At 51.7% G+C, this 57,671-nt stretch carries 46 protein-coding genes (1 of these 46 running past the window's edge); 17 read left to right on the forward strand and 29 right to left on the reverse strand.

Features of this window, described 5'->3' with window-relative positions; all coding sequences use genetic code 11:
• Positions 1-612: 612 nt before the first annotated feature.
• Complete coding sequence (locus tag EG028_RS10060; RefSeq protein ID WP_120516646.1) at positions 613-1,368, reverse strand: XRE family transcriptional regulator; 756 nt, start codon at positions 1,366-1,368, stop codon at positions 613-615.
• Between the two features lie 111 nt (positions 1,369-1,479).
• On the opposite strand from EG028_RS10060, the gene EG028_RS10065 reads away from it, so the two are divergent.
• On the forward strand, positions 1,480-1,944 hold the full coding sequence (locus EG028_RS10065) for a hypothetical protein (RefSeq protein WP_120516645.1): 465 nt from the start codon (positions 1,480-1,482) through the stop codon (positions 1,942-1,944).
• Between the two features lie 105 nt (positions 1,945-2,049).
• Here the strand turns inward: EG028_RS10065 and EG028_RS10070 are convergent, their stop codons facing one another.
• Positions 2,050-2,724: an SdpI family protein gene (locus EG028_RS10070; RefSeq protein ID WP_120516644.1), complete on the reverse strand. Its 675-nt coding sequence runs from the start codon at positions 2,722-2,724 to the stop codon at positions 2,050-2,052.
• Between the two features lie 123 nt (positions 2,725-2,847).
• On the opposite strand from EG028_RS10070, the gene dinB reads away from it, so the two are divergent.
• Positions 2,848-4,074 (forward strand): DNA polymerase IV, encoded by a 1,227-nt coding sequence (gene dinB, locus EG028_RS10075; RefSeq protein ID WP_120516643.1) that lies wholly within the window; start codon positions 2,848-2,850, stop codon positions 4,072-4,074.
• A 3-nt stretch (positions 4,075-4,077) separates the two neighbouring features.
• Positions 4,078-7,062, forward strand: a complete 2,985-nt coding sequence (locus EG028_RS10080) for a DNA polymerase III subunit alpha (protein WP_120516642.1) — start codon at positions 4,078-4,080, stop codon at positions 7,060-7,062.
• Between the two features lie 120 nt (positions 7,063-7,182).
• Here the strand turns inward: EG028_RS10080 and EG028_RS10085 are convergent, their stop codons facing one another.
• The 9 genes from EG028_RS10085 to trpS all read right to left on the reverse strand — a co-directional run bounded on the left by EG028_RS10085 (position 7,183) and on the right by trpS (position 19,958).
• On the reverse strand, positions 7,183-8,505 hold the full coding sequence (locus EG028_RS10085) for an aspartate kinase (protein WP_120516641.1): 1,323 nt from the start codon (positions 8,503-8,505) through the stop codon (positions 7,183-7,185).
• A gap of 24 nt (positions 8,506-8,529) precedes the next feature.
• Positions 8,530-9,606: an Ldh family oxidoreductase gene (locus tag EG028_RS10090; RefSeq protein WP_120516640.1), complete on the reverse strand. Its 1,077-nt coding sequence runs from the start codon at positions 9,604-9,606 to the stop codon at positions 8,530-8,532.
• Positions 9,607-9,612: 6 nt separating this feature from the next.
• Positions 9,613-9,924 (reverse strand): DUF3467 domain-containing protein, encoded by a 312-nt coding sequence (locus EG028_RS10095; protein ID WP_174235425.1) that lies wholly within the window; start codon positions 9,922-9,924, stop codon positions 9,613-9,615.
• A gap of 150 nt (positions 9,925-10,074) precedes the next feature.
• Complete coding sequence (locus tag EG028_RS10100) at positions 10,075-11,553, reverse strand: SusD/RagB family nutrient-binding outer membrane lipoprotein (RefSeq protein ID WP_120516639.1); 1,479 nt, start codon at positions 11,551-11,553, stop codon at positions 10,075-10,077.
• 19 nt (positions 11,554-11,572) lie between these two features.
• The gene (locus tag EG028_RS10105; protein WP_120516638.1) at positions 11,573-14,743 is read right to left on the reverse strand and encodes a SusC/RagA family TonB-linked outer membrane protein; all 3,171 of its coding nucleotides are present in this window, start codon (positions 14,741-14,743) and stop codon (positions 11,573-11,575) included.
• Positions 14,744-15,368: 625 nt separating this feature from the next.
• Entirely contained in the window at positions 15,369-17,474 is a 2,106-nt protein-coding gene (locus EG028_RS10110; protein ID WP_123864623.1) for a ComEA family DNA-binding protein, read from the reverse strand.
• Positions 17,459-18,172, reverse strand: coding sequence for a hypothetical protein (locus EG028_RS10115; protein ID WP_123864624.1), 714 nt, complete (start codon positions 18,170-18,172; stop codon positions 17,459-17,461). Before EG028_RS10115 ends, EG028_RS10110 begins: the two co-directional genes overlap by 16 nt.
• Before the next feature lie 113 nt (positions 18,173-18,285).
• On the reverse strand, positions 18,286-18,918 hold the full coding sequence (locus EG028_RS10120) for a deoxynucleoside kinase (RefSeq protein WP_120516635.1): 633 nt from the start codon (positions 18,916-18,918) through the stop codon (positions 18,286-18,288).
• 35 nt (positions 18,919-18,953) lie between these two features.
• Positions 18,954-19,958, reverse strand: coding sequence for a tryptophan--tRNA ligase (gene trpS / locus EG028_RS10125; protein WP_120516634.1), 1,005 nt, complete (start codon positions 19,956-19,958; stop codon positions 18,954-18,956).
• 146 nt (positions 19,959-20,104) lie between these two features.
• Between trpS and gatC the strand changes: the two genes are divergently transcribed.
• From gatC to EG028_RS10140, 3 genes are all read left to right on the forward strand, one after another.
• A complete protein-coding gene (gene gatC, locus EG028_RS10130; protein WP_120516633.1) occupies positions 20,105-20,395 on the forward strand; it encodes an Asp-tRNA(Asn)/Glu-tRNA(Gln) amidotransferase subunit GatC in 291 nt (96 codons plus the stop codon).
• A 1-nt stretch (position 20,396) separates the two neighbouring features.
• Complete coding sequence (locus EG028_RS10135; protein WP_120516632.1) at positions 20,397-21,104, forward strand: ABC transporter ATP-binding protein; 708 nt, start codon at positions 20,397-20,399, stop codon at positions 21,102-21,104.
• 84 nt (positions 21,105-21,188) lie between these two features.
• Positions 21,189-21,749 (forward strand): cob(I)yrinic acid a,c-diamide adenosyltransferase, encoded by a 561-nt coding sequence (locus EG028_RS10140; protein WP_120516631.1) that lies wholly within the window; start codon positions 21,189-21,191, stop codon positions 21,747-21,749.
• Position 21,750: 1 nt separating this feature from the next.
• Here EG028_RS10140 and EG028_RS10145 read toward each other — a convergent pair whose 3' ends face one another.
• Positions 21,751-22,446, reverse strand: a complete 696-nt coding sequence (locus EG028_RS10145; RefSeq protein ID WP_120516630.1) for a TapB family protein — start codon at positions 22,444-22,446, stop codon at positions 21,751-21,753.
• Positions 22,447-22,590: 144 nt separating this feature from the next.
• Here EG028_RS10145 and tyrS point away from each other — a divergent pair, with 144 nt between their 5' ends.
• Positions 22,591-23,877, forward strand: coding sequence for a tyrosine--tRNA ligase (gene tyrS / locus EG028_RS10150; RefSeq protein ID WP_120516629.1), 1,287 nt, complete (start codon positions 22,591-22,593; stop codon positions 23,875-23,877).
• A 33-nt stretch (positions 23,878-23,910) separates the two neighbouring features.
• Here the strand turns inward: tyrS and EG028_RS10155 are convergent, their stop codons facing one another.
• The 5 genes from EG028_RS10155 to EG028_RS10170 all read right to left on the reverse strand — a co-directional run bounded on the left by EG028_RS10155 (position 23,911) and on the right by EG028_RS10170 (position 29,616).
• On the reverse strand, positions 23,911-24,288 hold the full coding sequence (locus EG028_RS10155) for a rhodanese-like domain-containing protein (protein ID WP_120516628.1): 378 nt from the start codon (positions 24,286-24,288) through the stop codon (positions 23,911-23,913).
• A gap of 159 nt (positions 24,289-24,447) precedes the next feature.
• Positions 24,448-24,603, reverse strand: coding sequence for a hypothetical protein (locus tag EG028_RS27675; RefSeq protein ID WP_162946463.1), 156 nt, complete (start codon positions 24,601-24,603; stop codon positions 24,448-24,450).
• A 25-nt stretch (positions 24,604-24,628) separates the two neighbouring features.
• Positions 24,629-25,105, reverse strand: a complete 477-nt coding sequence (locus EG028_RS10160) for a DUF6934 family protein (protein ID WP_394364018.1) — start codon at positions 25,103-25,105, stop codon at positions 24,629-24,631.
• A 98-nt stretch (positions 25,106-25,203) separates the two neighbouring features.
• Entirely contained in the window at positions 25,204-26,505 is a 1,302-nt protein-coding gene (locus EG028_RS10165; RefSeq protein WP_120516626.1) for an amidohydrolase family protein, read from the reverse strand.
• Positions 26,506-26,526: 21 nt separating this feature from the next.
• Positions 26,527-29,616, reverse strand: a complete 3,090-nt coding sequence (locus EG028_RS10170; protein WP_120516625.1) for an amidohydrolase family protein — start codon at positions 29,614-29,616, stop codon at positions 26,527-26,529.
• Positions 29,617-29,816: 200 nt separating this feature from the next.
• Between EG028_RS10170 and EG028_RS10175 the strand changes: the two genes are divergently transcribed.
• The 3 genes from EG028_RS10175 to uxuA all read left to right on the forward strand — a co-directional run bounded on the left by EG028_RS10175 (position 29,817) and on the right by uxuA (position 32,795).
• Positions 29,817-30,239: a hypothetical protein gene (locus EG028_RS10175; protein WP_123864626.1), complete on the forward strand. Its 423-nt coding sequence runs from the start codon at positions 29,817-29,819 to the stop codon at positions 30,237-30,239.
• On the forward strand, positions 30,239-31,558 hold the full coding sequence (locus tag EG028_RS10180; protein WP_120516623.1) for a glycerate kinase type-2 family protein: 1,320 nt from the start codon (positions 30,239-30,241) through the stop codon (positions 31,556-31,558). The genes EG028_RS10175 and EG028_RS10180 overlap by 1 nt, the downstream gene beginning before the upstream one ends.
• A 70-nt stretch (positions 31,559-31,628) precedes the next feature.
• Complete coding sequence (gene uxuA, locus EG028_RS10185; protein ID WP_120516622.1) at positions 31,629-32,795, forward strand: mannonate dehydratase; 1,167 nt, start codon at positions 31,629-31,631, stop codon at positions 32,793-32,795.
• Between the two features lie 110 nt (positions 32,796-32,905).
• On the opposite strand, the gene EG028_RS10190 is transcribed toward uxuA, so the two are convergent.
• Genes EG028_RS10190 through EG028_RS10200 form a run of 3 tightly spaced genes read right to left on the reverse strand, consistent with a single transcriptional unit; the run spans position 32,906 to position 36,827 of the window.
• On the reverse strand, positions 32,906-34,180 hold the full coding sequence (locus EG028_RS10190; RefSeq protein ID WP_162946461.1) for a TolC family protein: 1,275 nt from the start codon (positions 34,178-34,180) through the stop codon (positions 32,906-32,908).
• 19 nt (positions 34,181-34,199) lie between these two features.
• Positions 34,200-35,780, reverse strand: a complete 1,581-nt coding sequence (locus EG028_RS10195) for a DHA2 family efflux MFS transporter permease subunit (protein ID WP_120516620.1) — start codon at positions 35,778-35,780, stop codon at positions 34,200-34,202.
• A 3-nt stretch (positions 35,781-35,783) separates the two neighbouring features.
• On the reverse strand, positions 35,784-36,827 hold the full coding sequence (locus EG028_RS10200) for an HlyD family secretion protein (protein ID WP_120516619.1): 1,044 nt from the start codon (positions 36,825-36,827) through the stop codon (positions 35,784-35,786).
• A 154-nt stretch (positions 36,828-36,981) separates the two neighbouring features.
• Here EG028_RS10200 and EG028_RS10205 point away from each other — a divergent pair, with 154 nt between their 5' ends.
• Positions 36,982-37,515 (forward strand): MarR family winged helix-turn-helix transcriptional regulator, encoded by a 534-nt coding sequence (locus tag EG028_RS10205; RefSeq protein ID WP_120516618.1) that lies wholly within the window; start codon positions 36,982-36,984, stop codon positions 37,513-37,515.
• Here EG028_RS10205 and EG028_RS10210 read toward each other — a convergent pair.
• From EG028_RS10210 to EG028_RS10225, 4 genes are all read right to left on the reverse strand, one after another.
• Complete coding sequence (locus tag EG028_RS10210; RefSeq protein ID WP_120516617.1) at positions 37,474-40,149, reverse strand: CHAT domain-containing protein; 2,676 nt, start codon at positions 40,147-40,149, stop codon at positions 37,474-37,476. The genes EG028_RS10205 and EG028_RS10210 overlap by 42 nt on opposite strands.
• A 72-nt stretch (positions 40,150-40,221) precedes the next feature.
• On the reverse strand, positions 40,222-41,178 hold the full coding sequence (locus EG028_RS10215; RefSeq protein ID WP_120516616.1) for a hypothetical protein: 957 nt from the start codon (positions 41,176-41,178) through the stop codon (positions 40,222-40,224).
• Between the two features lie 44 nt (positions 41,179-41,222).
• Positions 41,223-42,176, reverse strand: a complete 954-nt coding sequence (locus tag EG028_RS10220; RefSeq protein WP_120516615.1) for a hypothetical protein — start codon at positions 42,174-42,176, stop codon at positions 41,223-41,225.
• 136 nt (positions 42,177-42,312) lie between these two features.
• Positions 42,313-44,325, reverse strand: coding sequence for a DUF7849 domain-containing protein (locus EG028_RS10225; protein ID WP_120516614.1), 2,013 nt, complete (start codon positions 44,323-44,325; stop codon positions 42,313-42,315).
• A gap of 208 nt (positions 44,326-44,533) precedes the next feature.
• Here EG028_RS10225 and EG028_RS10230 point away from each other — a divergent pair, with 208 nt between their 5' ends.
• From EG028_RS10230 to EG028_RS10255, 6 genes are all read left to right on the forward strand, one after another.
• A complete protein-coding gene (locus tag EG028_RS10230) occupies positions 44,534-45,115 on the forward strand; it encodes an RNA polymerase sigma factor (RefSeq protein ID WP_120516613.1) in 582 nt (193 codons plus the stop codon).
• Positions 45,112-45,837: a tetratricopeptide repeat protein gene (locus tag EG028_RS10235; RefSeq protein WP_162946459.1), complete on the forward strand. Its 726-nt coding sequence runs from the start codon at positions 45,112-45,114 to the stop codon at positions 45,835-45,837. Before EG028_RS10230 ends, EG028_RS10235 begins: the two co-directional genes overlap by 4 nt.
• A gap of 52 nt (positions 45,838-45,889) precedes the next feature.
• Positions 45,890-46,219, forward strand: coding sequence for an ArsR/SmtB family transcription factor (locus tag EG028_RS10240; protein WP_120516611.1), 330 nt, complete (start codon positions 45,890-45,892; stop codon positions 46,217-46,219).
• 55 nt (positions 46,220-46,274) lie between these two features.
• On the forward strand, positions 46,275-47,120 hold the full coding sequence (locus tag EG028_RS10245) for an arsenite methyltransferase (protein ID WP_120516610.1): 846 nt from the start codon (positions 46,275-46,277) through the stop codon (positions 47,118-47,120).
• A gap of 62 nt (positions 47,121-47,182) precedes the next feature.
• Entirely contained in the window at positions 47,183-48,211 is a 1,029-nt protein-coding gene (arsB, locus tag EG028_RS10250) for an ACR3 family arsenite efflux transporter (protein ID WP_277749891.1), read from the forward strand.
• Positions 48,211-48,951, forward strand: a complete 741-nt coding sequence (locus tag EG028_RS10255; RefSeq protein WP_120516608.1) for a metallophosphoesterase family protein — start codon at positions 48,211-48,213, stop codon at positions 48,949-48,951. The genes arsB and EG028_RS10255 overlap by 1 nt, the downstream gene beginning before the upstream one ends.
• A gap of 149 nt (positions 48,952-49,100) precedes the next feature.
• Here EG028_RS10255 and EG028_RS10260 read toward each other — a convergent pair whose 3' ends face one another.
• The 5 genes from EG028_RS10260 to EG028_RS10280 all read right to left on the reverse strand — a co-directional run.
• Entirely contained in the window at positions 49,101-50,276 is a 1,176-nt protein-coding gene (locus tag EG028_RS10260; protein WP_120516607.1) for an alginate lyase family protein, read from the reverse strand.
• 30 nt (positions 50,277-50,306) lie between these two features.
• Complete coding sequence (locus tag EG028_RS10265; protein ID WP_120516606.1) at positions 50,307-52,148, reverse strand: alpha-L-fucosidase; 1,842 nt, start codon at positions 52,146-52,148, stop codon at positions 50,307-50,309.
• Positions 52,145-54,688, reverse strand: coding sequence for a glycoside hydrolase family 95 protein (locus EG028_RS10270; protein ID WP_120516605.1), 2,544 nt, complete (start codon positions 54,686-54,688; stop codon positions 52,145-52,147). The genes EG028_RS10265 and EG028_RS10270 overlap by 4 nt, the downstream gene beginning before the upstream one ends.
• A gap of 362 nt (positions 54,689-55,050) precedes the next feature.
• Positions 55,051-56,355: a glucoamylase family protein gene (locus EG028_RS10275; protein ID WP_120516604.1), complete on the reverse strand. Its 1,305-nt coding sequence runs from the start codon at positions 56,353-56,355 to the stop codon at positions 55,051-55,053.
• 116 nt (positions 56,356-56,471) lie between these two features.
• Positions 56,472-57,671: the 3' portion of a RagB/SusD family nutrient uptake outer membrane protein gene (locus tag EG028_RS10280; protein ID WP_120516603.1), read on the reverse strand. It continues 300 nt past the right edge of the window; the window shows 1,200 of its 1,500 coding nt (coding positions 301-1,500); its start codon lies off the right edge, out of view; its stop codon occupies positions 56,472-56,474.

Here is a 57,671-nt window from a genome sequence, read left to right on the forward strand (position 1 = left end):
GTCCGTAATAAACTCATTTACAGAATGTTTGCTGTCATAAAACGCCAAACGCCTTTTGATAAGAACTATTTAGCAGCGGCCTGAATTTTTTTTTGGTAGTCTCTTTATCTTAGAATACGCAATGACGACCTTTTCACAACGACGCCCCAAACAAGACCAGTTCCGTGTTAGATTTTCCCGCATGACTAAAGCCCTTCCACTAAAGTGCATAGTTTTAACTAACAGCTGGGACCAATAAAAAAAGAAACCGCCTCCGGCATAGCCGAAGACGGTCCCTGTAATGGTTAACATGGGGTACGAAACAAGGATGAAGTTCCCTTGCATATGACATGAGATGCATTCTTCCATGTCAAAAACTTAGCGGGATATTAAGCGGCCGTGAGGCCAGGTTCATCTTCATTGTATGTTGGGAAATATCCGCTGTCCATTCGGTTAATTACCGAAACGGAGGATTCATTTTCCGAATACCTGGCTGCTTCCGCAATGATCTCTCACGCAAACACATCCAGGTACTGCATATCAGTTGGTAGTATACTCATTCAGAATTCCTGTTGTTACAATCTCAGGCTTACAGTATACTCAGATATTCCCTGTCACTGCATAAGATGCAGCCTAGTTCTTCATCTGTTTTTTGAGCATACTCACCTGTTCCTGCAGCTGGTTTACCATACCGGCGAGGTGGTTCACGCTCATTTTGTGCTGTTGGCCCATTTTCTGGATCACAGCGTCCGCCTGCCAGATCTCCAGTACTTCATCCATATTTACGGCATAGGGATCGTACTGCGGGTTGTCGGATACGAGCGTTACTTTGGTTTTGGAGCGGTTGCTTTTTACGACGCGTTTGTAAACGATGCCTTCGCGGTTCGTTACGACGACATAAGCTTCGTTGTTACGGATATCTTCCCATCCGTCCACTTTGTGGCAAACGACCACGGAGCCTGAAGGAGTGGGAAGCATGGAATCCCCGGCTATTTCAAAAGCGCGGTAGCTGCCTGCGCCCAACATGGGGAGGGTGAAGGTGTTCAGCTCTTCGATGAATTCATCATCGTTGAAACCGGCCAGGTAACCGGCGGCGGCTTTCACCGGCACAAACACCACGTTCTGACGGGCGTTGCTGCCCAGCTTCTGCTGGCGGCGGCGTTCCAGGAAAGTTTCTTTCTGGGAACTGAGATCACGGCGGAGAAGATCATCTATTGAAACACGGAACATGTCGCTGACCTGCTCCAGTACTTCAGTGCGCGGCTCTGCGCGTTCTTCTTCATATGCGCCCAGCAAGGACCGCTTAATGTTAAGACGGTCGGCAAATTCCTGCTGCGTCCAGCCCTTTTGCTTGCGCAGATATTTCAGGTTACGGCAAACAGTAGACATCCCTAAATAATTTAGTACAACAATGCTAACAAAATTAGCAATTATTTTTTGTAATTACCAAATTATTCTTCTCTTATCCGCTTATTTTTGTGCGGACAAACTCAATTAACTATGCAAGAAACTTTGTTAGGTATCCATTCCATCGTAAGATGGCTGATACTCCTGTTCGGGATATGGGCAGTTATTCGTGCTCTCATGGGCGTTAGCGGCAAAAAACCTTATACCTCCGCCGATACCAAAGCCGGCCTTTTCTTTATGATCTTCCTGGATATCCAGTTCCTGCTGGGCCTTATCCTGTTCTTCATCAGCCCGCTGATCAAAGCCTCTCTTGCCGATATGGGCGCCGCCATGAAAAATGCAGGCCTCCGTTTCTTTACGGTAGAGCATACCCTCATGGCCCTGATAGCTATAGCCCTCGTGCATATCGGCCGCAGCAAGATCAAAAAGCTCAGCAATGACGGCAAAAAACACAAAACCGCACTGATCTTTTTCCTGCTGGCCCTCGTACTCATCCTGGCGGCTATTCCCTGGCCGGGCCGCGAAGCCATCGGCAGGGCTTTATTCCCCTCTTTCTAAGTAATACACACATACCCATAAAAAAAGTAAGAACAGGAATCCCCCGTTCTTACTTTTTTGTTTTGCGGGAATGCTTGCCAAGTCCCGCTTCTTGTTTGTCAGGCTTTAGCCATGGGTTTTATAAAATAACCGGTAAGAATAGATGTAAGGCAGCGCGGCCAGGGCCCCCGCCGCGAAAATGAACAGGAACACCCCGCTGATGATCGGCAGGAAAATACCCGCCACAATGATGCCGAGCCCGCCAAACAACCATAAACGGCTGGCCATATGGTGCACTTCTACCCATATATCCTCGCTTTTGAGCGTCCAGGGGGTACGTACTCCCACATAATTATTCGGTTTCAGGTTCTTCAGATACAGCCCGATGGCGGCTATGAGCAGGCCCACGCCCACAAATACCCATTTTTCGAGGAATATCTCGCGGCCGGCGCTTACCAGGTATATCACGATAGTGGTGAACACAGCGAGATAAATATGTATCCTGAAGCGGATACGGTAATAATCCCGGATATGATCCGCCACATCCTGTGGAGCTTCCTGCCCGTCATCTGGTTTGGGGATGTACCGGAACAGCGCGTATAAAAGACCATTGGTGAAGAAAAGAAAGATCATGAGCAGGAGGAATTCCCGCTTTTCCACAACCCCGTCCGGCATGCCGTTGAGGTTGAAATTAGTAGGGATGGTGGCTGGCAGGTTCGGCCAGATAATGCCCAGGTAGATCATCGGCCCGAACAATAACGCCAGCAACAGCACCTCTTTAAGATAATCCGGATGTTTCATGGCAGTTTGGGTGATTAGTTCTATATATATCTACAGCCATCGTGCCAAATAAGTTTAAAATCTTTTTACTAACTGCGTTAGTTTTGCTAATATTTTTAGTATTTTTGATGAAAGTCACCGATCATGCTGTTAGACGGACAGCGCACCATAGCGCATTTTGACCTGGATTGTTTCTTTGTTTCCGTGGAATGCCTCAAGGATAATAGCCTGAAAGGCAAACCCCTCCTCGTAGGCGGGAAAAGCGACCGTGCCGTTGTAGCCGCCTGCAGCTATGAAGCCCGTACTTTCGGCATTCATTCCGCCATGCCCATGAAAATGGCGCTCCGGCTCTGCCCTCATGCCATCATCCGCGGCGGGGATTTTGACGAATACACCCATTTTTCGCGGGAAGTGACCGATATTATCGCCGGTTCGGCCCCGTTATATGAAAAATCGTCGATAGACGAATTTTACCTGGACCTGACGGGAATGGACAAATACTTCGGTTCCCTCAAATGGACGAGCGAATTGCGCCAGCAGATCATGAAAAAGACACAGCTGCCCATTTCCCTTGGCCTGGCTTCTAATAAAATGGTGTCTAAAGTAGCGACGAACGAAGCCAAACCCAACGGCCAGCTGTCCATCCCATTTGGGCAGGAAAAAGGTTTCCTCGCACCCATGTCCGTCGAAAAGATCCCTATGGTAGGCAAAGAAACCGCCGCACAACTTCGCCGCCGGGGCGTGGAAACGGTGCGTACGCTCAGCGAGATACCCGTGGGGCTTTTGGAAGCCTGGCTGGGGAAAAACGGTATCTCACTGTGGAACAAAGCCAATGGCATCGATGAATCGCCGGTGGTGCCTTATCATGAACAGAAATCCATTTCCACGGAAAATACTTTCCCCACCGATACGATCGACCTGGGGTTTATTCACAGCGAACTGGTTAGGATGACGGAAAAGATCGGCTTCGAGCTGCGTTCGCAGAACAGGCTCACCGGTTGCGTGACGGTCAAGATCCGTTATTCGGATTTTGAAACGGTCACCAAACAGCTCAGCATTCCTTATACCTCCAGCGATCATGTCCTGCTGGAGAAAGTAAAGGAACTGTTTCACCGCCTGTACGACCGCCGCCTGCTGATCCGCCTGATCGGCGTGCGTTTCAGCCACCTGGTGTCCGGCAATTACCAGATCAGCCTGTTTGACGATACGGAAGATATGATATCGCTGTACCAGGCGATAGACAGCATCAAGAGCCAGTTCGGCTGGCAATACCTGATGCGCGGCAGCAGCAGCGCGGGGAAACATGAGCAGCAGTTGCAGCCTTACCAGAAAGAAACAATGATCATGCACAAACGTTACCCAAAATATTAACCCATGTACCTGAATTGCAAAACATGGTTCAGCCTGCGGTACGGCACCATCCGTACAGACGAGCTGGTGGAGCTGGCGAAGGATTTCGGCATCACTTCACTGGCGCTCACCAACATCAACGCGACCACAGACGCGTGGATGTTCGTGCAGGAATGCCAGCAGCAGGGCGTCAAACCCATCCTTGGGCTGGAATGCCGCAACGGTGCTGCTTTTAATTATGTTTTGCTGGCCAGGAGCATGGAAGGCTGGTTGTCCATCAACCGGTTCCTGTCAAAACATTTACAGACAGAAACCCCCTTCCCGGACGCGGCGCCCTGGCTCCCTGATACCTTCGTAATCTATGCCTGGGGCGCCCGTCCTCTCCCATCCCTCGCCCCGCACGAGCTGATGGGCGTCAGGCCGCGGGAGATGAACAAATTGTTCAGGACAGATACGAAAAAGTATGCGGACAAACTGGTGATCCTGCAACCGCTCACTTTCCAGAACGAAGAATCGCAGCGGCTGCACCGCGTGCTGAGAGCGGTGGACAACAACCTGCTTATCAGCCAGCTGCCGCAGGAACAGGTAGCCGGCACGGACGAATGTTTTATGAGCCCATACCAGTTGCTGGAACTTTTTAAAGAACTGCCGCATATCGTGCACAACACGCTGCATGTAATGGAACAATGCAATATCCAATTTGCATTCGGGCAGCACCTGAACAAAAAACGTTTTACCCACAGCCGTGAAGGTGACCGCCAGTTCCTGCGCGACATTGCTTTTGAAGGCATGGAACTCCGTTACGGCCTGCACAACGAAGAAGCGAAAAAGAGGATCGAAAAAGAACTGGCGATCATTGACATGCATGATTTTAACGCGTATTTCCTCATAACCTGGGATATTGTCCGGTATGCGAAACACCGGGGCTTTTTCCATGTAGGCAGGGGGAGCGGCGCAAACTCGATCATTGCGTACTGCCTGCAGATCACAAATGTGGACCCCATTGCCCTCGATCTTTATTTTGAACGTTTCCTGAACCCTTACCGCTCCTCCCCGCCCGATTTCGATATCGATTTTTCGTGGCGGGACAGGGATGAGATCACGAAATATATTTTTGAACAATACACCACGGAACACACCGCGCTTTTGGGCACCGTGGCCACCTTCCAGACGAATGCCATCGTGCGCGAACTGGGTAAGGTATATGGCCTGCCCAAGCAGGAGCTGGACAAGATATTAGAAAACCCCTATCAGGTGAAACTTGGAGAAGACGGCGTGCATCAGCGTATTATCCATTACGGGCGTATGCTGGACCGTTTTCCCAATCACCTCAGCATTCACGCCGGTGGCATTCTCATCAGCGAAGCGCCCATTCATCAATACTGCGCCACTCACCTGCCGCCCAAAGGCTTCTGCACCGCGCAGCTGGACATGCACCTGGCCGAAGCCATCGGCCTGCATAAGTTCGATATCCTCAGCCAGCGCGGCCTTGGCCACATCCGTGACTCCATCGACCTGATAAAGGCGAACCAGGGTATCGACATCGATATCCATGATGCCAAAGCGTTTATGAAAGATGAGAACGTACGCAATGCGCTGCGCACAGTGAATACCATCGGTTGTTTTTATATTGAATCACCCGCTATGCGGCAGCTGCTTAAAAAACTGAGCTGCGATGACTATATCACGCTGGTGGCGGCCAGTTCCATCATCCGGCCCGGGGTAGCGCAGGCGGGCATGATGCGGCAATATGTGCTCAATTTTCATGCGCCGGACCAGGTCAATTACCTGCACCCGGTGATGAAAGAATTGCTGGGAGAAACTTACGGAGTGATGGTCTACCAGGAAGATGTGATCAAAGTGGCGCATCATTACGCAGACCTCGACCTGGCGGATGCAGACACCCTGAGAAGGGCCATGGCGGGGAAATACCGGGGGCAACAGCATTTTGAAAAAATACAGAACCTGTTCTTTGAGAACTGTGAAAGACTCGGCAGGCCGCGCGCCGTCAGCGAAGAAGTATGGCGGCAGATCGCCAGTTTTGCCAACTTCTCTTTCTCCAAAGCGCACTCCGCGAGTTTTGCCGTGGAAAGTTACCAAAGCCTTTACCTGAAAACCTATTTTCCACGGGAATTTATGGTGGCGGTGATCAACAACTTCGGCGGGTTCTACAACCGCGAGCTGTACTTCCGTGAGCTGGCGAAAACCGGCGCGCGGATATTCCCGCCCTGCATGAATAACAGCCTCTATTATACCACCATCAGTGGCAATGATGTGTTCACGGGTTTTATCCATGTTGAAAAACTTGAGCAGGCGTGGATGGAAAAGGTACTGGCTGAAAGGGCTGCCAACGGGCCGTATACGGGCCTGGAAAACTTTACAGAACGGACAGACCCCAAACCTGAGCAACTGGAAATATTGATCCGTATCGGGGCGTTTAACTTCACGGGGCATACTAAAAAAGAACTGCTCTGGAAAAGCTCCGCGCTCCTGAAAAACGATCCCCCGGAAGAACTGAAGCCGCGCCTCTTCCGCGAGCCTTCAACGGACTGGGAATTGCCTCACCTCGCCTATCACCGGCACGAAGACGCGTTCGACGAGATCGAACTGCTCGGTTTCCCGTTGTGCTCCCCTTTTGAAGTGCTGCAACACGACCAGCAGCATTATATCACCGGGGACAAATTCCCACAACACCTCGGGAAAACGGTGACAGCGCTGGGTTATCTCGTTACCCTCAAACATGTGTACACGGCCAAAAGAGAACCTATGTGCTTCGGCACTTTCCTGGACAGGGATGGCAACTGGATGGATACTGTTCACTTCCCGGACAGTCTCCGTCAATACCCTTTTATGAAGGGCGGTTTTTATATCCTGGAAGGTAAGGTGACCGAAGAGTTTGGGGTGTATTCCCTGGATGTGTTCCGTATGCGGAAGATCGGGTTCTTTGAGGATAAAGTAAAAGAAACCGGTACCATGATGGGTTCCCTGAGCCTGGCGGCCGCGCGGTGAGCGCTCACATTAAGCTGGTGCGGGCCGCTGATCCAGCCTGTGCCGGCTTAATGTTTTTTTAAGAAAAAAAGGCTGAAGCATTTGCTCCAGCCTTTTGTATGCAGAATAAACTAAGTTTTGTTATTCCAGGTTGAACAGTCCTTTGTTCAGCAGTTGCAGCGTTTTTTCCTTGTGCTGGCCACCTACGAGAATGGAAATGTTATGCCTGCTGCCACCGTAGGAAATCATCCTTAAAGGCACTTCGTTCAGCGCTTCGAACAGTTTCTTGAGAATGGAAGGCGTGGCTGCTACTTCGTTCCCCACGATGGACACGATCGCCTGGTGATGATCCAGCTCCACGGTGCCAAAGGGTTGCAGCTCTTTCAGTATCTGGTCGAGGTTGCGCTGATCGTCGATGGTGATGGATACCGCTACTTCTGAAGTAGTGATCATATCTATCGGCGTGCGGTATTTCTCGAACACTTCGAATATTTTGCGGAGGAAACCATAAGCCAGCAGCATACGGCTGGATTTGATCTTGATAGCAATGATGCCGTCTTTCGCCGCGATGGCCTTCACACCGTTGCCGTTGGGCATTTCGGTGATGATGGTGCCTTTGGCTTCAGGCTGCAGGGTGTTCAGCAGTTTCACCGGGATGTTGAAGTGCTGTGCGGGCCAGATAGACGCCGGATGCAGGATCTTTGCGCCGAAGTAAGCCAGCTCCGCCGCTTCGTCGAAGCTCAGCTGATCGATCGGGAAGGTTTTTTTCACCACACGCGGATCGTTGTTGTGCATACCGTCTATGTCCGTCCATATCTGCACTTCGGAAGCCTGGATGGCTGCGCCGATGAGGGAAGCGGAATAATCGCTGCCGCCGCGTTTCAGGTTGTCAATTTCCCCGCGTGCATTGCGGCAGATATAACCCTGGGTGATAAAGAGCGTCTGGCCTTTGTTCTGGTCGATGAGCGCGCTCAGCCTCACTTTCATACGCGGGATCTCCGGCTCTTCAAACTCATCGATGCTCATGAAGTCCAGCGCGGGCGCCAGCACGGCATTCACGCCGGCTTCTTCCAGGTAAGCGCAGAACAGTTTGGTGGAGAGCAGTTCGCCCTGCGCCAGGATGTCTTTGTTCAACGCTTCATTGAAAGATATCTTCAGGATAATGTTGAGGAATTCAAAATGTTCGTCTACAATAGCCTTGGCGTTTTCACGGCCTGCGTCCGTTTTCACCAGTTCCTGCACAAAAGCGCGGTAGTGGCTTTCCAGCTTGTCAATCTGCTGTTTGGCCTGTGCCTTTTTGCCTTCAGAGCAGGATTGACCGATCTCAACCAGTGCATTGGTGGTGCCGGAAAGGGCCGACAATACCACTATTTTGGCATCCGGATCTGCGGTAATCAACTTCGCTACGGCATGCATACGTTCCGGTTTACCAACGGAGGTTCCGCCAAATTTTAAGACTTTCATTTGTTATGATGGTATATATATTACTTAAAAATCGATTTTAAACTTCATGGCTATTTCGCCGAGGTCTTTCACCACGGGCCCCAGCAGCGGGACACCGGCTTCCAGGCGTTCGGCCTGCATTTCCCTTTCGGGATCCCCGGGTATCAGTACTTTTTCGTGGCCTTCCGCGGTGGCGGCGTTCCGGAAGCGGTTGATCCAGGTGTCCATATGATCCTTGAATTCATCCGCGGGGCGGAAAGCATCTACCCGCATGGCGCCGAAGAAATGGCCGAGTCCTTTCCCTACAGGGTCTGGCGGCAGCGGCAGAAAACTTACAAAAGGCGGCGCCCATGGGCCGTAATTGGCACCTGAAAGGACGGCCGAAAATATATCGACCACCGATCCCAGGCAATACCCTTTGTGGCTGCCATGCTCCCGGTCCCCTCCCAGCGGCAGCAAAGCGCCCCCGCTTTTCAGTTCGTTCGGGTTGGTGCTCGGCACCCCGTTTTTATCCTGTATCCAGCCCAGCGGGGCTTCCTGCTCTTTTCGCTGCAATATCTCCAGCTTGCCGTTGGCGGCCGTGGTAGTGGCAAAATCCGCTACAAAGGCCGGCTGTGTGGCAGCCGGGATGGCTACCGCAATCGGGTTCGTGCCCAGCATACGTTCAGTGGCAAAGGTAGGCGCTACCAGCGGGCTGGCATTGGTCATGGCCATACCGATCATATCGTGCCGCAAGGCCATCATAGCATGATAACCCGCTATCCCGAAGTGATTGGAGTGGCGGACGCTCACCCAGCCTGTACCGGCGATCTTCGCTTTTTCTATGGCCACCTGCATGGCAAAAGGAGCCACCACGAGGCCCAGGCCTCCATCTCCGTCCACCACGGCCGTACTGGGTGTTTCATGTACGATCCTGATATCGGGCAGCGGGTTGATGCGGCCGGCTTCCCACAAACGGATGTAGCCGGACAAACGGGCTACGCCATGGGAATCGATGCCACGAAGGTCCGCGGACAACAATACAGTAGCGGCCAATTGTGCGTGCTCAGGCGTACAGCCGATCTTTAAAAAAACATCCCGGGTAAAAGCGTGCAGATGCTCGTAAGGAAAAACTTGCTCCATTTATAATTATGCCTGTGCAGTAGGCCCTCCGAAGTTCATGGGAATGGAAACCGGCTCCTGGTCCTGTATGGTGCCGTGTGCGGATTCATATTTCTTTACATTGTCCACCAGGGCCTTCATCAGGCGTTTGGCATGCTGGGGGGTGAGTATGATGCGGGATTTAACCTTTGCTTTTGGTAAACCGGGCATCACATTGATGAAATCAACCACAAACTCGGATGGGGAGTGCGTGATAATGGCCAGATTAGCATATGTTCCGTCTGCAATTTCCTCACTCAGCTCTATATTCAGCTGCTGCTGCTCATTTTGATTTTCCATTATATGTGGTTTAACGAGATACAAAAATAAAAAAAGAGGTGCCATTTCCAGCACCTCTTTTTTTATTATGGCCAGTTTTGGAATAATTCCGGATTTTCCAGCCTCCTTTGGGGAAGCCTTGAATCCGGAATTATAACACGGGAGTATTAATTACTTATCCCACCAAACCGGGGTGGAAAGCTCATCGGGACCCTGAATGGCCAGCGCGGCTTCGTAGTTCGCCTTATTCAGGTCGCGCTCCGTACCGATGTAACACTGCCTGCGGGGGATCTGTCCGCCGGCGTTTACAGCATCGGGAGCCGCCGTCAGTGCGGGATAACCTGTCCTGCGCCATTCAGCCCAGGCTTCGTATCCGTTGCCCAGGAAGAAGTTCAGCCATTTCTGCGTCTGGATGCGCTCCAGTTTCACAGCGGCTGTCTGGGCAGGTGTGATCACCACATTGGCGCCTGCGGCGTAACCGGTGATATCCACTTCGGCAATGGTTTTGGCTGCGAGGCCATGCCATTTCTGCATGGAAGCGGTAATCCCCCTGTTGTACCAGAGGAGCGTTTCAACGTCTCCGCCGGGTATCCAGCCTATGAGAGCCGCTTCAGCCATGGTGAAACAGGTTTGCGCATAGGTGGTGAGCAGGGCGGGGAAGTTCTGCGCGGCAGGCGTGGTACCTATCAGGCTGAAATCGCCGGTAGTGAACTGATCGTTTACGCCATAGGGGATGCCAACAAAAGTACCCGCGGCATTTGCGGGAGAGCGGGCAAAGATGGAAAGGCGCGGATCTGCCAGCAGCTTCAGTTTATCGATCATGGTGTTGCTCAATCCATAGTCGTACCGGCTGCGGTAGTTCGTATACCAGGGGCTTTCAAATGCCTGAACGGCCTGGTAAGGGAAAGCGGCGTCATCGGTATTGGCGCCCATGAGGCCCGCGGCCACTGCTTCAGTGAAAGCAGCACGACCTGCGGCTGCTTCGGATGTGCCGGAAAGACGCAGTGCGGCGATGGCCCGGAGGGTGTTCGCCCAGCGTTTCCATTTGGCAAAGTTGCCGTCGAACAGGGGATCGTTCGGCATCGTCACGGTGATCTGCGCGGAGGCTTCTTTGAATTCCTTCAGCAGATCCAGGTAGATGTCCTTTTGCGGCGTGAATTTAGGTTTGGTATTGGCGGAACCTTTGAGTGCGTCAAAATAAGGGATGTCGCCCCAGCGGTCCGTCATGGTGAGCATGAGGAAAGCGCGCAATACGCGTGCATGCCCTATCTGGTTGTCGTTCGGGCTATTGTCCAGCACGGCTTTAGTCACCTTGGTAACAGGATCGGTATTCATCTCAATGATCCTGGTGAGGTCCATCAGCGGGCCGGAATAGATCGCATTATAGCTGTATTCCCGGTTAAAATAACGGGATTCGTTGTTGTATACATATTCGGCCAGGTGCTGTACGTACAGTACGCCGCCCGCGGCGTTGTTGATACCGCCGATGCCTATCACGGCGCTGCCGAAGAGGAATTTGGTGGAAGGCTGGCTGGCCTGGTTGGGGTTCACATTGAGGTCCCCGAAATCCTTATTACAGGATACGGTGCCTGCCAGCGTAATCCCCAGCATCACCGCAGCCGTCATATGTTTTAACCTGATGAGTTTCATATCTTCTACGGTTTTGTTGTTAGAAAGTAACTTTTACGTTAAAGCCGATGGAACGTGTGCCGGGCAGCTGGCCGCCTTCGATCCAGGAAGATTCCAGTTCGGAAGGATCAAGACCTTTGGTAGCGCTGTGGATCAGCCAGAGGTTCTGACCGATAACGGCTACGTTGATGCCTTTGAAAGGTGAATTCCCCAGCATACGGGTCGGGAAAGAATAACCGATGGCCAGTTCACGCAGTTTCACGTAAGACGCGTCGTATGTCCAGTTTTCCCAGAGGGAGAACAGGTAAGACTGGTAAAGGTCTTTGGTTTCGGCATATACTTCGTTCTGTTTGCCGGAGCTGGCGCTGATCGCATCCAGCTTCACACCGCCGCCACTGGCTACCGGGTCGCGTTTGGGATTGCCTTTATCGTTCAGGCCGGCTGTTTCAGCAGAAAGGCCGGAGCCGGACATAAACATTTTGGAAATAGACACAAACTTGCCGCCTTTCTGGAAGTCCAGGGAGAAGTTGAGGGAGAAGTTTTTGTAATAAACACCTGAAGACACACCACCTGTCCAATCCGGGGTTACATAACCCAGTTCAACGCTATTGTTCAGCAAAGGATACCCTTCATCGTCCACCAGCATTTTGCCGGTAGCTTCGTCTCTCTGGAAGCCGCCGCCCATGATGAGGCCGTAAGAAGAACCTTTTTTAGCATTGAGTGAAGCGCGGGGGGAGCCTACGAAACCGAATGACAGCGCGGAACCGTCAAGCGCCACCTGGAGATTTTCCACATCCGGCGCGATGGATACCACGGTGTTTTTCATGAAGGCAAAGTTCACATCTATATCCCAGCTGAAATCCTGCATTTTCAGCGGAGTAGCGCCGATAGTGAATTCCCAGCCTTTGTTGATCATTTCGCCGGAGTTGATCTTACGGGCGGAATAACCGGAAGAGCTGGGCACTGTTACGTCCACGATCTGGTCGATGTTTTTACGGTAGAAGTAGTTCACATCCAGTCTTACGCGGTTGTTTGCAAACTGCAGTTCGGTACCGATCTCGTAGCTGGTAGAAAGTGCGGGGCGAAGGCTGTCATTGGGCCTTGTATCCGGCACGCTCATGCGGGAGTAAGTGGCGCTGCCTGATTTCGGGAAGTTGGTGCCCAGCGCGAATGTTTCCTGGATGGCATACGGGTCTGTATCCGTACCCAGGCGGGCGATGGAAGCGCGCAGTTTACCAAAGCTCAGCCAGTCGCGGGTATTGAGCAATTCGGTAAATACAAAGGAGGTGCTCAAACTTCCGTAAACGTATGAGTTGTTAAATGAAGGCAGTGTGGAAGAGATATCATTACGCACCGTTGCGTCCAGGAACAACATGTCCCTGAAACCCACGCCGGCATAACCGAACAGGGAGTTCACCTTACGTTCCTGGATCAGGTTCGTGGTTACTTTTTCGTTCAGGGAATTGCTCACATTGTATACGTCCGGCAGGATGAAACCACCTGCGGTAGCGGATGTTACGCGATAGCGGGTACGGGTGTTCAATTCGCCCCAAACACCTGCGCGCAGAGAGAAGTCCTTGATGGTCTTTTCATATTCCAGGTTGCCGAGGTATGACACTTCCGTACGTTTGTCTTCTTCCGTAGAGAAAGAAGGCGGGTTGAGCGTATAGGAAGCCACGCGGTTGTCGCTGTTAAAGTTTTCGAAAGTACCGCGGGCGATCACGCCGGCTTTGAAGCCGTTCATGAAGTTGTAATTCAGGGTTACCTGGCCGTATACTGTCTGGATGTAGTTGTTGCGGATGTTTTCATACGCTTCGGTATAAGGATTGTCCCAGTATTTGGGAGTCACGTTCGTGGGGCCGGTCATGTTCCAGCTGCGGAAGCTGCCGTCCTCGCGTTTGTAGTATTCTTTCAGCTTGTTGGTTTCCAGGTTGCGGTGGAACCATTGGTTGAAAGAACCGGTGGTTTGGGTACCATAACCTTCGCGGGGCACGTTGAAGAGGTATTCATTCACATAATTGATATTGGTGCTCAGCGTCAGCTTATTAGTGAGGTTCAGGCTGCCGTAGTAGGTGAGCCAGTTCTTTTGCTGTTTGGAGTTGGGGATTACACCGGAACGGGTGAGGTTGGTAAATGAGAAGCGGTTTGTCATCACATCGCTGCTTTTCGCGAAAGAAACGGTGGTGTTGTTGGCAATACCGGTTTTGAAGAAGTCGCGAACGTTGTCTGGCTGTGGCACGAATGGTTTCTGGATGCCGAAGTCAGAGGGGCTTACGGTAGGGTCCCAGGCATACCATGGAGCGTGGATGGTGCCATCCATGCGGGGGCCCCAGCTTTCGTCCACTTCGTAGTTATAATATTTTGCGCCGTCCAGTTTGGCGAGCGCGGGGTTGTGCGTACCGGGCTGATAGACGAATGTCCTCCAGTCCTGCGAGCTACCGCCGCCATATTCGTTCTGGTAATCAGGCAGTACATATACATTTTCGAAGGTGGTAGTATGGTTTACGGTGAGGCCGATACCGCCGCCGGACGTCTTTTTGGTGGTGATCACCACGGCGCCTTCGGAGGCACGCTGGCCGTAAAGTGCCGTGGCAGCGGGGCCTTTCAGTACGGTGAGGGAAGCCACGTCATCCGGGTTGATGGCGGTGTTCGGAGTGATCACACCATCTACCACGTAAATGGGGTTGCCGCCGGTGAGGTTATTCACACCGCGCAGACGGATCTGCATGGTACCGAACTTGGCGCCGGAACCGCCGCGAAGCTGCACGCCTGCTACTTTACCGGCGATGGCGGTATTAAGGTCCGCCTGTTTGGTTTGTGTGATCTTGTCGGCTTTGATTTCCTGTACAGCATAACCGAGGGACTTTTTCTGACGGTTCATGCCGAGAGCGGTTACTACCACTTCTTCGAGGCTTTTTGCATCCGGTGCGAGGGACACGGAAACGGAAGTGAGGCTTCCTAATGGGATTTCTTTGGCAAGATAACCAACGCTGCGGACGATGAGCGTGACGTTGGTGCCGGATACGGAGAGAGAGAAGTTACCTTCCTGGTCGGCAGTGGTTCCGGATGTAGTGCCTTTAATCTGGACGGTGGCGAAGGCGATGGGAGCACCATCGTCCCCCACTACCTTCCCCGTCACTTGGCGCTGCTGGGCAAATGCCAGACTGACGCTCACCATCATCATGGTGATGAACAGTAAAGCTTGTTTCATAAAAAAGATTCAGATTTTGGATGAGAAACTAAACTTGTCTAAATAATAGGCGGAATAAAAAGATGATCAATTCATTTTCAGGTCATAGTAGCAGTTTGATTTAGCTGGTTGTTGAATATTGTTTTAACGGTTATCAAGCACAGGTTTTATAGATGAAGGCCGGTTCAGGCAAAAGCTTTCCCGATCTAAAAAATCTTGATTTTTTAAATACAAATTCAGGTTCCCGGATTGGAATAATGAGCAGGTAAAGAATGGCAGTTTTTTACCGTTCGCGTTGTGTCTTTGTTGAATTGATACTGTCGTTGGCTATGAAATGGCTTACCAGATCATGTTCGCTCTGATTTAGATTTAGAGATTCGATTTAGACATTGACCTTTTTTCTTTTCCCTGTTGCTACTCAGTTAAGCATTGTTAGGATAATGGTAAGCAACCACTCTTGATCTTGGATGTATTTATAATCATTTTGGATGATAGACGTAAGTTAGTAATTTATTTTACTTCAGCATCACCACCGGTTAAACTTTTGTTAAAAACCCTGCTTGATAACTTTATAAACTACTGGAAAACAGGTAGATATGTGCTCAAAAAAAGAGTAAAAAAAATTTCACCCCCGCAATCCGATGCCCTACCAACTGAATTGTACCTGCAGTAGAAGGCTTGTTTTCCGCTCTCCTCCGATCTCTTCCAGGCCAGTGCCATTACTCTTCCCACCCGGGTATACCGACTGCTGCCAGCGGCACCAGAGCGTAAGCACCGGGGATACTTGGTACAGCAACTGTGCATACCCGTTATGCCCTCTCCCCGAAAACCTCGACAAGGACTGATCACCGGGGAATCCTAAAGCCGCGAGATACAACCCTTCGGTTTCCGCCGTGTCAAACCAGGTATAACCGGCACTGCATTTCCATTTACGCAACCGCGCCTGCACCTGCTGATAAAGCAACCAGCTTTCCGCCCCCTGCCCGAATGCCACCTGTACTCTTCCGTTCCATGTAAACCTTTCATCCACCGGCAGAACGGCCCGGGCGCTGACGTGGTGCCTGCGCTCATTCATCACAAACCGCTGCTTCAGCGGCGGCTCTTTTACATCCGCCGGAGCCTGCGAATAACGGTAAGTAACATTCAATACGGATTTTTTATCCGGCAGCCATTGCAGGGACAACAAAGCATCCGTTCCTTCCGCTGGCGCGCTCACCCTGTATTTCAGCCATGGCAACCGGAACACGTCCGCATATGCCGCCACCAGCCACTTCGATCCCCATTTTAATTGTATGCCCATATACATACCGTTTTCATTTCCCACGGCACTGCTCTCCCCGAAAGAATTTCCATACATACTGCGGTAGGCTTTGTGTTCATAACGGTACAACAATGAAAGGTCCGCCTTCGGGCTTAAGGCTGCCAGCAAACCCTGCAATACCGCGGGATGGCCCCTTCCATCCACCGCCGTTTCTCCAAACAAATGGATATTCCGCCAGCCAAATGAATGGTCCGCGCTGACATTGTAAACCTTTTGCCCCGCAATGGCATACAAGCGATAGAGTTCCTCTCCTTTTTTTAACGGATGCGAGTACTGGTGCGCAATGGCATTCAACGCAAGATGCCCCTGCCTGGCACGCCACTTCAGGACTGTGCCCGCTGTATATTGCCGGATGGCATTCCGCAAGGCGATCTCCGATGGAGTCCTGTGATACCCGGCACTGGCAAGTGTTCCCTCTTCATACAATCCTTCGGACAGTGAATCTTCCAACCTGCTTAACCTCCCGTCCAGGCTACGCGCAGATACAAACCCGGTGATGCTGGTATTTCCTTTCTCCCAGGTCATGCCCGCTCCACGGTAAAAGAAAAACTCCCCTGGCGAGGCATACGGCCGCAAGACCTCGCTCTCCCTTTTTACCTGCATCACGGCGCCAGTCTTTCCGAAAGCAAATCCCTGCCACTGTATCAGACCCTGCCCCATATTCACCGTGTAGTCTCCCAGCGCCAGCGTTTTCACTTTCCCCAGCCGCTGCAAAAACAAATGAAATCCCACATGATCTCCCAGCCATGGCATTCCCTTCTTCATCCACTTTTCCCCGGCATCTTTTTCCATCACCAATCCCCAGCTTGCATATCGCCCAAACCTGTACCTGTAACGCAATAACATCTTATCAGGGCTGCCCAGGTAACGAACCTCCTCATCGCCTCCCCTCCTGTATCCCTCCGCCAATTCCAGCACACGGCTGTAACGCAGTTCCAGCTGATGTTTCCCACGTCGGAAATAATCCTTTATCGTATAATAGGGTTCCAGCCCGCTACCCGCCTCCACATATGGCAGTATGGACCGTATCAGCACGAGGTCAAATCCGGGCACCGCCTGCAATTCATAAATGGATACGAGCGGCCCGAGCATTTTCCGGTATCCCAGCAATGCATCCACCTGCAACCCATCCAGTAATCCAAGCCCATGCATAGCGGCTGCATCTGCTGTATTCAGGTTTAGTTTCCTGCGGGCGTAACTTGCCAGCTCCTGGTATTGCTCATCATTTTCCTGTACCTGTTCTTCTCCTGTTCTTTCCATTTCACGGCTTACACTCTGCTCCTGCCGCATTTCAACGGGATGTTCTTCTTCCTGGCCAGAGGCGGATAACCAGCCACCGTGCAGCAAACTAAAACACACCAGGCATCTCCATCCGGCATTTGATATCCACGCAAGCGCCGTATAAAAAACATGCGTTATTCCTTTCCCCATACCAGTGAAATGCCAGGCGTTATACCGAGAGTGTGATGAAAACTGCCCGTCACACCGATCCTCCATTTTTCCACTCCATACCCGATGCCCGCATACTGATACACCGGCTGCGTAGCCCAGCCGCCCAGGACAAGGAACCGCTTCACCGGCCAATAAGTGCATTGCACCCGCACAGACAACGGCATGGAAACATCCTTCCGAAAAGCGGCTTCCATCATCACCTGTTCCGAGGCTTTGTATCCCAGCATCACCATACTGGCGGCATCGTCACTGCCGGGATGATACAGGTGCACACCCATGTTCAGCTGCGGGGTGAGCAGCCAATCCACACCCAGCTCACCGCCCACGCCGCCGCGCCTGTAATTGAACCCTGCGGCCGCCCTGAGCCGTTTACCCAAAGGCAACGCATATCCCAGTCCAAATAACTGCTCACGGTAGTAACGGTACCCCAGCTGCCATAATTTGACACCCATTACGCCGCCCGCCAGCGGCATGCCCAAAGCCAGCGCATGCATACTTAATTCACGCAGCATAAAACGCCGCTCGGTATACAAACCTGCCGTAACATGCTGCAGCGATACCAGCCGGGCCGGGTTCTGAAAAACACTGAATACTTCTGAAAAACTCCCGTTCACCGGGATGCGCGGAGCCTGCACAACTAACAGTTGCAGGCAGAGCTGACAAACAATGACTATCATGTAATTCCTGGTTAAAACAAACAATGCAGCAAATGTAAAATGCGGGACGAACACCCACAAAAAAAATATCTCCGGAAATCAGAGATTCCGGAGATACAATTCGTTGTAGAACACTAGAATAAGCCGTACAGTTCTGAATCTACACGGGAGATAATTTCTCCGAGATCTTCTTCTTTATCGGGGAATTTATTTTTGTCCACGTCGATGATCAGCAAGGGGCCGTCTTTATATTTCTCGATCCAGGAGTTGTAAAATTCGTTCAGCCGCTTCAGGTAGTCCAAGCGGATATTTTCTTCGTATTCCCTTCCGCGTTTCTGTATCTGCGCCACCAGCGTGGGTACAGACGCCTGCAAGTAGATCAGCAGGTCCGGCGGTTTTACCATGCTCTTCAGCGTTTCGAAGAAATTAAAATAATTATCGAAATCCCTTTTTGTCATCAGTCCCATTTCATAAAGGTTGGGCGCGAAAATATGCGCGTCCTCGTAAATGGTACGGTCCTGGATCACGGTATCTTTCCCATGCTGAATATCCACCAGCTGCTTCAGGCGGCTGTGAAGGAAATAGATCTGGAGATTAAACGACCAGCGGGGCATATCGTCGTAAAAATCGCTGAGATACGGGTTATGTTCCACATCCTCGAACTGCGGCACCCAACGGTAATGTTTGGCCAGCATTTCAGTAAGAGTAGTCTTTCCGGCGCCGATATTGCCGGCTATTGCTATGTGCTTGATCTTATTTTTTGCCATGCATGGGGGGTATGATGATACAACAAGTTAAAGAATCAATAGAAATTAATGCCCATTAATTTGCGGGCTTCCGAGAGCGTCTGAGAGGCAGTAGCACGGGCTTTGTCCGCACCTTCGCGCATGATGCGGTGAAGGTAGGCATGGTCCTGCTGGATAGCTGCCGCTTTTTCACGGATGGGGGCGATAAATGCCACCATATCTTCTCCCAGTTGTTTCTTCATATCCCCGTAACGGATATTGCATTTGTTAAAAGCTTCTTCGAAGAACTGCACGGTGTCCGGAGTTGACACCAGTTTCATGAGGGTGAACAGGTTATTGATATAGTCGGGTTTCTCTGAATTTTCTTCCTGCGGGCCGCTGTCTGTTTTGGCTTTTTTGATCTTGTTGCGGATCGCGTCGTCTGTATCGTTCAGATAAAGGGTTGAATTTTCATTTTCGCTTTTGCTCATTTTCCCGTTCCCGTCCAGGCTCATGATACGCACGAGGTCATCGCCGTAGTTAAAAGGGAAAGGTTCGGGGAAAAGAAAGCCGTAACGGTTGTTGAAACGTTGCGCGAAGTTGCGGCTCATTTCAAGATGTTGTTCCTGGTCTTTGCCTACCGGCACTTTCACGGCACGCTGAACAAGGATATCCGCGGTCATCAGCACGGGATAGGTCAGCAACCCCGCATTCACGTTATCCGGGTTCTGCCGCACCTTGTCCTTGAAAGTGGGCACTTTCTCCAGTTCGCCTTTATAAGCCATCATATTCAGCAGCAGGTACAGCTCCGCGATCTCAGGGATATCGCTCTGCACATACAGGGTCACTTTCTCTGGATCGAGGCCGGAGGCGATGTTTTCAGCCAGCACACGGTACACGTTGCCGCGCAGGTCCTTCGGGTCCGGGTGAGTGGTAAGGGAATGCCAGTCCGCCACAAAAAAGTAACAGTTGAACTCTTCCTGCATCCGGATATAATTACGGATAGCGCCAAAATAGTTTCCTAAATGCAAAATGCCTGTGGAGCGGATGCCGCTGACAACGATTTCTTTTTCCTTTACCATATCGGGGCGCAATTTAATAAATTTTAACATCGTGCTATGTTATTCGGTAGCAGAATGCCCGCCTTTTATCCCTATTTTTGCCTATCGATCACATTTATCGATTATATGAATACAATTTATTAGCTTTAAACCGTTAATTTAAAACCATGGAAGTGAATGACGCACTGATCCGCCAGCTGGCCACCCTGTCAAGGCTGGAAATCAATGCCACAGAGCAGGAAGAGATCCGGCATGACCTGCAAAGGATGATCACCTTTGTGGAAAAGCTCGGAGAACTGGATACCACGAATGTGAAACCTATGCTGCATATGACCCGCGATACCAATGTGTTCCGCAAAGACGAGGTGAAACACCCTATCAGCCGGGAAGAAGGGCTACAGAACGCCCCCGCCCATACAGCAGAATACTTCAGCGTCCCTAAAGTAATCAAGAAATAATATGTCCCAGTCTGTTATCCATCTCGAAGACATCCGCAAGAGCTATTTCATCGGCAAAAACGAACTGCCGGTGCTGAAAGGCGTTACGCTCGACATCCTGAAGAACGAGTACGTAGCCCTGATGGGCCCGTCCGGTTCCGGGAAAAGTACCCTCATGAATATCCTCGGGGCGCTCGATACGCCTACCAGCGGCAAATATATCCTGAGCGGCCACGATGTGAGCAGGATGGAAGACAATGAACTGGCCCGCATCCGTAACCAGGAGATCGGCTTCGTGTTCCAGCAGTTCAACCTCATGCCCAGGCTTTCCGCCCTGGAAAATGTGGCTGTACCGTTGATCTACGCCGGTATCGGGAAAAAGGAACGGGAAGAAAAAGCCCGGCACATGCTCGAAAGAGTAGGCCTTGGCGACCGTTACAAACACAAACCCAATGAACTTTCCGGCGGCCAGTGCCAACGTGTGGCCATTGCCCGCGCCCTGGTGAACGATCCCTCCCTCATCCTCGCGGATGAGCCTACCGGTAACCTGGACACCAAAACGTCCGTGGAGATCATGGAGATCTTTGGCCGCATCCATGCATCGGGCAACACCGTTGTACTGGTAACGCACGAAGAAGACATTGCCGACCATGCCCACCGCGTGATCCGCCTCCGCGACGGCGTGATGGAATCGGACAAGCTGAATCCCGTAAAATCCCTGGCCCACTAAGCCCGGTATCATATAATTCCAAAGGGGCAGCTTTGCAAAAGGCTGCCTCTTTTCTTTTGATTAACTTCGTCCAAAACGACCATCATGGCCTTCAAGATATACACCAAAACCGGGGACAAAGGCAAAACCTCCCTCATAGGCGGCACCAAAGTATCCAAAAGCCACCTCAGGATCGAAACATACGGCACCGTAGACGAGCTGAATTCCTGGCTGGGCCTGGTGAACGATTATATGACGGATGAGGGCGTAAAAGCCCTGATCGGCGAGATACAGGACCGCCTGTTCACCGTAGGCGCTTCGCTGGCCACAGACCCGGAAAAGAACGTTAAAATGAGCATCCCTGATCTGCACGCGGAAGATGTGAAGCTGCTGGAAGACAAAATAGACGCCATGAACGAGGTGCTGCCCGAAATGAAACATTTTATCATTCCCGGCGGCCACCCGGCGGTATCGAACTGCCATATCGCCCGCTGCGTGTGCCGCAGGGCGGAAAGGCTGTGTGTGGACATGCAGGAGCAGGACATGCAGGTGGAACCACTGGTGCTGCAATACCTGAACCGCCTCAGCGATTACCTTTTCGTACTGGCACGTTATGCCGGCCACCTGCTGCAGGTGCCTGAAATACCCTGGAAACCACGGGTATAGGTTATTTTACCAGTTTGGTAATGAGCGTCCCGCCCATTTTCTCTCCCTTTTTACCGACACTCTCCGTTTTCACCACGCCAAAACCCGGGGAAAACCACTCCGTGCCGGTAAATTCCACCGGTATGTCCTTTCCCATCATACTCATGATAAAATCCGCCTTAAAAGTGATACGGTAGCAGTCCCAGCTGCCCGCGCTCGTGGTGATCTTTTCTTTTCCCGCCACGGTTCGGCCCGTCACTTTATATTTCATGCTCATTTTCATGCCGTTGGTTTCGGTGTCCATCGTAAAAGAAGCGTCCGGCAGAGTTTGGCCGGTGCTTAACGAGGAAGGATATACGAGAAAAGCGTCTGATCCTTTCATGGTGGCCTGCTGGCCGGCCATGGGGCTGGAAGGCATCATCATCTTGATGTCTACCGAAATGCCGGCGCCGCCGCATTTGAACTTGCCCTTGCCCTGGCCCATTACCTTCCCGTCCTTCATGGTAAGCGTGGAGGTAAAGTCAGACACCATCTCGCCTCCTTCATTCTTCACATCCCCGATCTTTATCAGCTGTTTGCCTACCGGCCCGCCTTTCCCGTCAATAATGGACATTTCCACTTCGGAATGGGACAACATGTAGTAATAATTTTTGCAATCCTGGGCCGCGGCAGCCAGGGTAACGCAGAGGAACGTGGCAGTAATCCAGAAACGTAACATGGTAAACGATTTGAGGGGTTATTGATCAGGCAAATTACTGAATTCGGGCAATACTCCACACATTACACCAAAACAACATTCATAGCCCGTCATGCCATATTTCGTGATTGAATCCGTAGGTTTGCAAAAATTTTTCATCATTCCATGAATCTTATATCTGAATTGCGCTGGCGGGGTATGATACAGGACATCAAGCCGGGTACGGAAGAACAGTTGCAAAAGGAAATGACCACCGCTTATATAGGTTTTGACCCCACGGCAGACTCCCTGCACGTAGGCAACCTGGTGCCGATCATGCTGCTGGTACACCTGCAGAGAGCCGGGCATAAGCCGCTGGCCCTCGTAGGCGGCGCTACCGGTATGGTGGGCGACCCTTCCTTTAAAGCGGAAGAAAGGAAAATGCTGGACGAAGCCACCCTGCTTCACAACCAGCAAAGCATCAAAGCACAGCTGGAACGTTTCCTGGACTTCGACCAGGCAAAACCCAACTATGCCGAAATGGTGAACAATTACGACTGGTTCAAAGGTATCTCCTTCCTCAGTTTTATCCGTGACGTGGGCAAACACATCACCGTGAACTACATGATGGCCAAGGATTCCGTAAAAAAGAGGCTGGAAGGTGACAGCGGGATGTCTTTCACAGAGTTTTCCTACCAGATGATACAAGGCTACGACTTCTATCATCTTTATAATACAATGAACTGCAAGATGCAGATGGGCGGCTCGGACCAGTGGGGCAATATCGTAACCGGCACCGAGCTGGTGCGCCGTATTGGCGGTGGCGAAGCATATGCTTTCACCTGCCCGCTGATCAAGAAAAAAGACGGTACCAAATTCGGGAAATCCGAAAGCGGGAACATCTGGCTGGACCCGGCAAAAACCACGCCCTACCAGTTCTACCAGTTCTGGCTGAACGCCGATGATGAAGACGCGGAAAGTTATATCCGCATTTTCACCTTCATTGACGAGCCGGCGGTGAACAGCCTGATCGCCGAGCACCGTCAGGATCAGAGCAAACGTGTATTGCAGAAACGTCTCGCGCAGGAAGTGACCACTTTCATCCACGGCGAAGCTGAATATGAAGCGGCGCTCAAAACCACCGAAAGCCTGTTCAGCAAAAACGCCGGTGTGGACGTGTTAAAAACCATGTCCGAAGAACAGCTGCTGCAAACGCTGACAGGTGTAGACGTGAAAGAAGTCCCTGCCGCGGCGCTCACTGAACAAAAGGATGTAGTGACGTTCCTTGCAGAAGCAGGCATCTTCCCCAGTAAAGGTGAAGCCCGTAAACTGATCCAGGGAGGCGGTATGAGCATGAACGGCCAGAAGATCACCGCTGTGGATCAGAAGATCACTGAAGAATCGTTGCTTAACGGCAAAAATATCCTCTTCCAGAAAGGGAAGAAAAATTATTACCTCGTAAGGTTCATATAAAAACCTTCACCGGCAACGGCGCAGCGCAGGCAATCAGTCCGCGGCTGCGCCGTTTTTTATTTCAGCTTCCACGGGATAACCCTTCCTCAGCCAGACGGTGAGGCCGGCGGTCATTACAAACACATTCTCAAAACCCATGTTTTTCGCCCTTTTGGCGGCATAAGGCCCGGCGCCGCAGAGTGCATCAAAGCAATAGAAAACCAGGGTATCCTGTTTGTTGTCACTGAGCTCATGCGCGGAATAATCCCCGGGGTCCAGGTGGCGGGCGCCGGGTATATGATGGCGGCGGAAGGAGGCGCAGCTGTTATTGTCTATCGCGATAAAGCCCGGTTGCCCCAGTCTTTTACGTACCTCTTCAGGAGTGATTTCGGCGAGCCCGAAGAGCCTGGTGGTGGTGATCCTCATTTGCATATCCGTTGATTTAATACAAAGTTGAACCGGGCGAATGACAAGGGTATGTCAGGAGGGGGGATAAGTATCTCGATTTAGTTAAATCGCTCTAAAAAGCAATGCCAGGAATGTATGTTCCTGGCATCATTGGAAATTATATAAAAGTAGCTTTATAACACATTAACAACCAGAAGGTTTTTTGAGGAATACAATTTCCTCAAGCATCTTGTTTGCTTTATCAATCTTCTTCTTAAATGCCGCTGATACGCCCTGTTTTTTTGTAAAAGGCCTATCTACTTTCTTTTTGGAAGTTCGATTTTTCTTTATCACTGGCATATAGTCCCAATTTATTACAAAAATACTACTTTTTACGTACGAAAAACCCTTCGTATTCCTCAACTTCAATCGGGTTATATTCAGTCTCTGATAATATATTATTAACTCTTTGAATACCCGTTATCAAATATTTCCTGGAAAATTGCAGGTAATATCGCTTCAAAATTATATTGTACACAACCGTTCTTTGTGGAGTACTTCCGGTAAAATAAAGTGTGCTGCCTGGATTTCCTTCCAGAAAGTCTTCAATTATACTAATTATGGTTGCAAAGACTTTAATTAAGTCCCCATTATTAGTTTCTACCTCATCATCAATGCTACCATCTGGGCACGCATCGCCGAATCCAAAATTATAGTATCCGGATTTTATAAGCGGTGTTATTACAACCTCCTTGACAAAAATTCCTTTAGGGCCATTACTTGCAAACGTATACATAGTAGAGTTTTTAACCTCTACTTTATAAGGCGGCGTATTCAATCTGGTGGTTTTTGATCTTTGCAATTTAATAAATTTGTCAAAGCCAAACGGATCCGGAAAGTAAAAAGGCGTATTGCATTATTTGCAATACGCCTTTTTACTTTCCGGATAAAAAAACTCTTCTATTTCAGATCATACTTGTATTTGTAACGCTCGTACAACTGCTTGTGTTTATCCTCCAGGCTCACTTCGCGGCCCTGGATATAAGCACGGGTGATCACGCTTGATTTCATATCGAGGATGTCGCCGGTGCTCACTACGATGTTCGCATCTTTGCCTACTTCGAGGGAGCCGGTTTTGTCATCGATGCCGAGGATCTTCGCTGCGTTCAGGGTCACGGAGCTGAGTGCTTCTTCCTTCGTCATGCCGTAAGCGCCGGCGGTGCCTGCGTTGAAGGGAAGGTTTCGCTGCTGCCAGAAACCTTCGTTGCTGATACAAAACAGCACACCGGCTTTCTGAAGCTGGGCAGGCGTTTTATAAGGCTGGTCCACATCATCGTCCGCCATAACGGGCAGGCTGTGCGGCTGACTGAGGATCACGGGGATGTTATACTTCTTCAGCACATCGGTGATCATCCATGCATCCGTTCCACCCACTATCACCACATCAATGTCCAGCTCTTTTGCGAAATCGGCGGCTACGATCAGTTCCTTCACGAGGTCCGCATGAATGAAAAGTTTCTGGGACTTGTCGAACAGACCTTTTACGGCTGCATATTTCAGGTTCACTTCCGCATGTTGTGCAGCAGTGTTATATGCCTGTGCGGCGCGGAGGAAGGATTTAACGCTGGCCACTTTCTCCATGGCTTCTTTCACCGCATCGGTGGCGGGGCCAGCGGCCGCTCCGCCAAAAGGATTGGCGCGGGGCATCAGGCGGGGCATAAAGAAATGAATGCCGTTGTCTGTTTTATAGGCGGCATCTTCCCAGTTCCATGCGTCCAGCTGTACTACGGAAGAGCTGCCGGTCACCAGGCCGCCCTGCGGCACTACGTGCGCCAGCAATATCCCGTTGGTACGGAGGGTGGCTATCACTTTGGAATCAGTATTGTAAGACACGATGGAACGCACGGAAGGATTGATCTCCCCTACTTCCTCGTAATCGTTCGTAGCGCGTACGCTTTCTACTTCCGTGAGGCCCAGGTTGCTTTCCGGGGCTATCAGGCCGGGATAGACGTGCTGGCCGTTCACGTCGAATACTTTTACATCATCCGCGGGGATGGCTACGTTCGCCCCTACCGCCATGATCTTGCCGTTGTTGAAGCCGATGGTGCCGTTTTGGATCACCTGCCCGTTACCCACGTGAATGGTGGCGTTCTTCAGGAACACCAGCCCCTGCTGCGGCTTGGCGGGGTACACCGTTTCCTGCGCACGGAGGGCGGTGCTGCAAAGGGAAAGGCCCAGTATATAAATGAATGTCTTTTGCATGTTGTTTCGATTTTCGGATGATTACTGTTGATAAACATCGTCCATGATATGATGCTGATGGCCTGCCTGCAGGTCTTCGCAATGGTAGATCTCTTCGCGGCTGGGTACGGGCCTGCCCATGGGCGCGCCTTTCTTTTTCTCCCCGAGCATTTTACCGATCAGGCGGTTACGCTCTTCGGAAATGCGTTTGCGCAATTGCAGGTCCTGGTCACGGTCGAAGTAAATGGTACCGTCCACCATCGTTTTTTCCGCTTTGGCGTAGATGCTCAGCGGGTGATCGCTCCACAGTACGAGGTCCGCGTCTTTGCCTGTTTTGATACTGCCGATGCGGTCGCTTACGTGCAGCAGCGTGGCGGGATTGAGGGTTACCATTTTCAGGGCGTCCTCTTCCTGCATACCGCCGTACTTCACGCTTTTGGCAGCTTCCTGGTTCAGGCGGCGGGCCATTTCGGCGTCATCGGAGTTGATAGCAACGGTAAGACCCACACGTTGCATGATCGTAGCGTTCTGCGGGATCGCGTCCACAACTTCCATTTTGTACGCCCACCAATCTGCGAAGGTGGATGCACCAGCGCCGTGGGCTTTCATTTTGTCGGCCACTTTATACCCTTCCAGGATATGAGTGAAAGTACTTACCTGGAAACCGTATTTGTCACCGGCTTTCAGCAGCATGTTGATTTCGCTCTGTACGTAGGAGTGACAGGTGATGAAACGTTTTTTGTTGAGTATCTCCACCAATGCGTCCAGCTCAAGATCGCGGCGTTTGTTGGGGCCTGCTTTTTCGTAATCTTTGGCACGGGTAAAGGCGTCTGCCAGCACCTGCTCAACGCCCATACGCGTCTGCGGGAAACGAACACGCTGGCGGTCGCCCCAGTTGGACTGTTTTACGTTTTCACCCAGTGCGAACTTGATGAAGCCGTCCCAGTTTTTGAATTTTAGGTCTTCCGCATTGGCGCCCCAGCGCAGTTTGATCAGCTGGCTTTGCCCGCCGATAGTGTTGGCGGAGCCGTGCAGCAGGTGCGAGGAAGTAACGCCGCCGCTCAGCTGGCGGTAGATGTTTACATCATCGGGGTTCACTACATCCGCGATACGGACTTCGGAAGTAACGGACTGTGTGCCTTCGTTCACACCGCGGCTGATGGCGATATGCGAGTGTTCGTCCAGGATGCCGGGCGTAAGGTGTTTGCCGGTACCGTCTATTACTTTGGCGTTACCCGCGGCGAGGTTTTTACCTACCTGCGCGATCTTACCGTTTCGTACCAGTACGTCCGCGCCTTCCAGTTTGCCTTCCTTTTCGTTGGTCCAAACGGTGGCATTGCGGATCAATACGTCCTGCTGCGTTGGCAGGGTTTCATAACCATAACCGGAGAAGGGGAAATAGATCTTCCCGTATTGCGGGGTTTCCTTTTTCTTCGCTGAATCTGCCTTAGCCACAAAAGGTTTGGACAGCACAGCTTCCCAGGTCAGCGGTTGGCCTTTTTCATCTGTACCGGAGCCGCTCCATTTGCTGACACCAGCCTGCTGGCTGATGACGCCGCTGAGGCGGATCTGTTGTGAATTATCTTTTTTGGTATTGATCACGATCTTCACCAGCTGGCCTTCCACATCGATCTTTCCGGGAATGGTGTCTTTGTTCACAAGGCTCAGCGAAGCGGGTGTGCCTTTGATCTCCACCGGCACGCTGCCTGCATTGGAAAGCGTGATGGTGTAGGAACCCCGGAGGTCCTGCCATCCTTCGTTTTTCAGCACATATCGGTTACCCTGCACCCAGTTCTGGAAAAACACGGTATTTTCCTGGAACACAGGACCGGATGTGATGATAAAGTTGGCGAGCTTGCCGGCATCCAGGCTGCCGATGCGGTCGTAGGCCTTCAGCAGCGTGGCAGGCGTTTTAGTGAGCGCATCCAGTGCTTTTTCCTCGGAAAGACCGTATTCTATGGCTTTACGCAGGTTTGCGAGGAAAGACTTGGTGTCTTTCAGTTCCGCGGTGGTAAGGCAGAAAGGAATATTCGCTTTTTCAAAAGAACCGGCCTCCGTGGGCGTCAGTTCCCAGTGTTTCATATCCGCCAGGGCTACAAAACGGGCGTCGTTGGGATCTTCCACATCCATTGCCTGCGGATAGTTCAGCGGCAGGATAAAAGTCGCTTTGGTAGCGGCCATTTCAGGAATACGCTGGTATTCGTTGCCGCCTGCCTTGATCACGTATTGCACACCGAACTCGTCACCGATCTTGTCCGCGCGCAGCACGTTCCATTTGTCGCCCGCGTCAAACACCTGCAGGAGGCCCTGGTTGTCGTTCCAGGATTGCAGGCTGAGGTTCACGCCCTCTTTGGCGGGATTGCCTTTGTACCACTGGGCATCCAGGTATTGCTGGCGCAGCAGGGCGATGGAGCCCATGAGAGAAGAAGGATAATCTTGTGTGGAAGAGCCTTTTTCAAAAGAATAATGAGCGGAAACCTTTTCACGGAGAATGGTCATATTCTCACGTTCCGAAGCAAGGCTCACCAGTACCCCCGTACCACGGGCGATGCCGTCCTGCTGGTGGCTCAGCACCACGCCAAAACCTTGCTCACGGAGGGATTTTGCTTTGGATTCATCCGCGGAGAATACCTGTACGGCATTTACTTCGCTTTTGATAGCCTGGTTCCAGCCGTAGGGGCCTTTGGTGTTGGAAAGCATCTGGGGCGCCGCTCCGCCGCCACGACCGCCGAATGTGCGGGGCTGTGCGGCCGGCATGCCGTAGTCGCTGTAAATATCTACGAAAGAGGGATAAATAAATTTCCCTTTACAATCGATCACCACTGCATCTTTGGGGATGGCGGCGCCGGCGCCCACTGCGGTGATCTTTCCGTCGCGGATCACGAGGGTGGCGTCTTTTAATGTGTTTTGTGCGTCTCTTACAATGGTGGCATGGGTGAATGCATAGCAGGATTCACGCGGTTCGGCAACGCCGTTCACCGGCCAGGTTTGCTGAGCGTTAGCTGCAAAGCCTGCCAGGAGGCATCCTACAACGCCGAATACGGAACGGTACCGTAAACGCGTTATCAGGAAGCGGCGGTGCTTCTTCCCTTGTGCCGGTGTGATACCGGCAGTTAGCGGATTTGATTTCATTTCGGTTTGCTTTTAGAATTAGATGAAGGCTGATAATTATTCCGCCGGGGCACAGGTTTAGATCTTGGTATTTCCGGCATACGGTCACAATACAGCTACAAGTGCTAAATTTAACAAATGATTGACCGCATATCGTACTATTTTAGTATAAATTTTACGAGCGGTATAATACTTGCAGGAAAATGCGTGAATTCACAGCTATGAAAAATAAGACATGGAGCCTCCTTATGCTATTCCTCCTCGCCATGGGCGCAGCATACGCACAGGACACCACGAAAATCAAAAAAGACCGCTGGGACGCGGCCGACAAGGCGGACAAACTGAGCGACAAGCTGTATAAAGAGCTGGACCTGACCAAAGAGCAGCACCAGCAGATCTACGGCATCAATGAAGACATTACCAAACGTCGTGACGCCGCCCGCCAGAACACTTCCCTAACCTCCCGCCAGCGGATGCAGGTATACCAGCAGCTGGACGCGGAACGCAATAACCGTTTTAAATCAGTGCTTTCCTCCTCTCAGTACAAAAAGTGGAACGATTGGGAAATGAAGAAAAAGGCGCAGGTGGAGGCTAAAATGGACCGCAAGCAGGACAAAAGGCAGGCCCGTAAAGGAGATCATTGATGGAAGGCGTTCTGCAACAGGCCGTTGCCATCTTTGAACATGCTGTAGCTGCCGTGCAGCCGCAGCAGTTTATGCAGAAAGCCTTGCAGGGGATCACCGCGCCCGGAAAACATCGCGGGCCGCAGTTTTTACAGCAGGTTACAGGCGCCTCCGAATCAGAGCATCCTCTCCGTATCTTCCTGCTGGGAGCTGGCAAAGCCGCAGCTTCCATGGCTTTTGAAGCGGAAAAGATACTGGGCGGGAGGATCACGCAGGGACTGGTAGTCACCAATCACCTCCCCGCCTACACGCTGCAAAAAACCACCGTCATCACCGCCGCACACCCCGTACCGGACCTCAACAGCGTGATCGCGGGCACCGCCATGCTGAATATGGCATCCGCCTTTCAGCCCGGTGACCTGGTGATATTCCTGCTTTCGGGCGGTGCGTCCTCGCTGCTGGCCGATGTCCCGGAAGGCGCTACCATGGAGGAATTACAGGAACTTTTTAATGCTTTGTTAAAGAGCGGCGCGGACATCCGCGAAACGAACACCGTGCGGAAACATCTTTCCGCCATCAAAGGCGGCCAGCTGGCGCGTGCGCTGCTGCCGGCCAATGTGTTCACGATCATCCTTTCGGATGTTCCGGGAGACGATCCGGCCGTGATCGGCTCCGGCCCTACCGTCCCCGACCCGTCCACTTTCGCCGAAGCATGGGCCGTACTGGAAAAATATCATCTCACAGAAGGCCTTCCTGAAGGCATCCTGCAACATATTAAGGACGGAATGGCCGGCATCATACCTGAAACGGCCAAACCCGGCGAACTTTCTCATTCCGGCTACCTCATTGCCGCCAGCAACCGCATTGCGATCGAAGCGGCGGCGGAAAAAGCGGAAACGATGGGCTACCATACCCGTATCCTCACCAGCGCGGCCGCAGGGGAGGCCAGGGAACTGGCCCAGACCCTCGCGGAACTGGCGCTGAATTACGAAGGGCCTTATCCCGCTTGTATTCTGGCGGGAGGAGAGACGACCGTAAAAGTGACAGGCGCGGGCCTGGGCGGCCGGAACCAGGAGCTGGCGCTGGCCACGGGTTTGTTATTACAGCATGCCCCGCATATTAGCTTCCTTTCCGCCGGTACAGACGGGATAGATGGGCCTACGGACGCAGCAGGCGCGGTGATCAACGCATCCGTGCTGGCCACAGCCCCCGATCCCCGGCCTTTCCTGGAGCAGAACGACAGCTGGCATTTTTTTGAGAAGACCGGCACCCACGTCAGAACCGGGCATACCGGCACGAATGTGATGGATGTGATGGTGCTATTGCTGCAAAAACCCTGATTTTCTTACCGATAATTTGCATATCTCCTTTTTGATTCTATTTTTGGGAAATTAAAAAAACAATCAGCGTATGTTGAGAATGGAACAGACCTGGCGGTGGTTCGGGCCCAAAGACCCGGTAAGCCTATCAGACATCCGGCAGGCCGGCGCCACAGGGATAGTTACTGCATTGCATCACGTTCCGAACGGCGTTGTATGGAGCAAAGAAGAAATACTCCAGCGCAAACAGGAAATAGAAGCCGCAGGCCTCAAATGGTCAGTGGTGGAAAGCGTGCCCGTGCATGAGGATATCAAAACACAAACCGGCCGGTTCAAAGAATATATTAAGAACTACCAGCAAAGCCTCCGCAACCTCGCGGCCTGCGGCGTTTATACCGTAACGTATAACTTCATGCCCGTGCTGGACTGGACGCGTACAGACCTCGCCTACACCGTTGAAGACGGCTCCAAAGCCCTTCGTTTCGATAAAGCGCAGTTCATGGCCTTCGACCTGTTCATGCTGCAACGCCCGGGGGCTGAGAACGATTATCCGCAGGAGGAGATCTCCCGCGCGAAAGAACAGTTCGACAGCATGACGGACGATGAAAAAAATCTGCTGCAACGCAACATCATCGCGGGTCTTCCCGGCTCCGAGGAAAGTTTTACGCTGGAACAATTCCAGGGTGCCCTTGACAAATACAAGGACGTGGATGCCATCAAACTGAAGCTGCACCTCTTTTATTTCCTCCAGCAGATCGTGCCGGTGGCGGAAGAAGTGGGCATTAAGCTCGCTATCCACCCGGACGATCCTCCCTTCCCGATCCTGGGCCTGCCCCGCGTGGTAAGCACCGAACAGGATGCAAAAGAACTGCTGGCCACCGCGCCTTCACCCGCAAACGGCCTTTGTTTCTGCACCGGCTCTTACGGTGTGCGGGAAGACAACGATCTGCCCGGCATGGTGGACCGTCTTGGCGAACACATCCACTTCATCCACCTGCGCGCCACCAAACGCGATGCGCTTGGCAACTTCTACGAAGCCAATCACCTTGAAGGCGATGTGGACATGTACAGTGTGGTAAAAAACATACTGGCGGTAATGAAAAGAAGGAACGGATCCATCCCGATGCGCCCCGATCACGGCCACCAGATGCTGGACGACCTGAATAAAAAGACCAATCCCGGTTACAGCGCCATCGGCAGGCTGAGAGGCCTTGCGGAACTGAGAGGCCTTGAAATGGGGATTGCAGGAAAATCATAATGTGCTTTCACATAAAAAAAGTAAGCCCGATCCACGAAGGACCGGGCTTTTTTTAAACACACACTACGAAAACAAAACTACGGACATTCCATCCGTAATTCTCTTTATAACTATTTCCAGAATTCATTTCCATTCAGTTGTAACAATGCCAGGCTGCTCACGGAGAGCTGGTATTGATATTGTATTTTGGATATCTCCGCTTCCAGTAAAGAGGTCTGTGCATTTTGCAGATCAAGGTAAGTGATCACCCCGTTTTTGTAACGGCTCTGCGCCAGCATCAAAGCCCTGTTGGCCTGTTGCAGCAGCGTTTCCGCCGTTTGCAGCCTTTCGCGGCTGGCGGCTATATCCGACTGTTGCTGGGCGGCTTCTTTTTTGATATTGTCTTTTATGCCCTGTGTGTTCCATTTGGCCACTTCCACTTCGGTTGCGGCAATGTGTTCCTGCGTACGCAGTTTTTTCCCGTGAAATATAGGAACGGAGAGGCTTACGCCCGCGTTGTAGTTGAACTTCGGCGTAGTCACATCAGGCAGGAAACCGTTTTTGTAACCCGTTCCCGCTTCGGCGAACAAAGAAGGTTTGTATTGGCTTTTCGCCAGTTCCACGCCAACTTCAGCTACTCTTTCTTTTTCCACAGCGGTTTTAACAGCGGAGTTTCCTTCAAATGAAACATCCTGGAGGGAAGGTACGGGCCAGCTGAAATTGCTGCGGATAGTATCCTTCAAAGGCTCGCCGGTGAGGTATTCCAGGTTGGCCAGCTGTTTTTGCAGCGAGTTCTGGAAATCCACTTTGCGGTTGCGGTAGGTTTCGAGTTTTACGCGGGTGTTCAGCAAGTCCAGATCTATCGCGTCACCGTGTTTGAGTTTGTTCTCCACCATCTTTTCCGTTTCTTCCAGCAGTTTAATGTTCGCGTCCTGCACGTTGATATTGTCCTGGAGGAAAGCAATGGCGAGGTAAACGTCCGCTACCTGGTACGCGAGTTTTTCGCGCGCTTCCGCGGTTTGTGTGCCCAGCAGGCTGGCCTGTGCCCGGCTTTGTTTGATCTGGCTGCCTGACTTACCAAAGTCCAGCAGCAGCTGGCGCGCTTCCACGCCTGCGTTCACGTTTTCGGCCGGCACCGGCTGGAAAGCGAAATCGCTGCCTGGCAATGCTATTTTCGGAACGGGATACAAGTGCGTGTAACTGGCTACGCCATTCACTTCAGGCAGGCGATTGGCTTTGGCCATCACGGTCCTGTCCGCGGCGATCCTTTGCTGCGTTTCCATCGCTTTTATCTCCGAAAAGTGATCGAACGAATGTTTGACCATGCTTCTGAGGTCTTCCGGCGCCTGTTGCGCGGAAGCCTTTACAGTGGAGATGGTCAGTATAATGAGAAATATCTTTTTCATCGTTGTTATCATTTTAATATTAGTGCGCATGTTCCGCCGCTTCTTTCATGGCTGCCGCGCTTACGTTTCGTGTTTTTACAAAGAACATCAGTGGCAGCACGCATATGAAAAAGATGCCCACAATGCGGAAAGCATCCAGGTAGGTGAGTACATATGCCTGTTTGGTCACGATTCCATCTAAAATATTAAGCCCCACCTGGTGTGCGTCAAAGGCATTCACACCTTTGGCGGCCATGGCGTTTGCGGTTTGATTCACCCGTTCTATGGCCTGCGGGCTGTCTTGCGTTACATAGTTGAGCAACTGGGTGCGGTGCACCGAATATTGCCTGGCCACATACGTGTTCATAAACGCGATACCGAAGGAGCCGCCCAGCTGGCGAAGCATGTTGTTGATCGCAATACCCTGCGGCATCTCCATCGGCGTAAGGCCAGATACCGCCTGGTTTGTAAGCGGTACGCTCAGCATGGCCGCGCCAAAACCGCGAAGCAATAAGGGTAAAAAGAAAAACATCACACCGGCTTCGGCACTGGCGGTAGACATCCAGAAACAGAACACCGCGAAACTGAAGAATCCGAAGGTGATCAGGAATTTCGGCGGTACACCGCGCTGGATCATTTTACCGACCATGGGCATCATTATTGCCGCAACGATAGCCCCCGGGAAAAGCGATTCTCCCGTGAGCGTGGGCGTAAAACCCATCACACGCTGCATCCACACGGGATACACGAACATGGAACAATACATCCCGACACCCATGATAAACGTGAGCAATGTGGTGATGGCCAGCGTCCGGTTCTTCAGCACATGCAGGTTCACCGCCGGCGAATCCGTCCGCAGTTCCCACCAGATGAATAATACAAACGCAACCACCGCCGCAATGGTGAGTATCACAATATGTTGGGCTGCAAACCAGTCTTCAGACTGGCCTTTTTCCAGGATATATTGCAGGCTCCCCACCCAGACTATCAGCATCAGGATGCCGAAGTAGTCGATCTTGATGGCTTTCCGGTTGATGTTGTATTCATTCGGCTGCTTATCTATGTAATTAAATACGAGGAAAGCCGCGATGATACCTACCGGTACGTTGATGTCGAATATCAGGCTCCAGTGGAAATTGTCCACTATCATACCGCCCAGCGTAGGCCCGATGGTGGGGCCGATGATCACACCCATACCAAAAATGGCGGCTGCGATAGGCCTTTCGGAGATCTCGAACGTATCGAAGAGAATGGACTGCGAGGTGGACAATAACGCACCGCCGCCCACGCCCTGCAGGAACCTCCAGGCTACCAGCTCCCAGAGCCCGCCGGAGTTTCCGCACATGTAAGATGAAAATGTAAATATGATGATGGATGCCAGGTAGTAATTTTTCCTGCCAAAATAAGAGGCAAGGAACCCTGTCATGGGGATCACGATCACGTTTGCGATCGCATATGCCGTAATGACCCAGGAAGCATCCTCGATAGTGGCCCCGAGGTTACCGCTGATCTGGGAGAGCGCCACGTTTACGATCGTGGTGTCTATCAGTTCCAGCATGGTAGCCGAAATCACCGTGGCCACAATGATCCACTTGGCAAATCCTTTCGGTTTGAGTGACATACACTAGTATTTTAAGGCCACTTCTACGCTCAGGCCAGCACGCAGCTTGTCGAGATATTGGTCTGCATTATCAATGATGATCTTAACCGGCACACGCTGCACGATCTTAACGAAGTTGCCCGTAGCGTTGTCCGGAGGCAGCAGGGAAAATTTGGCGCCTGTTGCGCGGGAGATGGCAGATACATGACCTGTCAGTTTCAGGTCTCCGTAGCCATCCACTTCAATTTCCGCTTCCTGGCCAACCTGGATGTGAGCCAGCTGTGTTTCTTTGAAATTCGCGACGATGTAAAAACCGTTTTCGTCCACGATAGTGAAGAGGCTTTGACCGGCCTGTATAAACTGGCCCGGCTCTATGTTCTTTTTACCGATACGGCCGTTGATGTTCGCGGTGATATTGGTATAGCCAAGTTTGAGCTTCATCTGGTCCACGGCTGCCTTGCGGCTGGCTACCAGCGCTTCCGCCTGCGATATTTTTGCAGCGGCTACCTGTACGGAGGAACGGGCCAGGGTGATATTGTCCTGCGCCGCCTGGTACTGCCTGTCGTTAGTAAGACTGGCTGCTTTGGTATCGTCCAGCTGGCGGTTGGTAATAGCCTGATCATCAAAAAGGCTCTGGTCGCGATGGAGATCGGCCGCCGCTTTGTCTTTCCGTACCAGTGCCACCTGCGCGTTCGCGTCGGCTACCCTGATGGATGCGGAAGCGTTGATCTGGTTGGCTTTCGCGGTTTCCAGGTCGGCCACAGCCTGTTGGTAATCCGCTTCAGCCTGCTGCAAGGCGATGCGGTATTCCACATCATCTATCATCAGCAGGGAATCACCCCTTTTTACGTTACCATAATCCTGAACATTGAGGCTTTTTACATAACCGGCTACCCTGGCTATAACGGGAGCGGAATGGCCTTCTACCTGTGCGTTGTCTGTCGTTTCGTGGTGGCGGGCGTAAAGCCATTGTTTAGCCCCGAAAATGCCCCCGGCTATGAGGATGCCGATGAAGATGAGGCGCACGACTAATTTACCCTTCCGAGGGTTCGCATTTGCTGTTTCCATTGTAATGTGTGTTTTGTAGTATTGTATTACGCACGCAAAGGTAAACCAAGTTTACTAAATAGACAAACAGGTTGACTATTAAATAAATATTATTAACTTTATGTGACAAAAGGGGTATTTTAGGAAACACTGTACCCAAAACAGCGTACACAATATGACTACAACTGATTTAGACAAGCAACTGGAGGAGATCGTAGCCCGCAGGCCACGGCTGCTGGTGAAGCTGCTCAGCATCGTCAAAAAGGATTTTGACGCCCGCCTGACCGAATACTTACAACAAACTGGTTATAAAGATTTTAAGATAGGAGACATGGTCCTGCTGGTGAATATTTCACCTGAAGGCACTATCAATAATGAACTGGCAAAAAAGGCCCGTATCACGAAGCAGGCCATGAGCAAGGTGGTAAAAAACCTGGAGGCCATGGGGTTCATTTATACCCGCAAGCACGAAACAGACAACCGCGCCACGGTCATTTTCCTCAGTGATAAGGGGAAACAGCTGGTGATCGATACATCCGGCGCGGTGCAGGAGATCCAGGCGTTTTATACCGGCATTATCGGGGAGAAAGACGCCGAACAGCTGCGGGATATCCTATTCCGCCTAGTGGAAGGTATTTTCCCCGCCGGGGTTGGGGCTGAGAAAAAATCAGCGCCTGCTTCGCCGGAAACCAACAACGACAACCAGTAAAACTCCTGCGCCCAGGATCCAATACCACATTTTATTCCCTACAGGTTTTTCCGGCACTACGGTTTGCGGGTGGCCGATGTATGTCATAGCCGCCCAATAATAAGGCAGTTTCAGCTGCTGGCTTGCCTTCCCGTTCCGTAACCATTGCTGTTTGGCGGAATGAAGCGCCATGGCAGGGTCTGCGGCGTTGCGCAGCTCTTTGTAAAAATCGCCGGTGAGGTTCGCGGCAGTAGCGTCGTGCAGGTTCCAGAGGCCGGCTACAATACCCGTGGCGCCCGAAGTTGTGAATTCACGGGCAAGACTGATGATACCCTCCCCTTCCGCCATCATGCCCTGGCCCGTTCTGCATGCGCTCAATACGATCAGCCCCGGGCGGAACTTCCTTGTATATAATTCAAACAGGTAAAATGGCCCGTCCGCCAGCTGTATAGCGGGCAGTTGCTGATCCCCTTCCAGGGATGCATGTGTGCTGAGGTGCAGAATCCCGCCATGCCCCAGCTGCTCCCGGAAGGCGGCGAGCGTGGCTTTGTTGTCTTTAAAATAAAGACCGGCAGCGGCTTCTTTTATCGCTTTGTATTCTTCCTCCACGGCGGGCAGACCTACAGCGGAAATAAAAAAGCCGGTAAGTTTTGCATCGTTTTCACCTGCCGCGGGTGATTGCTGCCGGTAGGTTTGAAGGGAATAAGCGAGGCTGGTGACGGTTTGGTTCAGCAGGAAAGGCCATTGTGCTGTATTTCGTTTATACGTGCTGTCCGTGATCAAAGCATCGAAGGGGAGATAACCGAACCAGCCGTCAGGGATCAGGAGATAACGCGGGGCCACGGGACCGTTCCAGAGCCATTGGTATACCTGGTAGGCATCGCGGTAATAAGCTGCCGGCGAGTTCTGCATGGCGGCGGGGCCATTGTGGAAATACGTGGTGACGAAGTGTTGCAGGAAAGATTGTTTTCCTTCCCCATCGTCCAGCCGGCGGACGGACTGAATACCCGCGCTCGTGATATCCACTACATACAGGTGGTCTTCACCGGAGAAAAGGCTTTTTACAGTAAGACCCGCGGGGATATCTTTTTCTGAATGAAGGGAATTTTCGCGCACAGGTTCAAAATAATCCGGGTATTTTTTCCTGATCCGGACCTGGAGTTGTGAAAGGTTATAGGCCAGCTCATCGCGGGCCGCGTTTTTTTTACCTGAAACGGCGGTTTCCCGGTCGTAGTAGGCGAGTGCCTGTTGCATGCGCTGCTGTTCATCCAGGAGCGGATCTTTCATGCCCAGGCGGCTCTGCTGCCTATTAAACACCTGTTCCTGCAAAAGCACCTGCGCTTTGCTTTTTTCCATGATATGCAGCATGGCCCATGCGTATTTTTCCTGCTTGCCCTGCTCCCACAAAAGATATGCGGCGTTCATCGCTTTCTCAGCCAGCGCGTGGCTTTGCCGCTGGTGCAGCAGCCGCGTGGCCCGGCTGAAAAACTCCCTTCGCAACGTGGCTTCAATATCAAAAATAAGCTGGTAACCTTCCAGCGCTTCTTTCAGGCGGCCTGCCCGTACCAGTGCGTCCGCGCGGCCTTCTATGGCATCGGCAATGGTAAAGTCGCCGTACAGTTTTTCTTTCGCCGGCCACCCGGATGTATGAGCGGGAAGCATGTATCGCAGCGCCCGGTCGAAAGGCTGAAGCAGCGAATTGTATCGGGGTTGTGCGTATTCCTTCTGCAATGCAGCTCTCCCTTGTTTTACCAGTACTCTCGCCTTTTCGCGGTTGCGCGCGTCGGGATAAAATTTATTGAGCACGGCAAGCGATCTTTCATCCCACTTCTCCGCTTCCCCGTATTGTTTTTTTAACATCGCCACATCTCCATTCGCCTGCAACACGGAAGCCAGCCAGTAACCTGCGTTTTCCGTTTTCAGTATCTGCGGCTGCTGTAATATGCGTATGCCCAGCGCAGCGTGTATGGCGGCGCTGTCCGGCATTTTTTTCCTGATATAGATTTCAGCGAGAGAGGAATGCAACAAGCCGGTAACGCTGCTGTTCGCCGGCGCTACCCGCAGCCCGCTCTGCGCATGGGCGCCTGCAAGATCAAAACGTTCCTGCATCAGGCAGGTAACGGCCAGGTTGCTATATACGGCGGCTGTTTGCAGCGGATCCTTTTGTTTCTGAGCGATGTCCAGGCTGCGTTCCTGGATAAAACCGGCGCGTTCGTAATCGCCGAGACGGGTGTAGTTATTGCCCAGCGGCTTCAGGATATATTCCAGTATATCCGGGTCCGTTAGTTTTTGTTCGTTGTAGTAGTTATACGCGGCTTCGTAGGCAGTGATGGAAGGAAGGATATTGCCGGTGAACATCTGGTAATAGCCCTGATAGGTCAACATGTCCAACCAGGCGGAATGTTCAGTCTCGTTTTGCGGTGCACGCCACGCGCGTTTCCCCAGGTTCATCAGCAGGGAGAGCCTTTCGGCGGGTTCTTCCGCGGCATAGTCCATTTGCAGGTAGAGCCATTCGCCCAGGTTATTTTCTTTTTGCAGGGCGGCCGCTTTGCGGGCCAGCTCAGGCGGAAGGCGGAGTGAATCAGCGGGCTGGCTGAAACCTGCCGTAAACCGGAAGCAGCATAGGAAAAGGATGATATAACGCAGGCAAGCCATTCGGTATTAAAGATAACGTACCTGCGTTATATTTAGTCCGGCCGGGAAAAGGTTTCCGGCCGGACTACATGATCAGAAATCAATCTCCTCAGAGCCGCTCCATGTCGTATCCGTCAATACCGGTGTAACGCCGGTAAGAGGATCTGGCAGGTTGACCCTGAATTTTGTAAGTGTATTTCTGTTAAACTCCACGTTCTTTTCACCGATCAATATCTCCCGTCCGTCACCGGGCTCCCAGATGACTTTTACCGGTACCGGCGGAACATACCCACCATGCTTATATAACTGGTGGGTGAAAAAGAAACGGCTTCCCGTAATATTGGCGGGCGTCAGCACTTTGGGATCCATCAATCCGTTAAAAGAAACTTTCAATTGCCCGCTGGTAAATTTCGGTGAAGAAAATTCGAAACCGAAAGACATCCTTTTCAGCCGTAAAACTAACTGGGAACCGGCAGCTGCAATGCTGAAGGTAGTATCTACGCGAAAAGCATCCACCTCGGAATACTCGTATTGTGTATAATTCAGCGTATCCAGCGGTTTTGTGATCCTGAAATTGCTCAATGTGTCGCAGTAATGCAGGTATTCGGTTACCGGCTCCACCCTGTTTGACAGTGTATCGAAAATGGGAAGCCCAAAATATGGCTTACCATCCACCCAGGTATGATACAAACCACCACCTGAACCTTTTTTATATGCATGAACAACGATCCACGCCTGGCCAGTTTCAGGGACCAGGAGTTTGATATTGTTCGGGTTCGTAAATGCGCCACCGTAAGCTGTAGCAGCCTGCTCGCCCCAAAAATGCGCACGCACTACGTAAATTGTGCTGTCCAGCAGCAAACGCCGGTATGCTTCATCGCCCGGTGCTTTCCTGCCTAGCGGGGATTCGGTAACCTCAAGCCCTGTCAGGTTGAGGGTTACTTCTTTCATTTTAACAGGCTGTTTTTCATCCTGCACCTGCTCCGTATTTTTTTTACAGGCAGCTAGTGTTGCCAGCGCAATGGCCGCCAGCATGATCTTTTTTTTCATAATAAAGGTATTCGGTTAAGTATTGATTTTTAAGGCACGGTCTGTTAGAATATGACATGTTTCACACCGGTCACGGTTGTGTCTACCAGTATGGGATTTACATTGGCGGAAGTCCCGTTCTCCAGGCTGAAGGATATTTTCGTGAGCATGTTTCTCCGGAACGTCACATTCTTTTCGCCTACAAGCACTACATTGCCGTTAGGCCGTTGCCACTCCACCCGGACAGGAATAACGGCCGTGTCGCGGCTCAGGAATTCCTGTACGGTGAAAATGAACGGATCATGAGGGATGTCCGTTGGCGTAAGTTCTTTCTGGGTCATTTGCCCGTTGAAACTTACGAACAGGCGGCCGGCAATAAAATTCTGGGGTGCCAGTTCCAGCCCGAAAGCTCTTCTTTTCAGCCTTATGTTTATCTGGGAAGAAACATTGTCTACATGGATCGTGGTATCGGACCAGAAAATATCCAGTTCAGGATTGCGGAATGTCTGGGAGAGAGAGGTATCATCCGGATGTGTAACGGCAAGGTTAGTGAGCGGAAACATCGGATAATGCGTTTCTCCGCCGGTCTTCACTTTTTCCATCCTGTTATGAAGCGTGTCATAAATCGGCGCTTCGTAGTATGGCAGTCCGCCTCTCCAGGTATAATAAAGCCCATTACCGGAGCCTTTACGTATAGCCATCGCGAAAATCCCAATATCCGCCATTTCGGGAACCATAATGCGCAGATTATCCGGATCTGTAAATGCGCCGCCATAGATGCCCAAATACGAATTTATACGGAAGACATAGATAGTGCTATCGCGGAACACACGGCGGCCGGCCATATCTCCCCCGGCCTTTCTGCCCAGTGGCGATTGTGATACGTCAAAGTCTCCCGTAAGCTTAAGGGTCACTTCTTTGAAGTGTACGGGTTCCTTTTGGTCAGCAGGTTGCCCGTTTTTTTTACATGAAATAACAGCGGCCAGAAACGTCGCCGCAAGCATGATCTTCGTTTTCATAGAATAAGGGTTCGGGTTAAATATTTGAGCTAAAATAGTTATTTTATTTAATGTATGTATATGAAAAAACGGCAGCCCTTTTCAGAACTGCCGCCATAGAGATTATAACCAGATCCGGCGTCACAAACCCTGTGGCTCAGAACCGCCAGATACCATAGAAAAACACCCGCTGCTGCGAATCTTTCAGATACTGCAACACGCGGACGCCCAACGATGGCCCGGCTCTGACCATGCCCAGGTTCAGATCGGCAAACAACGCGCCGTCCGCAGCAGTGAAACGCTCTTTCACCGATCCGGCCAATCTGTCAAATTTTTCCAGTGCGCCCGAGGGCGGCTGCGCCATCACCGTCACCACTTTCTTTTCCTGTTTTTTCTCTCCCACCACCACACTCACCATCGCACCCGCACCCACGCCCAGCCAGGATGTGATGTTGTACCGCACATGCAGCGGCACTACATCCATAGTAGTTCTGCTCACGATCTCAAAATTCTCGCGGCCCTGTATGATGTATTTGCCGGTACCAATGGAAGTATCGCGCTGATCGCGGGAGAAGGAAGTAAGTGTTTCATTTTTCTGCTGAAGGCCCAGATATATTTCCGCCTGCAGGTACACGCGGTAAGGTGAATAGGTGGAAACGCTGAATCCGAGGGAACCCGCAGGCAAGCCGAACGGCATTTTATCTTTCCCCGAACCGATGCCGTACCCCATGATCACACCCGGTGAAATACCCGGCATCCAGCGGCCTTTGGAGCGGTTGGTGATCACGGGCTCATTCCTGTCAAATACAATGGAAGCCTGGCTGCTGAAAGGCAGTTTCTTTAGTTCCTTGCTGAACCGGATGCGGTATTTTATAAATCCTTTGGTGGAGTCCTGGTCTTCCACACCCTCCTGTTTTACACCTTTGAGATAAATATTATTGAATACAAAAAAGATACTGTCCTGGCGGACGATCGTATCCAGGCAACTTTGTCTTTCATACGCGGAATCGCACATCACACATTTGGGTGAATAGTCCGTGATCTCCAGCGTCTGCCCGTTCAGCATACCGGGCACGGCCACGCCGACGGCTACTTTACCCGCCGGACCTTTACCGGTGTTCTGAAACTGTACTTTATAACTCAGCTCTTTTGATTTACGTACAAATCGGTAGTTCATCCGCCGGTTCCTGAGCTGCATACGATTGGGGTCGTGCGAGGCTACGATCTGCATTTCCAGGTTATACTGGCTCACCGGCATCAGCGGATCATCCGGCACAAACAGGCTGCTGATGGTCACCACGGCATTGGTGTCTTTGATCATCTCCGGCGTGGTTTCCAGGGAAAGGAACAGGTATTTTTCTTCACCCGCTTTCAGGTTTTCCACCCGCCATACATCCTGCTCACGGAAGAGGCTTTTCTTTTCGGCCAGCATTGCACTGACGGTGGCGGTCCTTTCAGCCACCAGGGCATTCCAGGCCGCGTTTTTTTCTACCAGCAGGGATACTTCGCCATTCACTGCCGGGCCGGCCAGCGGCATATACAGTTCATCCGAAGGGGCAAAAGCCATCACTGAATCCAGTACGGACTTACGTTCGCCATGATAGGCGCGCGCATCCGCCATTACAAAGTTTTTCCGCGCAAACTGTTTTTCATTATAAAACAGCAACAACGAACCGCTTACGTTCCCGCCGCCGCCGGGATGGCGGTAACCCACCACGGTTACCATTTCTTCGCCGGGCTTCGGCATACGGTTCGCCTTCATGGCCAGCATGTCCGACTCCTGGAAAAAGCCGGTGGGATTGCCCAGCGAGGCATACATGGTCTTTTTCACTTTGATCTTGCGTGGTTTGCTTTTGGGCGCTTTGCCATCGTCATAGTTATTCGTGGCGTATAAACGGATCTCGTAATCGCCAGTGTCTTTGAAATGATGAACCGGTTGCGGGGCAAAAGAAAAAGTGCCATCCCCGAACTCCCAGAAATAAGTATAGAACGCTTCCGGCGCCCCGGCTATCTGGCGCAACGGCCGGAGTGTGGCGCTGAGTGCGGCTTTGTTTTCCTCCAGCCCTACTTCTATCACGGCAGGAATGGTGTCAGGTGCGGCTTTCTGCTGTGCGGCCAACGGGAAGGCCATAACGAGGAATATAGCGGCGGCGCTGATATGTTTGTTCATATAGAGGTATTTAGGGTAAGTGCTGCTCCAGGCCTGACAGATCCGAATGTGTTAATATAGCGTTTTTCCGTCAACAACAAAAGGCGCTCCCGTATGGCACGGGAGGCCTTCATAGTGTATCTGGCGTTAACAGGTCAGGAGCTTTCAGAAGAAGATCAACAAAGCCGGTGATTTGTTACCCCGGGATTTTTAATATCTTTAAAACTATATGTCCACCCAAACCCCTCATGCAGACCAGTATTTTATCCACGCCCTGCTGAACAACGAAGCGCAGGTGGTGGGAGAGATCTACCGGCGTTTCGCCCCGCGGGTGAAGCATTATATAATGCAGAACAGCGGCACGGCAGACGATGCGGCGGACATCTTCCAGGAATCCCTCGTGGATATTTACAACCAGGCCCGTTACAAAAATCTTGTGCTCACCTGCCCCTTTGAGCCTTTCCTGCTGATGGTATGTAAGCGCAAATGGCTCAATGAGTTGAAAAAAAGAGGCCGGCAGGGGGTAACAAAAGACCTGGACGATCAATTTAACCTGGGAGAAGACAGCTTCCGGGACGCCGAAAAAACATGGGCGGATAACGAAAAAGCACGCCTCTTTAAAGCCATGCTCGAAAAGATGGGCGAACGCTGCCAGGAAATTATCCGCTGGTCTTTGACGGACAAACCGCAGGAAGAGATCGCTTCCAAACTGGGCGTTACCTACGGTTATCTCCGGAAAAAGAAATCGGAATGTATGGCCGCTTTGATCAGCGAGATTAAAGAAAATCTTTCAAAATGGGGACTGACATGAACGAACTAGATCACGAATTAATAGAGCGGTATCTCTCCGGCGATATGGACCCGGATACCAAAGCCGCCTTCGAAAGCCGCCTGGAAACGGAGCCGGACCTGCTTCACACGCTTCAGACCTGGCGCAATGTGGAGGCCACCCTCCGTCAGACCCTTCAGCCGGACGCTCAACGCGAGGAACTAAAAAAAACACTGCACGAGTTACGTCCCGTCATTACGAAACAGCCCGCCAAAGTGGTACGTTTCAACCGGTCACTGCTGGCTATTGCCTCGCTGGCCGCCGCCGTGGCGCTCATATTGTACCTTAGCCCATGGGAGCAGGACCTTTACCAGCAATATGGCGCCAAAGAAATGATCTCCCCGGCGGAACGCGGCACCGGCACGGATACACTGCTGGCCAATGCCGCCCACCAGTTTAATCATCACCATTACGCCCAGGCTATCACCACGCTGGACAAAGTATTGGCAGACCAGCCCGATAACGCCTATGCCCGTTATTACCGCGGCCTTTCTTACCTGGAAAACAAACAACCTGCCCAAGCCCGACCAGACCTGGAAGCGATCTACAACGGCGAATCGGTTTTTAAATATGAAGGCGCGTTTTTTATGGCGCTCAGTTACCTGAAGGAAAAAAACGAGGATAAATGCCGGGAATGGCTGGAGAAGATACCGGAGGATGCAGACATTTATGCCAAGGCGAGAGAATTGCTGGAAAAGCTGTAGTCAAAAAATAAAATTTGCCGGATAAAACAAACATCGTAATATTGCGATAGATATGGGATTGACAAAATCGGAAATATTCACAGACAAACAGAATAAGATGGCCGCTATGATGAAGGCGCTGGCCCATCCGGCGCGCATTGCCATCATCCAGCACCTGATAAAGGCGGATGCCTGCATCTGCGGCGACCTGGTGGAAGAGTTGGGGCTTGCACAGGCCACTATCAGCCAGCACCTGAAAGAGCTTAAAAACGCCGGTCTTATCCAGGGCACTATTGAAGGCACCAGCGTTTGTTACTGCATAGACCCAAAGGTCTGGAAACAATATAAAGCTGCCTTCGATACGTTTTTTGTCGCGTACGACAACAAGAATCCCTGCTGTTGATTTTTTTGCTCCTATTCATCGCAATATTGCAATATAACAATGCACTTTAAACACCATGGCTACACCGACACAACTCAAAGAGATCGTAAGACTGAAATACAGCGAGATAGCCCTGCAAAGCAGGGAAGAAAATGCCGCCTCCTGCTGCGGCGCGGGCGGCTGCTCCACCGAAGTGTACAACATCATGACAGATGATTACACCGGCCTGGAAGGTTATGATCCTGACGCGGATCTCGGCCTTGGCTGCGGCCTCCCCACTCAATTTGCGAAAATCAGCAAGGGCGATGTAGTGATAGACCTGGGCTCGGGCGCCGGGAACGATTGTTTTATAGCCCGTGCCATGACCGGGGAAACCGGTAAAGTGATCGGCATAGACTTCACGCCCGCCATGATCGATAAAGCCCGCATCAATGCGGAAAAGCTAGGGTACAACAACGTGGAGTTCAGGCAGGGGGATATCGAAAAAATGCCGTTATCCGCCAACACCGCGGATGTGGTAGTAAGCAATTGTGTGCTTAACCTCGTGCCGGACAAAGAAGCCGTGATCAAAGAAATATACCGGGTACTGAAGCCCGGCGCACATTTCAGCATTTCAGACATTGTGCTGGAAGGCGAATTGCCCGCCAACATCCGCGAAGCGGCGGAAATGTATGCCGGATGCGTATCCGGAGCCATTCAAAAAGACACCTATCTTGATTTTATCCTGCAAACCGGTTTTGGGAACATTACCATTCAAAAAGAAAAAAAGATCATTATCCCGGATGATATTTTAAGCAGATACCTTGACGCCGCAGAACTGGAAGCCTTCAAACAAAGCGAAACCGGCGTATACAGCCTTACCGTGTATGCGGAAAAGCCAGTAGAGAACGCTGCCTGCTGCGGTACTGATTGTTGCAAATAAATCCCGACCGCATGACTACCAATAATTGCAATCAGGCCGCTGGAAGAAAACATCTCGGCTTTATGGACAGATATCTTACCTTCTGGATTTTCGCAGCCATGGCGGCAGGCGTTGCTTCGGGATATTTTTTCCCGGGCCTGCCCATGCTGATCAGTTCTTATTCCAGCGGCACGACGAACATTCCACTGGCCATCGGGCTGATACTGATGATGTACCCTCCCCTCGCCAAGGTACATTACGAGAAAATGGGAGAGGTATTCATGAATGTAAAAATACTTGGTATCTCTCTCCTGTTGAACTGGGTGATAGGCCCGATGCTGATGTTCCTGCTGGCGGTACTTTTCCTTCATAATTCACCTGAATATATGTACGGCCTTATCCTGATCGGGCTCGCGCGTTGTATAGCCATGGTGATCGTCTGGAGCGAGCTGGCTGAAGGCAACAGGGAATACACTGCCGGGCTGGTCGCGATCAACAGTGTATTCCAGGTGGTATTCTTCAGCGTGTATGCGTGGTTTTTCCTGACCGTATTACCGCCACTCTTCGGTTTATCTGCTCTGCCCGTCAATATTACCATCTGGCAAATCGCGGAAAGTGTAATGATCTATCTCGGCATTCCTTTTGCGGCCGGCGTTATTTCCCGTCTGGTACTGATACGGATAAAAGGGGAGGAATGGTACTTGCAGCGGTTTATTCCATTTATTTCTCCCGTCACACTGATTGCATTGCTGTCCACTATTGTAATAATGTTCAGTTTAAAAGGAGAACTAATTGTACGTATTCCGCTGGATGTGTTACGTATTGCTGTTCCGCTGGTTATTTATTTCGCTCTTATGTTTCTTGCCAGTTTTTTTATAGGCAAGGCACTGGGCGCCGACTACTCCCGGAATGCCGCTATCTCATTCACTGCCGCTGGCAATAATTTTGAGCTGGCCATTGCTGTGGCTATCGGTGTATTCGGCATCAACAGCGGTCAGGCATTTGCCGGGGTGATAGGCCCGCTGGTGGAAGTGCCCGCCCTTATTGCGCTTGTTAACGTGGCCCTTTGGCTCCGAAGAAAATATTATCCTTCTATTCAAACTTACTCCTAATGACCATCGCACTATTCTCAGACATCCACGCAAACCTCCCCGCGCTGGAAGCGTTCTTCAAGGACCTGGACAGCCGCAGGCCAGATGCCGTCTATTGCCTCGGTGACCTCGTAGGTTACAACATCTGGCCCAATGAAGTGATACAGGAAATACGCAAACGCGGCATCCCCACCATTGCCGGCAACTACGATGCGGGTATCGGCAAAAACAGTAACGATTGCGGCTGTGCTTATAAAACAGATGATGAAAAGGTCAATGGTTCCATCTCCATTTCCTTCACCAACGAGATCACCGGGGCGGAAGAAAGGGATTATCTCCGCACGCTGCCCGCACACATCAGGGTGGAGTTCCAGCTCAATGATGACAGAATGAGCCTCCTGCTGGTACACGGCAGTCCCCGGAAGATCAACGAATATCTTTTTGAGGACAGGGATGAAAAAAGCCTGCTGCGTATCATGCAGGATGCAGGCGCGGATATTCTTTGTTTCGGTCATACGCATAAACCTTACCACCGCAGGGTTACAGACGGAGAACGTACGCGTCATGCCATCAACACAGGTTCCGTGGGCAAACCAAAAGACGGGGACGCCCGCGGATGTTATGTGCTGCTGACTATCCTTGAAGACAGCATTACAACCGAGTTCGTACGTTTTGAATATGATGTGGAGAAAGCCGCCAGGGCTGTAGAAGACAGTATTTTGCCCAATGCATATGCGGAGAGTTTACGTAAAGGGATCTGATTTCTTTAGAAAATATCAGTAAGGGGGAAGGCATTTTGCCTTCCTTCACTTTATAGAAAAAAAGATGCCGGCTCAGACGAGACCGGCGTTATCATATTCCACGTCTACAGTACTCTTTAGTACGTTTATGATATCTTTTTTAGTTGAACTCAGAGTTTAACCATCCATATTTCCGGGTTTCTCACCGGGAGGTTGCGCAGCACTTCCTCTACTTCGGGATCATGCTTTAACTTTTGCCACAACCTGAAATAATTTTCATTGTTATAAGCCGCCGCGCCGAACAACAGGAACGGGTGCGCCACAGGCCATTCGTCCCAATACATCACATCCTTTGCAAAAGGCCATTTGCCTTTGTCTTCCACGTAGGGATACATGTAAGCAATGCCTTTCCCGATCGTTTTCCCCGCATCCGCAGTGTACTTCCAGAGATCGTTCCCCGGAGTGCTGAGTATCTGGCAAACGGTGGCCATCGCATCCAGGTTAAATAAGGCGTAACCGTAGGGTTTTGTCCTTCTCAGCTCCTGCGGGAAGCTGCCGTCTCCGGCCATCTGGTTGGGCAGCAACACTTCTTTATAACGGTTGATGCAGAAGTCCGTCCATTTTTTGTCCTGAAGGAAAGAGGAGAAAGCCGCTACCTGCATCACCCAGCATGTGCCATGGTTGTTCTTCGCATTCATTTCATCTTTTCCGTAAGGATGCTCCGTCATAAAGCGGAGATATTCGGCAAACCAGCTTTTTACGGCCGCCAGGTCCGCGTCTTTTAACACGCCCGCTTTTTCCATGATGCGCAAAGCCTGCGCTATTTCAATAAAGTGAACGGTATCGATGATGCCGATGCCGCGGCCGGTAGCCCTGCCTTTGATGGCCTGTGCGTATTGCAGGTTCGGGTTCATGCGTGTGTCCGCGTTGACGAACCATGCCAGGATGTGTTTACGCGCATGCTCCAGGTATTCTTTTTTTCCTTCGGCCACATAGGCTGCTGCCAGAGCGCCCACTACCCTGCTGAACCTCACCATCGCCTGGCGGTGCGCCACGAAGTTATCCGGGTTGGTCTGGCCGTCTTTCTGGATATACGGACTGTCAGCACTGGCGGGGTTGGGCCACCAATAATCGCCCTCTGAATAAAAATCATGTATACCTCCTGCGCTGCGTGGGCTGCTGGCTACGGTAACGGTTACCGGCTGCTGTTGCATGGCCCATTGCGCCTTGGTGACAATATCCGCCCTTCTGGCTATCACGGCCTGTTTCAGCCATTCGTCGCCATTAGCCGCCTGCGCGATGTTCGCGAAGAGGATGCAGATCGTTATGATTAAATATTTTCTCATCGGTTTGATTCGTTGTTGTTGAAGGCAATTTTACTTGCCTGTCAGTATCACTTCCTGCAATTTCATCAGCTCTCCGTTTATCGTGCCCGGCTTCAGTTCCAGGTCGTATGTGCCGGCGGGCAGTTGCAGGGTGGCGTATGTTTCGTTCTCTCCTATCTTTCCTTCTATCTTCTGGTTGCCGGCGGTGAGCACAAAAGTGTTGCCGTTCACACTGTTCTCCTTCACATATTTCAGGTTCAGCTGCAGCACGGCGGGCTCATTCAGCCTGATCTTCCAGCTCAGCCACTGGTCCTGTTTTTTCCAGTTCTGCACAAAGTCCTTTTCCGCTTTCCCATCTCCGTAACCCAGGCCTTTGCCATGCAGTTCCGCATCAAATGCGCGGAGGATGTTTTGTTCTTTTGATGCCAGCAGCCGCGCTTCGTCTCCTTTGATCTCTCCTTCCACTTCCACCGCGATCACGGTGTTCACCGCATCGGGCGCTTTAGCGGGTAAGCTGAATATCCAGTCGCTGGTATTTTTCTTTTTAAAGCTCAGCGTTTTGCCGGAGGCCAGCAGCGACGCGCTTTTTATTTTTCCCTGCAATCCGCCCAGCATCAGTTCTCCGTTTGCCGGCCAGTTAAATACATGCAGGTACAGTTTGTTGCCTTTCCTTGTCACCTCGCCCCAGTACTGCAGCGGAAGCGGTGATGCCCCTGCCCCGTACACGCTCTCACCGTTCACTTTCAGCCAGTCGCCTATTGTATGCAGTATCACCGTGTCCCTCGGATCGATGATGCCGTTGCCCATCGGGCCGATATTCATCAGCAGGTTACCGCCCCTTGCGGTGGCTTTGGCGATCAGCTGGATGAAAAATGCAGCCGGTTTGTGACTGTTATCGTAACGGGAATACCCGTATGATTCATTCGTTGTCGGTATCGCTTCCCAGTCGCCTTCCACGGGATAAAACTCAGCGGGCCTGTCCGCGGTGTTTTTGTAGTCCCCGAAGGAAACGGCCGAACTTCTTGCCAGCCTTCCGTTCACCACCACATTGGGATCTGTTTCACGGATGGCTTTCAGGATGCGGATGTTTTCGGACAGCGGCAGCTTGTGGGGTGTATCGAACCAGATGATGTCCGGGTGATACTTCACCAGCAGCTCTTTGATCTGCGGGATCGATTTTTCATCCACGTATTTTACCGCTTTGGGCAGCAGCTCCGGGTGATGATCGTACCAGTTGGTGCCGCCGTAGAGGTTTTTATCTCCGCCGGGGTTCTGGTAATCCCAGTCGTTGCCCGGTGCGTCAGGATGCTCCCAGTCGAATGCATGGGAATAATAAAAGCCGAACCGGATACCGTATTTTTTGCAGGCCGCGGACAGCTCCTGCATCGGGTCCCTTTTGAACGCCGAGTTCCTTATTGTGTAATCGCCAATGGCTGAAGGATACATCGCCACACCGTCGTGATGTTTGGCGGTGATGATGAGGTACTTCATACCCGCGTCTTTTATCAGCCTCACCCATTCATCCGCGTTAAAATCAACGGGGTTGAATGTTTTGATCAGTTGCTGCGCGTATTCTCCTCTTGGTATTTTTTCCTTCCGCATCAGGTGCTCCGCATACCCGCCTACTTTTTTCCCTTTCCACTCACCGCCCGGTACGGAATACACTCCCCAGTGAATAAAACATCCAAACTTCGCTTCGCGCCACCATGCGATGCGCGCATCGTGGTTTTTCATGGAAGCCGTCCACCAGCCATCCACTGCATCCGCAATGGCAATGCTATCCCTCTTCGCTGCTTTCTGCATCAGGATGCCGTCATCATCTCCCTTGAACTGCGCCAGCCCCTGTATCGATGCGCCCAGTAATGCCGCCGTTATGATGATTGTTATTTTCATAGTGCGGTGATGGTTGTGGTGCCTGCGGATATTGTTATAGCCTGGTCAACTACGGGTTTCAGGTCCAGCGAAGGCAGTTTGCCCGCATCTCCGATCACTTTATTCACAGCAAAACCGTAGTCTTTTATTTCTTTTTTATCTGCTTTAATACCGTTTGCCTGGCTGATGTTCACTTTCTGCCCGGTGCGGATCGTTTGTGCACCCTGGTTCACTTTCGAACGGATCACCGCTTGTTGCAGCACCCCGTTTTTCCAAGCGATATCTACCTCCATGCCGCCTTTTATTCTCAGCCCTTTCACGCTGCCGGTGGGCCATGCGGAGGGCAATGCGGGCAGCAGGTGGATCACGCCGTCGTGGCTCTGCACGAACATTTCGGTGATGCCGGACACTACGCCGAAGTTGCCGTCTATCTGGAAGGGCGGGTGGGCATCAAAGAGGTTCGCATAAGAACCGCCGCTGCTGTCCCCCACACTGATAGAATCGATCGTTGCGAGGAAGAGTTGTTTGTTCAGCATGGTGTAGGCATGATCGCCGTCTTCCAGCCTCGCCCACCAGTTGATCTTCCATGCTTTGGACCATCCTGTGCCTCCGTCGCCTCTCAGCAGCAGGCTTTGTTTGGCGGCCGCTGCCAGTTCAGGCTGACGGCGCGGTGTGATCACGTTGCCGGGATATACGCCGTACAAATGGCTCAGGTGGCGGTGTTTGTCCTTTGCGTCATCCCAGTCCAGGTACCATTCCTGCAATTGGCCTAATCTGCCCGTGTGGAAAGGATACATGTTCTTCAGCACAAATTTCATCTGCTTCACGAAAGCGGGATCTTTTCCCAACGTCTCCGCGGCCAGAATGGTGCGGTTCAGCAGATCATGGATGATAGACAGGTCCATGGTGGAAGCGATGCTTACAGAACCTTTTCGCTCTCCATTCACCAGGAAGTTGTTTTCCGGTGAAGTGGAGGGGTTCGTCACCCATTGGCCGTCCGGATTTTTCACCATCCAGCCCACCATAAATTCCGCCGCACCTTTCATGAGCGGGTATGCTGTATCTGCAAGGAATTTTTCATTCCCGGTGTATGTATAGTGATCCCAGAGATGACGGCAGAACCAGGCTCCGGCCATGGGCCAGATGCCCCAGCGCGGGTCGCCTTTCGGGTCTTTCCAGTCAAAGCCGCCGCTGGGTGAGGTGATGGCCCAGATGTCCGTGTTGTGATGCACGGTCCAGCCTTTCATGCCGTAATTCACCTGTGCGGTCTTTTCCCCGTTCTTCGCCAGCTGCGCGATAAAATCGAACAGCGGGGTGGCGCATTCGTCCAGGTTCGCGGTTTCAACAGGCCAGTAATTCATCTGGGTGTTGATATTCACCGTATAGTTCGAGCCCCATGGCGGCTGCATTTTGTCGTTCCAGAGGCCTTGCAGGTTCATGGCCGGCCCGCCTTTACGGGAGCCTGCAATCATGAGATAACGCCCGTACTGGTACAGCAGCGTGGTGAGCTGCGGGTCGCGGTTGCCTCCAGCCAGCGTGTATTCCCGGAGCCTAACGTCCGTCGGTTTAGGTGCGGAGGTATCTTTTCCAAGGTCCAGTTTCACACGGTTAAATAAAGCCGTGTAGTCGCCGAGATGCGTTTTCAGCAGGTTGTCAAAATTTGCTGAGCCGGCTTTCGACAAATGTTTCACCGCTTCTTCCGCCGGGTTTTTCCCCGCGCTCACGGGATTGTTGAACGGGCCGTTGTAGCTGGTGCCGATGGAAAGCAGCAGTACCGCTTCCGTGGCGCCTTTTACGGTAAGGCCTTTGTCGTCCACTTTGCTGGAGCCGCCTTTCAGGCGGGCCTGCAGGTGCACTTCATATTTGATGCCGTTCTGCGGATCGTATTCAAACGTCCTTTTTTCATATGGCCTGTGCGGCACATAACTTGGGCATTGACCACTGAGTACGATATACCCGTCATTCTTTTTAGAGAGTGTAACGGGCATGGGATTATCAAACAAGGCCTGAAAGTTCAGCGCGCCGGCCTTGCTGCTCCGCCAGCGTATCACCAGCAGTTGCGCGGGATAGCTCACGAATGTTTCTCTTGTATATTCCACGCCGCCGGAAGTATATTTCACGGTGGCAAGTGCTTTATTCAGATCCAGCGAACGTTCATAACCTTTTACGTCATTCACCGGCCCATCGTTCTTTAATAACAGGTTGCCCAGCGTCAGGTAACGGGCGCTGTAGGGGCCCAGCATGAGCCTGCTCAGCGAATCCGCTTTCATATATTCGCCTTTCCACAAAGCTTCTCTTACGAATGGCAGCGTGGTGCGGGCGCCCGGGTTGTTCCCGTCAGACGGGCTGCCGCTCCACAGGAATGCTTCATTTAACTGGAGCTTTTCCTGCTGAACGGAACCGAATATCATGGCTCCGATACGTCCGTTCCCCACCGGGAGCGCTTCGTTCCAGTTCGCGGCCGGCTGGCGATACCAGAGCTTCAGCAGGGGGTCGCCCTGTTGAGCCTGTGCGTGGAACGGTACCGTAAATAATATGATCCCTGCGATCAATCCTTTCATCCTTCCTGTAGTTTAAGCAATTGGCATTGGTTACGACTGTAGCGCGATCTGATCAAATCTCATGCTTGCCGCTATCCACAGGGAGTACGGTTACGCACCGTACCGCCCGTGAATTGCAGCGAAGCATGATTTGTGTAATGAAAGTGTGGTGACTGATCTTCATAACGCGGTGCCGCTTCGTGCGGCATATATAATTAAAGAATTAGAATCTGAAGTGACATTTAGCAAACGTTTGCATTAATCCGGCTGGTTACGTTTTAAAACACGCCCTGAATATAATATCGAAATTATGCAATCGGTTGCAAATTAGGAAACATTATTTTAACTATTGTTAGTATTGGATTCGCATTTTACAAAATGGTTTATATCGCCGGACTGGTGAATCCCAACCGTTGAAGACCGGTTTTCACTTCCGGGCAGCTCATGAAAAGCCGCCACAGTAGCCCACTCCTGTAGTTTTCTATCATCACCACAATAGGTCCCTGGTCTATAGCGAGGTACTGATAGTCAAACCAATTGACGGTTTCATTGAACGCATCGTAAAATCCATATTCTCCCCAAAGCCGGTCCCCCACCTTATTATAGAAGTACTTCAGCGCCTGCATGGAATATTCGGGCGTGTAAGGAAATGAAGACAAGGCCGCGGTGGGGGTGATCACGCCAAGATCGTTCGTTGGTGAGTGCGCGTTATAGAACTCATGGTTGTCGCTGGCGGTGAGGCCCCAGCAATCCTCGCCGTAACCTTTGAACTTCTTCGGGTTTTCTATGCAGTACTGGCGGTTGATAAGCGTATGGTTTTTATTCTGCTCCCAATAATCGGCATATTGATCTTTCAGGCCGCGCGGGTCCAGCCCGAGGAATGAATAATGCGCAAAAAACAGCGGGCCGCCATAAGGAAAGCCCAACGGCAGTTTGATACCATAATATTCCCGTGCCGTGGAAAAGAAGGTGCTTACCGCCCAGCCGTTGTGATAGGCTTTGGCGGAAATGAGATAGTTCGGCGAAGAAGCCGCCAGCACATACGCGATCAGGCATTCGTTCCAGCCGCGTATCTGGTGGTTCATAGCCCAGCCGCTATTCGGGCTCCAGTGCCAGTACAATACTTCCTGCCCGCCCTGGGTGTACCAGTTCCACTCCGTTTCCGCCCACATCCAGGTGATCTTGTTGCGCAGTTCCTGTTCTTTGGGCGTATTGCCGGTGAAATACTGGCGTACGCTCAGCAGCCCCTGCCACATAAAGGCGGATTCCACCACATCTCCCCCATCGTCCCTCCGGCTGAAAGGGACCGTTTTACCGGTGGCGCCGTTCAGCCAGTGCGGCCACATACCGTGGTAATGATCGGCTTTGTACAGGAAGTTCACGATCTTCAGCAAACGCTCCAGCCCCTGCTCCCTGGTTATGAACTTCCGCTCGATGCCCACCAGGATCGCCATCACGCCAAAACCGGAGCCGCCCACGGTCACCACTTCGGGCGTAACGGTGCGCTCCGGCGCCAGGCCGGACACGGGGTGGGCAAACTTCCAGAAATAATCAAAGGTCCGTTGCTGCACGAGCGTCAGCAAAGCAGAGTCCCCCAGCCGTGGCCGGGGGAAATTTTTTTTCTTTTGCGCCGTTGCCGGCAATACAAATATGGTACAGCAAATAATGCAGATCAGGCGACGTGTCATATTATCGGCGTTGTTGTTTCAAATTACAGTTTTTTGTTCATGCAGTGGATGGATCAACCCGACGCAAAAGCTGCTCTTTGCAGTCCCGCGCCGGGTTGAAATATATTGCCCCGGCATTAATTATATCCCGGGTTCTGCGTGAGACGGTTATTACTCAGCAGTCTCTGGTCCTGCGGAATGGGGAACAGTTCGTTTTTATTATCCACGAAGTTTTTCCCATGCGCACGCATCACCACGCCCGCGCGGCCGGTGCGCACCAGGTCCCAGAAGCGGTCATGCTCCATGGCCAGCTCCACCCTTCTTTCCCTCCATATCTTCAAACGCAGGTCCGCCTGCCCGCCTGAAACTGCATTCGGCAGTCCGGCTCGTTTACGTACAATATTCAGCTTTGCCAGCGCTTCGCCGGTATTGCCCAGCTCATTGGCCGCTTCGGCATATTGCAGCAATAATTCACCGTAACGCAGCACGCGGAGGTTTTTGGGCGTACGGTCCGGGCTGTTGCAATAGGGTTCCTGCGTGCGGCTGTGATAAGCTTTGTAATTATAACGGTCGTTTTCCACGGAATCGCGGCTGGGTACGCGGAAGCCATCCCAGAGCACGGTGCCGTTCGGCTGAATGGTAATGATAGTGGCTTCTCTCCTTTTATCGCCGGGCTCGTAAGCGGCTACCAGGTCCGCGGTGGGATTATTAAACCCAAACCCGAAGTCCGACCAGCCCCTTCTGGCACGGATGCCCTGGCTATTCGCATACAGCTCGATAGCGGCGTTGCAGGCCGCGTTGGTACCGGTCTGTACTTCAAAGATGGATTCAATGGAATTGGCCCCCCTGGTACGCCAGATATCGGCATAATTGGAAAGGGTATCATACAGCCCGGAAGTAATGACCGCCTGGCTCAGCTCGAATGTTTTCTGCCAGTTCTTCTGGTACATATATACTTTCCCGAGCAGCATCTGCGCCGCGCCTTTGGTAATACGGCCCACCGGTGTTGCGCCTTTCAGCGGCAGGTTGTCTACCGCAAACTGAAGGTCTTCTATGATCAGGGCATAAATATCCGCAGCGGTAGCCCGTGTCTGGAAAGCGTCCGAGTTTGCTTCTTCAGGCGTAGGCACCCTGTCTATTTTGGGTACGCCGCCATAAGTACGTACGAGGTTAAAATAGAAATACCCGCGCAGGAAACGCACTTCGCCGATCAGCCTGTTCTTATCGGCTTCATCGATGGGGCTCAGCGGCAGTTTGTCCAGCGCCTGGTTCGCGCGCGCAATGGCCTGGTAATATCCCGTCCATAAATTACCTACAATGGCATTCGTGGGGCCGTA

The organism is Chitinophaga barathri (assembly GCF_003807585.1).
GTDB lineage: Bacteria > Bacteroidota > Bacteroidia > Chitinophagales > Chitinophagaceae > Chitinophaga > Chitinophaga barathri.

Coding starts and splice junctions, on each gene's coding strand:
- EG028_RS10060 (WP_120516646.1), bottom strand. CDS start 1,368: ATGTCTACTGTTTGCCGTAACCTGAAATATCTGCGCAAGCAAAAGGGC.
- EG028_RS10065 (WP_120516645.1), top strand. CDS start 1,480: ATGCAAGAAACTTTGTTAGGTATCCATTCCATCGTAAGATGGCTGATA.
- EG028_RS10070 (WP_120516644.1), bottom strand. CDS start 2,724: ATGAAACATCCGGATTATCTTAAAGAGGTGCTGTTGCTGGCGTTATTG.
- dinB (WP_120516643.1), top strand. CDS start 2,848: ATGCTGTTAGACGGACAGCGCACCATAGCGCATTTTGACCTGGATTGT.
- EG028_RS10080 (WP_120516642.1), top strand. CDS start 4,078: ATGTACCTGAATTGCAAAACATGGTTCAGCCTGCGGTACGGCACCATC.
- EG028_RS10085 (WP_120516641.1), bottom strand. CDS start 8,505: ATGAAAGTCTTAAAATTTGGCGGAACCTCCGTTGGTAAACCGGAACGT.
- EG028_RS10090 (WP_120516640.1), bottom strand. CDS start 9,606: ATGGAGCAAGTTTTTCCTTACGAGCATCTGCACGCTTTTACCCGGGAT.
- EG028_RS10095 (WP_174235425.1), bottom strand. CDS start 9,924: ATGGAAAATCAAAATGAGCAGCAGCAGCTGAATATAGAGCTGAGTGAG.
- EG028_RS10100 (WP_120516639.1), bottom strand. CDS start 11,553: ATGAAACTCATCAGGTTAAAACATATGACGGCTGCGGTGATGCTGGGG.
- EG028_RS10105 (WP_120516638.1), bottom strand. CDS start 14,743: ATGAAACAAGCTTTACTGTTCATCACCATGATGATGGTGAGCGTCAGT.
- EG028_RS10110 (WP_123864623.1), bottom strand. CDS start 17,474: ATGGGGAAAGGAATAACGCATGTTTTTTATACGGCGCTTGCGTGGATA.
- EG028_RS10115 (WP_123864624.1), bottom strand. CDS start 18,172: ATGATAGTCATTGTTTGTCAGCTCTGCCTGCAACTGTTAGTTGTGCAG.
- EG028_RS10120 (WP_120516635.1), bottom strand. CDS start 18,918: ATGGCAAAAAATAAGATCAAGCACATAGCAATAGCCGGCAATATCGGC.
- trpS (WP_120516634.1), bottom strand. CDS start 19,958: ATGGTAAAGGAAAAAGAAATCGTTGTCAGCGGCATCCGCTCCACAGGC.
- gatC (WP_120516633.1), top strand. CDS start 20,105: ATGGAAGTGAATGACGCACTGATCCGCCAGCTGGCCACCCTGTCAAGG.
- EG028_RS10135 (WP_120516632.1), top strand. CDS start 20,397: ATGTCCCAGTCTGTTATCCATCTCGAAGACATCCGCAAGAGCTATTTC.
- EG028_RS10140 (WP_120516631.1), top strand. CDS start 21,189: ATGGCCTTCAAGATATACACCAAAACCGGGGACAAAGGCAAAACCTCC.
- EG028_RS10145 (WP_120516630.1), bottom strand. CDS start 22,446: ATGTTACGTTTCTGGATTACTGCCACGTTCCTCTGCGTTACCCTGGCT.
- tyrS (WP_120516629.1), top strand. CDS start 22,591: ATGAATCTTATATCTGAATTGCGCTGGCGGGGTATGATACAGGACATC.
- EG028_RS10155 (WP_120516628.1), bottom strand. CDS start 24,288: ATGCAAATGAGGATCACCACCACCAGGCTCTTCGGGCTCGCCGAAATC.
- EG028_RS27675 (WP_162946463.1), bottom strand. CDS start 24,603: ATGCCAGTGATAAAGAAAAATCGAACTTCCAAAAAGAAAGTAGATAGG.
- EG028_RS10165 (WP_120516626.1), bottom strand. CDS start 26,505: ATGCAAAAGACATTCATTTATATACTGGGCCTTTCCCTTTGCAGCACC.
- EG028_RS10170 (WP_120516625.1), bottom strand. CDS start 29,616: ATGAAATCAAATCCGCTAACTGCCGGTATCACACCGGCACAAGGGAAG.
- EG028_RS10175 (WP_123864626.1), top strand. CDS start 29,817: ATGAAAAATAAGACATGGAGCCTCCTTATGCTATTCCTCCTCGCCATG.
- EG028_RS10180 (WP_120516623.1), top strand. CDS start 30,239: ATGGAAGGCGTTCTGCAACAGGCCGTTGCCATCTTTGAACATGCTGTA.
- uxuA (WP_120516622.1), top strand. CDS start 31,629: ATGTTGAGAATGGAACAGACCTGGCGGTGGTTCGGGCCCAAAGACCCG.
- EG028_RS10190 (WP_162946461.1), bottom strand. CDS start 34,180: ATGAAAAAGATATTTCTCATTATACTGACCATCTCCACTGTAAAGGCT.
- EG028_RS10195 (WP_120516620.1), bottom strand. CDS start 35,780: ATGTCACTCAAACCGAAAGGATTTGCCAAGTGGATCATTGTGGCCACG.
- EG028_RS10200 (WP_120516619.1), bottom strand. CDS start 36,827: ATGGAAACAGCAAATGCGAACCCTCGGAAGGGTAAATTAGTCGTGCGC.
- EG028_RS10205 (WP_120516618.1), top strand. CDS start 36,982: ATGACTACAACTGATTTAGACAAGCAACTGGAGGAGATCGTAGCCCGC.
- EG028_RS10210 (WP_120516617.1), bottom strand. CDS start 40,149: ATGGCTTGCCTGCGTTATATCATCCTTTTCCTATGCTGCTTCCGGTTT.
- EG028_RS10215 (WP_120516616.1), bottom strand. CDS start 41,178: ATGAAAAAAAAGATCATGCTGGCGGCCATTGCGCTGGCAACACTAGCT.
- EG028_RS10220 (WP_120516615.1), bottom strand. CDS start 42,176: ATGAAAACGAAGATCATGCTTGCGGCGACGTTTCTGGCCGCTGTTATT.
- EG028_RS10225 (WP_120516614.1), bottom strand. CDS start 44,325: ATGAACAAACATATCAGCGCCGCCGCTATATTCCTCGTTATGGCCTTC.
- EG028_RS10230 (WP_120516613.1), top strand. CDS start 44,534: ATGTCCACCCAAACCCCTCATGCAGACCAGTATTTTATCCACGCCCTG.
- EG028_RS10235 (WP_162946459.1), top strand. CDS start 45,112: ATGAACGAACTAGATCACGAATTAATAGAGCGGTATCTCTCCGGCGAT.
- EG028_RS10240 (WP_120516611.1), top strand. CDS start 45,890: ATGGGATTGACAAAATCGGAAATATTCACAGACAAACAGAATAAGATG.
- EG028_RS10245 (WP_120516610.1), top strand. CDS start 46,275: ATGGCTACACCGACACAACTCAAAGAGATCGTAAGACTGAAATACAGC.
- arsB (WP_277749891.1), top strand. CDS start 47,183: ATGGACAGATATCTTACCTTCTGGATTTTCGCAGCCATGGCGGCAGGC.
- EG028_RS10255 (WP_120516608.1), top strand. CDS start 48,211: ATGACCATCGCACTATTCTCAGACATCCACGCAAACCTCCCCGCGCTG.
- EG028_RS10260 (WP_120516607.1), bottom strand. CDS start 50,276: ATGAGAAAATATTTAATCATAACGATCTGCATCCTCTTCGCGAACATC.
- EG028_RS10265 (WP_120516606.1), bottom strand. CDS start 52,148: ATGAAAATAACAATCATCATAACGGCGGCATTACTGGGCGCATCGATA.
- EG028_RS10270 (WP_120516605.1), bottom strand. CDS start 54,688: ATGAAAGGATTGATCGCAGGGATCATATTATTTACGGTACCGTTCCAC.
- EG028_RS10275 (WP_120516604.1), bottom strand. CDS start 56,355: ATGACACGTCGCCTGATCTGCATTATTTGCTGTACCATATTTGTATTG.